The 50,480-nt window shown below is 41.6% G+C and carries 39 protein-coding genes and 1 tRNA gene; 37 read left to right on the top strand and 3 right to left on the bottom strand.

Translation table 11 applies throughout. The features are described 5' to 3' along the window. The 6 genes from VK179_13940 to VK179_13915 all read left to right on the top strand — a co-directional run. On the top strand, nucleotides 1-682 hold a 682-nt coding region (locus tag VK179_13940; protein HLO59844.1), incomplete at its 5' end, for a T9SS type A sorting domain-containing protein. A 213-nt stretch (nucleotides 683-895) separates the two neighbouring features. Continuing rightward, nucleotides 896-5,170 (top strand): two-component regulator propeller domain-containing protein, encoded by a 4,275-nt coding sequence (locus tag VK179_13935; protein HLO59843.1) that lies wholly within the window; start codon nucleotides 896-898, stop codon nucleotides 5,168-5,170. A 182-nt stretch (nucleotides 5,171-5,352) separates the two neighbouring features. After that, nucleotides 5,353-7,749: a hypothetical protein gene (locus VK179_13930; protein HLO59842.1), complete on the top strand. Its 2,397-nt coding sequence runs from the start codon at nucleotides 5,353-5,355 to the stop codon at nucleotides 7,747-7,749. Nucleotides 7,750-7,870: 121 nt separating this feature from the next. Then, complete coding sequence (locus VK179_13925) at nucleotides 7,871-8,911, top strand: glycoside hydrolase family 43 protein (protein ID HLO59841.1); 1,041 nt, start codon at nucleotides 7,871-7,873, stop codon at nucleotides 8,909-8,911. Between the two features lie 123 nt (nucleotides 8,912-9,034). Beyond that, a complete protein-coding gene (locus VK179_13920; GenBank protein HLO59840.1) occupies nucleotides 9,035-10,960 on the top strand; it encodes a glycoside hydrolase family 97 catalytic domain-containing protein in 1,926 nt (641 codons plus the stop codon). Nucleotides 10,961-11,002: 42 nt separating this feature from the next. Further along, a complete protein-coding gene (locus VK179_13915) occupies nucleotides 11,003-12,538 on the top strand; it encodes a glycoside hydrolase family 43 protein (GenBank protein HLO59839.1) in 1,536 nt (511 codons plus the stop codon). 56 nt (nucleotides 12,539-12,594) lie between these two features. On the opposite strand, the gene VK179_13910 is transcribed toward VK179_13915, so the two are convergent. Next, nucleotides 12,595-14,835 carry an MBG domain-containing protein gene (locus VK179_13910; protein HLO59838.1) on the bottom strand — a complete coding sequence of 747 codons (2,241 nt, stop codon included), beginning with the start codon at nucleotides 14,833-14,835 and terminating at the stop codon, nucleotides 12,595-12,597. A 219-nt stretch (nucleotides 14,836-15,054) separates the two neighbouring features. Here VK179_13910 and VK179_13905 point away from each other — a divergent pair. Next, a tRNA-Arg gene (locus tag VK179_13905) sits at nucleotides 15,055-15,128 on the top strand. Nucleotides 15,129-15,288: 160 nt separating this feature from the next. Here the strand turns inward: VK179_13905 and VK179_13900 are convergent. After that, on the bottom strand, nucleotides 15,289-15,528 hold the full coding sequence (locus tag VK179_13900; GenBank protein ID HLO59837.1) for a hypothetical protein: 240 nt from the start codon (nucleotides 15,526-15,528) through the stop codon (nucleotides 15,289-15,291). A 569-nt stretch (nucleotides 15,529-16,097) separates the two neighbouring features. Here VK179_13900 and VK179_13895 point away from each other — a divergent pair. From VK179_13895 to VK179_13795, 21 genes are all read left to right on the top strand, one after another. After that, complete coding sequence (locus tag VK179_13895; protein HLO59836.1) at nucleotides 16,098-16,274, top strand: hypothetical protein; 177 nt, start codon at nucleotides 16,098-16,100, stop codon at nucleotides 16,272-16,274. Then, nucleotides 16,271-16,954, top strand: coding sequence for a hypothetical protein (locus tag VK179_13890; GenBank protein ID HLO59835.1), 684 nt, complete (start codon nucleotides 16,271-16,273; stop codon nucleotides 16,952-16,954). The genes VK179_13895 and VK179_13890 overlap by 4 nt, the downstream gene beginning before the upstream one ends. Further along, nucleotides 16,951-17,484: a hypothetical protein gene (locus VK179_13885; GenBank protein ID HLO59834.1), complete on the top strand. Its 534-nt coding sequence runs from the start codon at nucleotides 16,951-16,953 to the stop codon at nucleotides 17,482-17,484. Before VK179_13890 ends, VK179_13885 begins: the two co-directional genes overlap by 4 nt. Continuing rightward, entirely contained in the window at nucleotides 17,474-17,866 is a 393-nt protein-coding gene (locus VK179_13880; protein HLO59833.1) for a P27 family phage terminase small subunit, read from the top strand. The genes VK179_13885 and VK179_13880 overlap by 11 nt, the downstream gene beginning before the upstream one ends. Nucleotides 17,867-18,110: 244 nt before the next feature. Further along, entirely contained in the window at nucleotides 18,111-19,736 is a 1,626-nt protein-coding gene (locus VK179_13875) for a terminase TerL endonuclease subunit (protein ID HLO59832.1), read from the top strand. Nucleotides 19,737-19,747: 11 nt separating this feature from the next. Further along, a complete protein-coding gene (locus tag VK179_13870; protein HLO59831.1) occupies nucleotides 19,748-20,962 on the top strand; it encodes a phage portal protein in 1,215 nt (404 codons plus the stop codon). Nucleotides 20,963-20,964: 2 nt separating this feature from the next. Next, nucleotides 20,965-21,603 carry an HK97 family phage prohead protease gene (locus tag VK179_13865; protein HLO59830.1) on the top strand — a complete coding sequence of 213 codons (639 nt, stop codon included), beginning with the start codon at nucleotides 20,965-20,967 and terminating at the stop codon, nucleotides 21,601-21,603. Nucleotides 21,604-21,615: 12 nt separating this feature from the next. Then, the gene (locus tag VK179_13860; protein HLO59829.1) at nucleotides 21,616-22,914 is read left to right on the top strand and encodes a phage major capsid protein; all 1,299 of its coding nucleotides are present in this window, start codon (nucleotides 21,616-21,618) and stop codon (nucleotides 22,912-22,914) included. A 54-nt stretch (nucleotides 22,915-22,968) separates the two neighbouring features. Further along, nucleotides 22,969-23,274 carry a head-tail connector protein gene (locus VK179_13855; GenBank protein ID HLO59828.1) on the top strand — a complete coding sequence of 102 codons (306 nt, stop codon included), beginning with the start codon at nucleotides 22,969-22,971 and terminating at the stop codon, nucleotides 23,272-23,274. Beyond that, entirely contained in the window at nucleotides 23,271-23,597 is a 327-nt protein-coding gene (locus VK179_13850; protein HLO59827.1) for a head-tail adaptor protein, read from the top strand. Before VK179_13855 ends, VK179_13850 begins: the two co-directional genes overlap by 4 nt. Next, on the top strand, nucleotides 23,597-24,052 hold the full coding sequence (locus tag VK179_13845) for an HK97 gp10 family phage protein (protein ID HLO59826.1): 456 nt from the start codon (nucleotides 23,597-23,599) through the stop codon (nucleotides 24,050-24,052). The genes VK179_13850 and VK179_13845 overlap by 1 nt, the downstream gene beginning before the upstream one ends. Before the next feature lie 132 nt (nucleotides 24,053-24,184). After that, nucleotides 24,185-24,568 (top strand): hypothetical protein, encoded by a 384-nt coding sequence (locus tag VK179_13840; GenBank protein HLO59825.1) that lies wholly within the window; start codon nucleotides 24,185-24,187, stop codon nucleotides 24,566-24,568. 18 nt (nucleotides 24,569-24,586) lie between these two features. Next, nucleotides 24,587-25,204 (top strand): phage tail tube protein, encoded by a 618-nt coding sequence (locus VK179_13835; GenBank protein ID HLO59824.1) that lies wholly within the window; start codon nucleotides 24,587-24,589, stop codon nucleotides 25,202-25,204. Between the two features lie 8 nt (nucleotides 25,205-25,212). Further along, nucleotides 25,213-25,527, top strand: coding sequence for a hypothetical protein (locus VK179_13830; protein ID HLO59823.1), 315 nt, complete (start codon nucleotides 25,213-25,215; stop codon nucleotides 25,525-25,527). Between the two features lie 210 nt (nucleotides 25,528-25,737). Beyond that, nucleotides 25,738-27,459 (top strand): hypothetical protein, encoded by a 1,722-nt coding sequence (locus VK179_13825; GenBank protein HLO59822.1) that lies wholly within the window; start codon nucleotides 25,738-25,740, stop codon nucleotides 27,457-27,459. Beyond that, nucleotides 27,459-29,897: a hypothetical protein gene (locus VK179_13820; GenBank protein HLO59821.1), complete on the top strand. Its 2,439-nt coding sequence runs from the start codon at nucleotides 27,459-27,461 to the stop codon at nucleotides 29,895-29,897. The genes VK179_13825 and VK179_13820 overlap by 1 nt, the downstream gene beginning before the upstream one ends. Next, on the top strand, nucleotides 29,894-32,554 hold the full coding sequence (locus VK179_13815) for a hypothetical protein (GenBank protein HLO59820.1): 2,661 nt from the start codon (nucleotides 29,894-29,896) through the stop codon (nucleotides 32,552-32,554). The genes VK179_13820 and VK179_13815 overlap by 4 nt, the downstream gene beginning before the upstream one ends. 558 nt (nucleotides 32,555-33,112) lie before the next feature. Further along, nucleotides 33,113-33,811 carry a hypothetical protein gene (locus VK179_13810; protein ID HLO59819.1) on the top strand — a complete coding sequence of 233 codons (699 nt, stop codon included), beginning with the start codon at nucleotides 33,113-33,115 and terminating at the stop codon, nucleotides 33,809-33,811. A gap of 211 nt (nucleotides 33,812-34,022) precedes the next feature. Beyond that, the gene (locus tag VK179_13805; protein HLO59818.1) at nucleotides 34,023-34,397 is read left to right on the top strand and encodes an HNH endonuclease signature motif containing protein; all 375 of its coding nucleotides are present in this window, start codon (nucleotides 34,023-34,025) and stop codon (nucleotides 34,395-34,397) included. Beyond that, a complete protein-coding gene (locus VK179_13800) occupies nucleotides 34,394-35,158 on the top strand; it encodes a hypothetical protein (protein ID HLO59817.1) in 765 nt (254 codons plus the stop codon). Before VK179_13805 ends, VK179_13800 begins: the two co-directional genes overlap by 4 nt. Before the next feature lie 124 nt (nucleotides 35,159-35,282). After that, nucleotides 35,283-36,041, top strand: coding sequence for a hypothetical protein (locus VK179_13795; protein HLO59816.1), 759 nt, complete (start codon nucleotides 35,283-35,285; stop codon nucleotides 36,039-36,041). 14 nt (nucleotides 36,042-36,055) lie between these two features. Here VK179_13795 and VK179_13790 read toward each other — a convergent pair whose 3' ends face one another. Further along, nucleotides 36,056-37,324 (bottom strand): site-specific integrase, encoded by a 1,269-nt coding sequence (locus tag VK179_13790; protein ID HLO59815.1) that lies wholly within the window; start codon nucleotides 37,322-37,324, stop codon nucleotides 36,056-36,058. A 390-nt stretch (nucleotides 37,325-37,714) separates the two neighbouring features. On the opposite strand from VK179_13790, the gene VK179_13785 reads away from it, so the two are divergent. From VK179_13785 to VK179_13745, 9 genes are all read left to right on the top strand, one after another. After that, entirely contained in the window at nucleotides 37,715-38,968 is a 1,254-nt protein-coding gene (locus tag VK179_13785; protein HLO59814.1) for a PQQ-binding-like beta-propeller repeat protein, read from the top strand. 107 nt (nucleotides 38,969-39,075) lie between these two features. Further along, nucleotides 39,076-40,314, top strand: coding sequence for a PQQ-binding-like beta-propeller repeat protein (locus VK179_13780; protein ID HLO59813.1), 1,239 nt, complete (start codon nucleotides 39,076-39,078; stop codon nucleotides 40,312-40,314). Further along, a complete protein-coding gene (locus VK179_13775; protein ID HLO59812.1) occupies nucleotides 40,307-41,740 on the top strand; it encodes a PQQ-binding-like beta-propeller repeat protein in 1,434 nt (477 codons plus the stop codon). The genes VK179_13780 and VK179_13775 overlap by 8 nt, the downstream gene beginning before the upstream one ends. 2 nt (nucleotides 41,741-41,742) lie before the next feature. Then, the gene (locus VK179_13770) at nucleotides 41,743-42,765 is read left to right on the top strand and encodes a hypothetical protein (protein ID HLO59811.1); all 1,023 of its coding nucleotides are present in this window, start codon (nucleotides 41,743-41,745) and stop codon (nucleotides 42,763-42,765) included. Continuing rightward, on the top strand, nucleotides 42,743-43,318 hold the full coding sequence (locus VK179_13765) for a hypothetical protein (GenBank protein ID HLO59810.1): 576 nt from the start codon (nucleotides 42,743-42,745) through the stop codon (nucleotides 43,316-43,318). Before VK179_13770 ends, VK179_13765 begins: the two co-directional genes overlap by 23 nt. A 4-nt stretch (nucleotides 43,319-43,322) precedes the next feature. Next, nucleotides 43,323-44,582 (top strand): 4Fe-4S binding protein, encoded by a 1,260-nt coding sequence (locus VK179_13760; protein HLO59809.1) that lies wholly within the window; start codon nucleotides 43,323-43,325, stop codon nucleotides 44,580-44,582. A 31-nt stretch (nucleotides 44,583-44,613) separates the two neighbouring features. Beyond that, nucleotides 44,614-46,425 carry a PQQ-binding-like beta-propeller repeat protein gene (locus VK179_13755; protein ID HLO59808.1) on the top strand — a complete coding sequence of 604 codons (1,812 nt, stop codon included), beginning with the start codon at nucleotides 44,614-44,616 and terminating at the stop codon, nucleotides 46,423-46,425. Beyond that, the gene (locus tag VK179_13750) at nucleotides 46,422-48,770 is read left to right on the top strand and encodes an NAD(P)H-dependent oxidoreductase subunit E (GenBank protein ID HLO59807.1); all 2,349 of its coding nucleotides are present in this window, start codon (nucleotides 46,422-46,424) and stop codon (nucleotides 48,768-48,770) included. The genes VK179_13755 and VK179_13750 overlap by 4 nt, the downstream gene beginning before the upstream one ends. Before the next feature lies 1 nt (nucleotide 48,771). Further along, on the top strand, nucleotides 48,772-50,349 hold the full coding sequence (locus tag VK179_13745; GenBank protein ID HLO59806.1) for a 2Fe-2S iron-sulfur cluster-binding protein: 1,578 nt from the start codon (nucleotides 48,772-48,774) through the stop codon (nucleotides 50,347-50,349). The last annotated feature ends 131 nt before the right edge of the window (nucleotides 50,350-50,480 follow it).

Below are 50,480 nucleotides of genomic sequence, written 5' to 3'. Positions count from 1 at the left end.
TATTTGGGGAGGCGGAGCTTTTGTCGATAGTTGCGGAACCTGTGTTGAGGGAACCACCGGAAAACATGCATGCATAAAGGATTGTAATGGAGTATGGAATGGTACGGCCTACCTGGATAGTTGTGAAATATGTGTCGGAGGTAACACCGGAAAAACCCCATGTACTAAAGACTGTAATGGAACCTGGGGTGGCACCGCATTTACAGATAGCTGCAACAATTGTGTGGGCGGGAATACCGGCAATGTTGCTTGTGTTAAAGACTGTAACAACGATTGGGGTGGCACCGCATATATTGACAGTTGCCAAACCTGCGTTGGTGGTAACACCGGGAAACTCGCGTGTATCCAGGATTGTAAAGGTACCTGGGGAGGCTCTGCATTTGTTGATAGTTGTAGCAACTGTATTGATATTACCAGGGGAGAAAATCCTTGTATAACTATTGTGGATCCCATCCAGTCAATATCTTTCAATCTTGCACCCAATCCTTTTACCCATTCATTACAATTGCTGTTACCTGAACCATCTGAATATACCATTAGTAATGTTTCAGGAGAAAAGGTCGAATCAGGCTTTTGTCAGAATGATTGTATAATAGCAAGCAATCTTATTCCGGGATTATATTTTTTGACAATAAATAATGTACAGGGAGCAAATACCGTAAAAATTATAAAAAGCAGGTAGCGCACAGGAGAATACTCAAGATGATTTCATGGTCAATTGTTTGTGGTTAGATTAAGGGTTTTTTGTAACCAGCCCCGGGAAACTCCCGGGGCTTTATTTTTTGAACAAATTTCTCAAACATATATTTTTATTCTTTATAATTGTTACCCGGGACCAATTACTAAATAGATTTTGGCAATGTATTTAAATTGTAGAATCTTATTTCTTCTTTTTTTGTTCCATCTATTCAACACTGTTTCATATGCAAATAATGGAGATCTAAGATTCATACATTTATCCACCGACAATGGAATATCGAATACCGAAGTGTATTCTGTTGTTCAGGATAAGGAGGGATTTATCTGGATAGGTACGGCGGATGGGCTGAATCGTTATGACGGAAGGTCGTTTAAAATATATCGTAAGGACGAAAAGGACTCAACCAGTTTATACCACGATTTAATTAATTGCCTGTTTGTTGATTCCCGCGGAACATTATGGGTTGGAACTGACCGGGGCGGAGTGAGCATGTATGATAAAGAAAAAGATCGCTTTATTAATCATTTGTCTGACCCTGATGATACCACATCAATTTTAAATAACAGAATTACGTCAATTACTGAGGATAGCAAAGGAGACATGTGGATTGCCTCCTATTTTGGCTTGAATCTGCTTAAGCGGAATTCAAACAAATTTGTCAGATATTCCGATGATCCTGTATTAGTTATTACAGATGAGGCCGTCCGGATTCTAGGCAGTAAAAATATTTATAAACCTTATATTAATGAATTGTCTAAACTCAAGGGGTCTAAAATCCGGAGAAATGACCTATATAACAGGTTAAAAGAAATATCAGCAGACCTTTTGGAGCAAAATTTTTATGATATCCTTGCAATGATAGACCCTAACGGTATATTGCATAATGATATCCGCGCCTTGTATACAGATCCGTCAGGAAATATCTGGATTGGTTATTCCATAGGTTTCGTCAGTGTTCTTAATCCAGAAACCGGCAAGTTCAACCATATGAGATTTGTTACTCCTAAAGCCAAAAATTCCGGATTTTTCTTTATTACTTCTTTTTGTTCCAGTGAGAATGAAATTTGGGTTAGTACAAGAGGTGAGGGAATTTGGATTTTGGATCAGGAAACTGCAAAATGGAGAAAATTCGATAAGATCCCTGATGAGTTTATTAATATGATCATGAGAGATAGTGTTGGGAATATATGGATGGGAGGACAGGAAACCGGATTGGTGCTTTACCGGAAATCTGATTCGAAAATCATTTCGTATAAGTACGACCAGTTTGATGACTCTGGTATATCAGGCAATATTGTTACCTGCATATATGAGGATAAGCAAAAAAACTTATGGGTAGGTAGTCTGCAGGCCGATTTAAATTTTGTAGTTAAAGCAAATCCCTTTTTAGGATATAAACAGGATCATGCCGGTTCACGGGGATTGACAAATAAAAATGTTTCTTCTGTACTTGAAGACGGAGAAAATAAGTTATGGGTTGGTTATTACAATGCAGGAGGTATAGACATCATAGACCGAAAAACAGGCAATAAAAGATTCATTCGTCCGCAAAAAGAAACCGGAAGCGGATTAGGTGAGGGAACAGTACACTGCATATACAAAGATGGAAAATCGAACATTTGGGTAGGAACTTACTTTGGCGGATTGCAAATGTACGACAGAAAAACCGGGAAGTTTAAATCCTATCGTCACAACCCTGAGGATGAGGAAAGTATTGCTGGTAATGATGTGCGTTCAATTACCGAAGACAAACACGGGAATCTTTGGATTGCGATACACGGAGGAGGCGTTGATAAATTTAATCCTTCAACCGCAAAATTTGAACATCATTTAGTAAATTATGGTAATCTGACAAATACAATATCCAGTGATTGGGTATTGTCAATTTACTGCGACACTGAGGATAATATATGGGTGGGTACAATAGATGGTATTTCAGTTATTGATCAAAGGACAATAAAGGTTAGACATTACAGGAATCAACCGAATGATACGACAAGTTTAAGTAACAATTTTGTGTATTCCATTTGCCAGGATTCGAAGGGAAATATGTGGTTCGGGACTGCCTCCGGTCTTAATCTGTTCAACAAGAAATATGGAACTTTTAGCCATTTTACCATCAGAGATGGGTTATCCAATAATAAAGTTACCGGTATCATTGAAGATCAATCCGGAAATCTTTGGCTCAGCACGTATAAAGGATTATGCAGATTTACTCCGGGAGAAAGAAGATTTAAAAACTTTGATATTATTGATGGGTTGGTTACCGATGAGTTTATTCTGCCTGGCGGATTTAAAAGTCAGGAAGGCGAAATCTTTTTTGGAGGCAAGCAGGGAGTAATTTGTTTCTTGCCGGGAAATATCATCGAAAATAAATATAAGCCACCGGTCTATATAACGGCGTTTAAATTGTTTAATAAACCTGTTGAAACGGTTGAGGCTGAAAATGTGTTTTCCCTGGAAAAGCAATCCATATATAGCCATGAAATTACTCTTAAATACAATCAGAATGTATTTACGTTAGAATTTGCAGCACTAAACTATATTGAACCTGAGAAAAATTTGTATGCGTATAGAATGCTTGGATTTGATAAGGACTGGAATTTTATAGAGAACAGGAATGATGTTACTTATACAAATCTACCTCCCGGGAAATATGCTTTCCAGGTGAAAGCTGCTAATAATGATGGAGTTTGGAATGATGTGCCCACAACATTAAATTTAACCGTTATTCCTCCATGGTACAAAACTGCATGGGCTTTTTTACTTTACATTCTTCTGATAGCAACTGGTATTGCCTATCTCAGATACACGTTTTTACTGCGCGAAAGATTTAAAAGAAAAATTGAACTTGAAAGGATAGAAGCCAGGCAGCAACATGAGTTGGATCTGATGAAACTCCGTTTCTTTACAAATATATCTCACGAGTTCAGAACGCCATTAACAATGATTTTGGCGCCCCTTGAAAAACCATTTCATTTGCTTAGCAAAGAAAAGCTGGAAAGTAACTATAAGTTAATTTATAAAAATGCATCCCGTTTGCTAAGATTGATCAATCAGTTAATGGATTTGAGAAAATTGGAAGCTGGCGGACTTACCCTGGAAGCTTCTGAAAATGATATTATTCGATTTGTAAGAGAAATTTCATCGACTTTTCAGATTGAAGCGACAGAACGTTCTGTTAATTTCCAGGTTGTTACTAATCTGGCTAGTCTTTCGGTTTGGTTTGACCGGGATAAATTAGATAAAATTCTGTATAATTTAATTGCCAATGCCTTCAAATTCACCGATAACGGGAAGAACATTACAGTTTATATTTCTGTTAAGGGCCCTGAAGAAAATACTTATGGCGGTGATCTTCAATTTGTCGAGATAATTATTGAAGATTCTGGAATCGGGATTGATAAAGATGACCTGGTTCATATTTTTGACAGCTTTTACCAGGCTGAAACAGCTAAAAAGAATCTCGGTTCGGGCGTTGGATTAGCATTGACCAAAGAACTTATTGAAATACACAATGGGATACTAAAAGCTGAAAGCATAAAAGGAAAAGGTTCCAGGTTTATTATTTTGCTACCATTGGGCAAACAACACTTAAAACCTTATCAGATAACCAATGAAGTTTTAAGTGACTCTATTGATTTATTCACGAAAGATAAAAATGACCTTAAACCTTCCCCCATCAGGGAAAGCATAGATCTGAAAAAAACTGCTCCGGTCCTGCTCATTATTGAAGATCATCCGGATCTGAGACAGTTTATAAAAAATGAATTTGAACAAAGTTTTAATGTAATGGAAGCCTCGGATGGAATTGAAGGATTTGAGTCAGCCATAAATAACATACCTGATATTATCATAAGTGATATTATGATGCCGGGACTGGACGGTATAGAATTATGCAAGCGACTGAAAAGCGATGAGAAAACATCTCATATACCTGTAATTCTCTTAACAGCCCGTACTGCCAGTGAACAGGTTATAGAAGGTCTGGAAACAGGAGCCGATGACTATATACCCAAGCCTTTCAGTATTTCTATCCTGCGTGCCCGGGTTCAGAATCTTCTTGAATCCCGCAGATTACTGAGGAGGCAATTCAGTAAACTACCTGATATATCTGAGGTAACTACCACCACAAGTCTGGATCAGAAATTTCTGAATCGTGCGTCAAAGTTTATTGAGAATAACATCAGCAATTCAGAATATGATGCGCATGCTTTTTCAGGTGATATGGGTATGAGTCGTTCCCAATTATACAGAAAGCTTCAAGCACTTACCGGTTATTCAGTAAATGAGTTTATGCGCAATATGCGCTTAAAAAAAGGTGCAGAACTATTGCTTACCACGGAAAATAGCGTTTCAAACATCGCGTTTGAGGTTGGGTTTAAAGAAATCTCCTATTTTGTAAAATGTTTTACGGATTATTACAAACTGAGTCCGACGAAATACAGAGTTACCAAAGGCAAGAAATGAAATTGAGACTATATTTCTAAAAATAATACTTTATTATAATTAGAAGAGATTCGTTCCCAATACATTTACAAAAACATTTTTTAAAATATTTTAATACTTATTCTATAGGTAATCATTTGAACCTGTTGATATTGGATTGTGTAATGTTTTATTTCTATCATCCCTTTAAAATCAATTTTGTTATGATGAAGAATCAATTTAGAACTAAGATGATCAGGTTACCCTTGTTATTTATCATCTTTTACAGTTCCTCCATTTCTCTTTTTGCTCAAAGCAATACCAACTGTTTTTTAGAGGATTTTGCTCCTAAAATTGCAGTTATACCTACCTCAACGTTAACTGATAAAACTGTACAAGCTCCGACAGCAACTGTAAATATCACTCCGGATACGTTGGGTAAAATATCCAAATATGTTTTCGGAAATGCAATAGCTGTGTGGATGGGCAACAATACAGACCAACCGGCTTTTGTAAAAAATACACAGGCTCTTTCTCCTACGTTGATTCGTTTCCCGGGAGGGAGCTGGTCGAATATCTTCTTTTGGAATGGCAGGCCTTCTGATATCCCTGACTCCATTTACGATGGTACTACTTTTAATGGTACCACGGCAAAAAAGAACCTGTTTTATGCTATCTCAGGAGTAAACGACTGGTCTACCACGGTTGATAATTATTACAAACTTCGTCAACAGACTGGCTCACAGGGTCTCATAACAATTAATTACGGGTATGCCCGGTATGGCTTAAGCAAAAACCCGGTGCAACAGGCAGCTCATCTTGCGGCCGATTGGGTTCGCTATGACAACGGCAGAACAAAATTCTGGGAAATCGGAAACGAAAATCCAGGTCCCTGGGAGGCGGGTTGGATGATTGATACCGCCACAAATAAAGATAATCAACCTCAAATTATTAATGGTCAACTGTATGGTAAACACTTTTGTGTTTTTGCCGACTCGATGAGGGCGGCAGCGGCCGAAGTGGGAGCGAAAATATACATTGGCGCCCTGGTTTTGCATTACGATGGCACCACGAGCTGGAATTCGGTGGATAAAACATGGAATGCCGGCGTTTTTAAGGAAATTGGCGATTCTGCCGATTTCTATGTTATGCACAACTATTTTGGGAGGGATGCAATTGTAAACAACTTATTATCCATTGCAACAACAGAACCAAAGAAAAACATCAGTTTTATCCGGCAGGATATTGCTAATAAAAAAGCTTTCCTTAAACCTGTAGCCCTGACTGAGTATAATATGGATGGCAATGCATCCGGTACTGGTCCGTTTCAGTCTTACATCAATGGAATACAGGCTACCATCCTGTTTAACGAATTAATAAAGAATAATTTTGGTTTAGGGGCAAGATGGTTGCTGTCCACAGGTGATAATGGGATGTTTTACCAGGGGAACAACAGCAGCTTATTGTGGCAACCACGGCCGGAATTCTATTATGCCTATTATCAACAGAAATTTACCGGTGATCACGTCATTTCAACAACATCATCCAACGTAAACATATTGGCGTATGCCTCCCGTTATGCATCAGGAGAAACCGGATTGGTGATAGTAAATAAGGGAACCTCATCCCAGATAGTAAAACTAAATCCCGAAAATATTGGCGTAGGAAAAAAATACTACGTGTACTCATTGACCGGAGGATCTGACCATGGAGACTTCTCGTTGTATGTAACAGTGAATGGAGTAGCCCCAACGGGGACACAATGGGGTCCAAGAACTGTACTCGAAAGTATTCCGGCTTATGCTTTTCCCAGCGATAGTAATATTCTTTTTCAAAGCCCGGGCAGGTCGGTCCAATTTGTAATGGTAGATGCGCCTACTCTGGATTGTAACAATGTTTTGGGTGGCACGGCTTATCTGGACAGCTGTCAGACATGTGTCGGAGGCAACACAGGTAAGCTACCCTGCGTTAAGGATTGCCAGGGCATCTGGGGTGGTTCCGACACATTAAGCTGCACCAGGGACTGCCAGGGTATTTGGGGAGGCGGAGCTTTTATAGATAGTTGTGGAACCTGTGTTGAGGGAACAACCGGAAAACAGGCATGTTTAAAAGACTGCAATGGGATTTGGAATGGTACGGCCTATTTGGATAGTTGTGAAATATGTGTGGGTGGCAATACCGGAAAGACTGCATGTACAAAAGACTGTAATGGAGATTGGGGCGGCACCGCATATCTTGACAGTTGCCAAACCTGCGTTGGCGGTAACACAGGGAAACTTGAGTGTATCCAGGATTGCAGAGGAACCTGGGGAGGCTTTGCATTTGTTGATAGTTGTAGTAACTGTGTTGATACTACCAAGGGAGAATATCCTTGTGTAACTATTGTGGACGAATACCAATCAAACACTTTCAGTTTTTCACCTAATCCATTTACTCATTCTTTACGATTGCAGTTTCTAAAACCATCCGAATATTCAGTTATTAATTCCTCCGGAGAAACCGTCGAATCAGGCTTTTGTCAAAGTGATTGTAATATAGCAGGTAGTCTTCATCCGGGTTTATATTTTTTAACTATAAAAAATACTCAGGAGGTAAAAACCATTAAAATTTTAAAACTTTAAAATAATAAGTAACCGAATGCTTTTGAGTTCAAAAATTACATTCGAATTATCCTAAAGCTATGAAAACGAAAACTTCCTTTAGAAGCAAATTCAGTGAAAGACAACTTGAAACCTGGTTTAAATGAAAAAATTCATTATTTTTTTTATCGGAGCATTTTGTCTGCATGCATTTTGTTTTGGCCAGAATAAAATAAAAATACAGGCAGAAGAAATGATTGTGTCTGGTGCGGAATGGTACGATACTTCAGGTAAACCAATTAATGCTCATGGTGGTGGATTGCTTTATCACAACGGAGTTTATTACTGGTATGGAGAATACAAAGGAGACTCCACCTATTGGAATCCCAAAGTACAGAGTTGGGAATGTTATAGAACAGAAGCCGGTGGTGTTTCTTGTTACTCTTCGCGCAATTTAACCGACTGGAAGTTTGAAGGCATTGTTTTGCCCCCGGAACAAAAAGATACTGCTTCAGAACTGCATTTCTCCAATGTATTGGAACGTCCGAAAGTAATCTATAACGAAGAGACGAAAAAATTTGTGATGTGGTTGCATGTGGACAGTCACGATTATGCCAAAGCGGCTGCCGGGGTAGCAATAAGTGATTCTCCGGTTGGTTTGTTTAAGTATCTCGGTTCTATGCGTCCGAATGGACAGATGAGCCGGGATATGAAGGTTTTCAAAGACGACAACGGCAAAGCTTATCAGGTTTGTTCATCAGAGAATAATGCCACTTTGTATATCAACGAACTGACAGACGATTACCTGAAGCCTTCAGGACGTTTTACACGAAATTTTATCAATGAATACAGGGAAGCGCCTGCTGTATTCAAATACAATGGTAAATATTATATTGTCACTTCGGCATGTACCGGTTGGGATCCTAATCAGGCAAAATACGCTGTAGCCGATTCCATGCTTGGACATTGGGAGATGCGTGATAATCCATGCACTGGTAAAGATGCCGATAAAACTTTTTATGGACAAAGTACGCATGTACTGCCCATTGAGGGAAAGAAAAATGCCTATATCGCCATGTTCGACCGCTGGAATAAAAAAGATCTTATTAATTCACGCTATATCTGGCTTCCGATAATTTTTGAAGGAGATTCTATCGAAATTCAGTGGAAAGATCGTTGGGAGATCAACAAATTTTTTAAGTGATCAATTGGTATTTGTCGTGTTATACATAGCTTAATCCAGTTGATTTTTATGATTGAAAAATTTATAAATTAATTCGTTCCAACATAAAAGGAAAATATCATGGAGGTTAAAACCTTTCAATTAATGAGACTATTTATAGTTTCAGCGTTAATACTGAACAGTTTCAATCTTGCAATTAGCCAGATGGTTTCGGTTGTGTCGCCGAACAATAAAATTAATGTTTCGCTTTTCTGCGAACAAAATAAAACCGTTGGGAATTGGTATTTATGTGTGAACTATACCGAAAATGGTAAAGTTTCGGAAGTAATTCCTTCCATCAACCTTGGACTTTCACGCAGCGACCAGGATTTTTATACTAATCTTTCATTTTTGAAAGCCGGTAAACCAACTGTAGTTAATGATAATTATACTGCGCTGCACGGAAAAAAATCTGTTTGCAGAAATTCGGCAAACGAAGTGGTGGTATATTTTGAAAATCCTGCCAAGGCCAAATTAAACCTCATTATCCGTGCTTATAATGATGGTATTGCATTTAGGTATGAGTTTCCTGAAATAGAAGGAACATTTGTGGTGAAAGATGAATTTACAGCTTATTTAATACCCGATAGTACCAAACGGTGGTTGGAAAGGTTCAATCCGGCCAATGAAGGGCTTTATATTACCATGAAAGACGGAAATGAACAAAGGGACTGGGGCTATCCGGCATTGTTCAATACCCCTGATAAATCATGCTGGTACCTGATCCACGAATCCGATGTAAACCGCACTTATTGTGGCACAAAACTCTCTAACTGGGGTCAAAAAACAGTCTACAAGCTCACATTCCCCGACAAATGGAACGGCCGCGAAAAAGGAGAAGTCCAGCCAACAATTAATCTGCCCTGGAAATCGCCCTGGCGTGTTATTATCGTTGGCAGTTTGGCTGACATAGTGGAATCAACGCTGGTCGATGATGTGAGTCCTGCTTCTGTGGTTGCCCAAACTGACTGGATAAAACCCGGCAAAGTGTCCTGGAATTACTGGTCGAATAACCATGGAACAAAAGATTTCAAGGTGGTATGTGAGTTTGCTGATCTGGCAGCCTCCATGTCGTGGCCTTACACTCTGCTGGACTGGGAGTGGGATGCTATGGGCAATGGCGGAAACCTTGAAGATGCTCTTAAATACATTACTTCCAAAGGTATAAAACCATTAATGTGGTACAATTCAGGAGGCGACTTCAATTGGGTTTCGGCAACTCCTAAAGACCGTATGCTTACGCATGAAAACAGGATAGAAGAATTTACCAAATTGCAAAAATTGGGAGTTGTGGGTGTTAAAATTGATTTCTTCGAAAGTGAAAAGCAGGACATGATTAATTACTATATTGATATTCTCGAAGACGCTGCCCGCTTCCATATGATGGTTTATTTTCATGGCTGTCTGGTTCCCCGCGGATGGTCAAGAACCTATCCTAACCTGATGACATACGAGGGTGTACGCGGAGCCGAATGGTACAATAATGGTCCTGAATTTACGATTCCCGCTCCTGAACACAATACAATTCTTCCGTTTACACGTAATGTAGTTGGTGCAATGGATTATACGCCGGTAACTTTCACCAATTCCCAATACCCACATGTTACTTCATACGGACATGAGCTTGCACTCAGTGTGTTGTTCGAATCAGGCTTTCAACACATGGCCGATCGTCCCGAAGGCTATTATGAACTACCGGATGCAGCAAAAAATTTCCTGAGAGATGTTCCAAATGCATGGGATAATATCAAATTGCTGGATGGATTTCCCGGCCGGGACGTAATTATTGCCAGACAAAAAGGCAGCTCATGGTATATTGGTGGAATCAGCAGTGAAAACATTGAAAAAACGAAAACCTTAAAATTCAATTTTCTGCCACAGAATGTCAATTATAAACTCACCCTTATTTCAGACGGCAATTACGACCAAGCTTTTAAAACGCAATATCTTGTTGTAAACCAATCCAGCTCTGTAGAAGTAAAAATGCTCCGAAGGGGAGGTTTTGCAGCATCTTTGACTCCGCTGCCATGACAGAGAAATAGAACAACGTTTATTAAATAAAATAAAAAAAGCATGTTTAGAAAAAAAGTATGGTTAAGTACAGTCGCTGTTATGGCTTTTCTGGGTGGTTCAGAATTCGCAAAACCTCAGACGAATGCAGGTAATCCGACAGTAGTTAAAGAAAACCTGGAAGAAAAATTCTCAAAAGTTTCGCCGAAACTTAGCTCTGATAATGCGAATCCATTATTAGATTTTATGTTTACTGCCGACCCGACAGCTGTAGAATACAATGGTAGAATTTATGTGTATGCCACGAATGATCATCAGCAGTATGAGCATGTTGGAAAGGATGGGAGAAATTCATACGAAAAGATCCGTTCACTGGTTATGATGTCTTCCGATGATATGGTCAACTGGACCTATCATGGTCTCATAAATACTTCCGAGCTGGCACCATGGAGTCAAAATTCCTGGGCACCTTCCATAACATCCAGACAGGAAGCAGATGGTAAGACACACTTTTATTTGTATTATTCCAATAGCGGCATCGGTTCAGCCGTACTTACTTCCACCTCTCCTGTTGGCCCGTGGAGTGACCCATTGGGAAAGAACATAGTCGACCGTTCGGTCCCCGGAGTGGATGTGGAAGCTCCCTTCGATCCCGGAGTTGTGATTGACGACCAAGGTACAGGTTGGCTTGCTTTTGGAGGCGGAAAGCCTAAAACGAAATATATGCCGGATAATTCCAGAATGGTCAAATTAGGATCAGATATGATCAGTTTGGCAAGCGAGATTGCCAGGATACCCGCTCCCTATTTTTTTGAGGCAAGCGACCTTAACTTTATCAATGGTACATGGGTTTATACCTATAATACGAGTTGGGAACAACGCACTGAATGGCCTTATACGAATACAGAAAAATCAACCCAATGCAGTATGTGTTATATGACGAGTAAAACACCGTTAGACTCGGCCAGTTGGAAGTATCGCGATAATTACTTTAAGAATACCGGCGATGTTAACGTAGGGCCTTATACAAACAACCACACTCACTTTTTCAAATACAAAGAGAAATATTATCTGGCTTACCATGCCATGTATTTACAGGATTATTTTGGCACGAAAGGTGGCTTTCGTAATGTGTGTATCGAAGAAATGCAGGTAGATGAAGGGAAAGATGTAAATATCCCCATGGTCAAAGCAACTTTTAAAGGTCCTTCACAACTTAACCCTTTAAATCCATTCGTTCTTCAGCAAGCAGAAACTACCGCTGGCACTTCGGGGCAAGTCCGGTTCGAAGCTGTCGGTAATGCGGGCAACATGGCAGCCAAAGGAAAAGCAGACAAAGAATGTCTCATGGTGCGAGGAGCCGATTTTAGCAACCATATTCCTGGCAAATTCGAAGCCAGGGTGAAAGGGAAAGGTAGAATTGATGTGTATGTAAATAATATGAAAGGTACTCCTATTGTTTCCCTTAAATGTGATGAGAAGGAATGGACTACACTCTCGAAGAAAATAGCACTGAAAATAGATAAAGGAATAGGTAATATCTATTTTGTATTTAATGGCGAGGATTTTTTGTTTGATGAATGGAAATTCATTTATTAAAATGATTATATTGATAAGAAAGGACAGGGAAAAGAAGCAATCATTAAGTGAAATTCCTATTGTCTCAGAATTTTAAATGAATGTTTTCCAATGAGGATATAGTATATACCCGCTGGGAGATCACTTATGTCGATAAAATCTGAATGAATGTTCTTCTTCTTTACAGGTATTCCTGACGATGAATAAATAGTAACTTCCTTAATTCCGGCATTCCTGATAAATAATTTCCCCGATGTGGGATTTGGCCAGACATTGATTTCGTTTTCAGTATAATTTGCATTTCCGACAAGGGGATTGACTGTTAGCACCCCATTGGTATAATTGAATTCGTAGTCAGGATCGACTCCTTTTAATATAATAATAGGATAAGTACCGGGTGCTGACTGAATATTAGCCGTGCAATATGCCCTGGGTAAAAGATCAATAACTGATTTATCTTCATTATTGACAAAACCATTAAATTCCATTTCAAAATCAGGATTTTCTTCTCCGTAATTTCTGCTTGTATCCCTTACCCGGACCGAAACCAGTGCTTTATTTATTGTCAGCACCCCGGTGATATATTCAAAATTATAATTATTATCGGAGCCCAGTTCAGGCCTCAGAGAGTAAGTGCCGACGCGGGATAATACGGTTTCATTACAGGCGATTATAGGTAATTGATCCAGCACGGAAGTATCTTCATTGTTTTTAAATCCCGTGATTGACCATGTGAATTCCGGATTTTCACTGCCGTAAGTTTTAGAGATATCATCTGCCTTAATTTGCAACGGCGCTTTGGTAACTTCAAGAGTACCATTTGTGAATTCGAAATTATAATTTTTATCAGTACCACCTGACAGTTCAATCGGATATAAACCGGCATTGCTCGAAGAATCAGCAGAACATATTAAAACAGGCAGTTCCTCAAGATCATTTATATCATCACCATTTTTGAAAGAAGAAAATGACAAAGTAAATTCAGGGTTCTTGCTGAAGTACTCTCTGCTTTTATTATCAGCCTGGATAAACAGGGGAGATTTATTAACGGTGAGCTTTTGTGATTTTTTTTCTGTCAGGTAAATTGTATCTTCTTCATAGGTAGCCACAATGTCACAGGTACCTGCACCAATGATTTTTATTTTACTGCCTTCTATTTTCGCAATACTCTCATCACTTGAAGTAACGGTGCATACAGGACTGACCTGATAATTAAAGGGAGGATCTCCATATATCATAGTAGGAATTGAGTGAAAGTCTATATATGGATTAAATTTCAGGAAGTAACAATAGAGCGCTCCCGTCTGGACCTTTTCCCCGGGAATCGGTTCTTTACAATACGAAGGGTCACTGATCAGGATCATATGGTATGAAATCATGATATCACCGCTATAATCCAGATCTATGATATCAGTATAGTACCAATCGCCACTGGCAGTGTATATCTTATGAACCTGAGTTCCATTTCCTACCAAACGAAATTCCGGACTTACAGCTACCTGATTACCTATTTGGCTAATCCGTCCATTGTTTGCCATGATCCATGCTGATTGGTAGTTATTCAACCAAAATGAATATATACAATCATCGTTTACACCCTCACCCGAATCATATAGTGATCCGACCAAGGCTTTATCTCCTGAAATCGCTACTGAAAGGCCAGGGACAGTTGCTATGGTTTGTTCAATCCATTGAATTCCGTCCCAACGAAAGAAATACGTTGCACTATCCGATCCGATAATCAGACTAGTTCCACTGAGAGCCATGCATAATCCAAAACGACTTGTTTTATGTGCGCCGGAAGGTACCAGTTTCTGCAACGGATTCCAATCCGAACCGTTTCTCTGATAAACATAAACTGAACCGCAATCCCCGGCACCTTCATCATCATAAATGGAACTAACAAAAATAAAATTGTAATCCATTTTGACTGCGTAACCAAACTGATCTGATTCCGCAAGGTTATCCGGCTCAAGAATTTTGACGTCATCCCAACCAGATCCGTTATATTGGAACACATGGGCCAAATTCTGATCGGGAGCGCCAAGTATGGCACAATCCCAGAAAATGGCAGCAGATAACGTAGTATCTTCAACCGGCATAGACAGAGTGTATTTCTTAACCCAGCCTGTATCCTGCCATTGAAAGATACAAGCCTGATTGTAATCTGTCGCTATTAATTTTTTGCCGTCATAGTCAAATGATTTTCCCAGGTTTTTGGTACCTGTTATAATCTGTTGCTGGCGCCAGCTTTGAGCCGGTGATTGGGTTAAAAAAGCGCAAATAAATATACAGAGAGCAGAAAGTTTAGGGTTCATCGTTCAAGGGCTTCTGTCATCAGAATATAAATATATCTATTTCATTTGTTTAATAACTGTCAGATTCCATAAAGTGACTTAATTCATTGATCAATAAGGCTGGTTTTTAAGTGAATGATTGTTGTCATGGCTTTCAGTAATTTCTTTTTTAATGATTTACTCATCCACAAAAATTGTTTATAGTTTTCAGGATTTTTCTATATTTGCAGCCTCAATAATGGCCCCGTAGCTTAATTGAATAGAGCATCTGACTACGGATCAGAAGGTTACAGGTTTGAGTCCTGTCGGGGTCACAAGGGTTTCAGAAGATATTGGAACCCTTTTTTTATGCCCCGGTTCAAGGATAGTTTAAGGTTTCGGTAAAAGCACGGATTTGTGCGTTTATCTATAAAAGTGCTTTTTCTCACTTTGTAAATGTACAGATTTGTACAATTATCGCCGGAAAACAGGCGTTTATTTTCTTAGTTCATATTCAACGCTGCATTCACCCTGAGTCTCAAAAAATATTGATTTCATAGCCTCAATAGGATAAGCAGATCCTTTTTTAACGGTAATCGAAGCCATGGCAAACTCTTGATCGAGAAAGGTCAATTTCAAGTGATTACTCTTACAAATATAATTCTTGACATAAATACTTGTAAATCCAAATACCGGTATATTCTCAGATTTTGATTTGAAGTGAATAATTTCCATAGCGTTATTAGTTTTGGTTAAACGAATTTAATAATTTTCTATAGGGAAATTATTCATTTTAAACAATTTGCGAAAAAATATTGATTTTGTGAATATTTTTTTGATTTTCACATTTTATTTCAATTTAAATTTGTATCCATAAGTCAGAGCCGACTGTACGGCCTTAGGATGAAGCGAGTCCCAACTCTCATCAACCGCAGTAGCGGATACAGATTATAAGCTACGGCTTCCGAATAGGAGGTGCTCCCTTACCAGAAACTACTCACAAACTGGGGAGCCAAATCAAACAGGGATTTTACTTAAACGCTATCTGGCGGATTGCCAGAGGATTCTATCTGCGGTTATTCCGCCTGATTGGCGTTTTTAAAAATTTCTAAAATGGAAAAATCTCTTATCCCTGGCTGGAAAACGGAATCCGAAGCCCAAGCTATGTTGAACGTGCGTCAAACCTCATTATGGAGGTGGAGAAAATTTGGTTTGCTCAAATGGTCACGCGTAGGACGTCGTATTTTCTACCAAGAGGCGTCGATTCTGGCTTTCATCGAGTCTAACATTCAAAATTCAGAGTCATGAAAACCAAGCGCGAAAAAATCGAAAAACTCAGTGGCGAAATTGCTAAACAGATCACTGAGTACCAGTCCGACGCTAGGAAGCGAATGCTAATCGCTGACATGGTTTGGTGGAGCTTACTATCTGAAAAGTTGCTGAAACTCAATTCCGCAATTGAAAAATACATCCAAAAATGACCGGGTGGATTAAGTTGCATCGGAAATTTCTTGACTGGGAATGGTACCAGGACGCTAATATGGTGCATTTGTTTCTTCATCTTCTTTTAGAGGCCAATCATGAAACCAGGAAATGGCGTGGAATTACCATAAATCGCGGTCAGCTTATATCAGGCAGGCATGAGCTTGCTGAAAGTACCGGAATATCTGAACGTTCAGTGCGGACATGTTTAGAAAAGCTAAAATCGACCAACGAAATAGCCATCCAAACGACCAACAGATATAGCGTTATAACGATCTGTAATTATGATAAATATCAGATCAGCGAAACAGAAAAAGACCAGCAAACTGACCAGCAACCAGTCCAACAACTGACCAGCAATCGACCAGCGACCGACCACAAACAAGAATATAAAGAAGATAAGAATTTAAGAAATAAAGAAGATAAGAAGAAGAAGGAAAGGCTCCACTTCGTTCCGCCCACGGTCGATGAGGTTATTTTATATTTTTTAAATAATAATTATTCTGAAGAAGCCGCCAGACGTGCTTTCAATTATTATACAGAAGGAAACTGGCATGACAGCAAAGGTTCTCCGGTGAGAAACTGGAAACAAAAAATGCAGGCTGTTTGGTTCAAGCCAGAAAATCAATTCAATAAAAAGACTTCGATGTATCAACTCGTCAATTCTTTACAAGCATGATAACTTATCACAACGAAACCAAGGTTCGGGATTTACCTGAAAGCTTTTTAAAGTCAGTCATTGAAGGTTTGCTTAAAACAGCAATGTTGGACCTGGCTTCAGTAATGGATCAAGAAATGTTTTCCCATTCTGTAAACAGGTTGGTTTACCTGATTCAGATGAAATACAAGGCCTTAATGCTGGGCGAAATAAAGTATGTCTTTGAAGGCACCCTTGAAAATCTGAAGGGCAAACTTTCAGTCGCATCGGTTATGTCCCTTTTCGGTCAATATGCATCCGCAAAGATCGAAAAGCAAAGGCAAGAATATGCTGCTCATGAGGCTGAAATTTACCAAGGCGGAATGGCGGTTTCTCAAACACCTTTTGCCAGGGCAATTATCCACAAAATGAATCTTCTGGAAACAGGTCAGATATCAATTGATGACTGGGAAAATGTCAAACTTAAAGACATTGCCGAAGATATTGAGAGTGGAAAAATAAAAGTATTCATGCCGGAAACCCGGAAAAAAAACAGCAATTATGAAGCTTAATTTCAGCATATCCGACGAATACGGCTATGAAACCCAGAAGTTTCTTAAGGGTTTGTTGGCCGAATTGAAGAAGGATCCCTCAGTTTGTAAGGTTGACCAGAAGGCTTTTGAACTTCTGGGCGACGTGCACGATGCCTATGAAACTGCGAAAGATACAATTGCATCTGAAGGCCAGGTTGTATTGGATCGCTACGGAGTTAAACGCCCGCACCCATGTATAAAGATCGCACACGACAAAGAGGTTATGCTCTTTAAGTTGCTGCAAGAGTTCGGCATGACCCCTAAATCCCGCTTCAAACAAGGGAAAAAGCCAAAGGAAAAGGCTGTCAATCCGATTGATTTTCTGATGAAGAAACCCGCTAAAAAGGTCGAAACGAGATGAAAGAAAAGCTGCAAACATCGGTGCCGGTACCTGTCTGGGCCATAACTACGGTTATAAGCTTATTCTTGACTGTCTCAATCTTTGTGATAAACCTTTCTGTTAAGGCCGGTCAGGCTAGCGCAACTATTCAGGATTGCAAATCCAAAATTGAAAATAAGGTCGACGTGGAACGCTTTAACAAGGATATTGACCGGATTTACCAAAGCTTGAATAGAATTGAAAACAAAATTGACCTGATCCAGAAATGAAGGATGTTCAGACATATTGCAACGACATTTTAACTGGCAAAATACCGGCTGGGCTCCATACGGTAAATACAGTGAAACGCTACCAGATTGATTTACTCCGGGAAGATCTTGAATTCCGTATTGAAGAAGTTGAAAGGGTCATTGACTTTGCCTCGAAATTAAAGCACACACAGGGAAAACACGCCGGTAAACCTTTCATTTTAGAGCCTTGGCAAAAGTTTATTGTCGCGAATATTTACGGATTCTATTGGAAGGAAACCGGGAAACGCCGCTTCAACACGGTATACCTGGAAATGGCACGAAAGAATGGTAAGACTGCCCTTGCAGCATTATTTGCTCTGTTTGGTATGTTTGAGGAACCTGGCGCTGAAATACTACTGGCTGCGAATTCGAAAGACCAGGCCAAGATCGCTTTTGGTGCAGTGCGCGAATTCACCAAATCACTTGATCCTGACGCAAAATATTTGAAGCGGTTAAGGGCTGACGTGACTTTCCCACATGCCAACAGCTTCATTAAAGTCCTGGCAGCTGATAGCGATAAGTTAGACGGGTACAACTGCAGTTGTGGTATCGTTGATGAATATCACAGCGCGCCTGATAGCTCAGTCCGGGATGTTATCAGATCAAGCCAGGGAATGAGGGAAAATCCTTTGCTAATCACAATTACGACCGCAGGCTTTGATAAGAATCTGCCATGTTATGAACTCAGGACCGTTGCAACCGAAATAGCTGCTCAGGTTAAAACTGATGATACATTTTTTGGCTTGGTTTATTCAATGGACGAAACTGATGACTGGAAGGATCCTGCCAACTGGATAAAATCAAATCCGAATTTGGATGTAACTGTCCTAAGCAATTACATTAAGACTCAGGTCACACAAGCAGTAAATAGTCCATCGGATGAGGTCGGTATTAAAACGAAAAATTTGAATATCTGGTGTGACTCTGCCATGACCTGGATCGCGGACCAGTACATTCTTCAAGCAACTCAGAAGGCAAACATTGCTGACTTTAAAGGTGAACTGTCATTCTGTGGTGTTGATCTTGCTTCAAATGTTGACCTGACAGCGGTTTCCTATCTTTTTGTTAAAGGTGAAAAGTACTATTTCAGGACAGATTATTACGTGCCGACCGAAACGGTTAATAAGGGCGGCGTACATGCAGATATCGACTTATACCGGGAATGGGTCAGGCGTGGTTTTTTGAAGGTCACATCAGGCAACGTAACTGATTACGATTGCATTACCCGGGATATTCTGGCCGCAAACACGCTGAATGAGGTTGAAAGAATATATTACGACAAATTTAACAGTCTTTCATTTGTTGTTCAGGCAACTGATCAAGGACTTAACCTTATTCCATATTCACAAGCCATTGGCAATTTCAACGTCCCGACCAAAGAATTTGAGCGATTGATGCTGGGCGGCCAAGTAATAATTGACGACAATCCAATTAACCGCTATTGTCTCCGGAATGTGGAATTACGAACCGACTTCAATGGAAATACGAAACCAATGAAGTCCTCAGAAAAGAAAAAGATTGATGGCGTAATTGCCATGCTGCAGGCCCTTGCTGCATATCTAGACTATTCTGCTAACGGTGGAGGTGGTAACGTATTTTAATTCACGTAATTATGAATTTATTCACAAGAGCAAAAAACATTCTGACTGGTGAAAAAAGGTCAATCACAGTCCAACCTACCACGGCAGTCGGCCTGCCTTATGGTTTTGCGGCCAGCCCGCTATCCATTCAGAATAGCCTGCAGTTAAGTGCTGTCTATCGCTGTGTAGACGTTGTAAGTGACTCTATAGCAAGCCAGACTTGGGATATTTTGCGCTTCGGTGATAAGGGTTGGAGAAAAGATGAATTCCATTATGCCTGGGAAACATTAAATCTGACTCCTGGTCCAGCGATGAATAAATACACCTTTATGAAAACCTTGGTGCAAAAGGTTCTTCTGGAAGGTGATGGCTTTATTATAATACATCGAGACGGCACAGGTCAGCCTGATGAATTGGAACTGGTTATTGATACTGTAACCATGTATCAGCGTCAGGATAGATCAGTTTACTACTTCGTAGGTAAGCCAGGATTCGAACGGAAAGTTGAAGATGAAGACATGATTCATGTTTTAAACTTCAGCTACGACGGTTTACGAGGTGTATCCACTTTGCGACATGCAGCCAATTCGATGAGCTTGTCATATTCAGCAGAGGCAAGCGCAAGGGGCTTCTTCGCTTCTGGTGCAAACCTTTCAGGGATCCTTTCAAGTGATGGCAAGATTACTACAGAAAAAGCCACTTCAATGAAAGACAGTTGGCGGGCAACCTTTAATGTTGCATCCGGTGAACCCGGAGGTGTCGCTGTGCTTGACGGTGGCCTTAAGTTCCTGCCCGTAACAGTCAATCCAAAGGATCAGCAGCTAATTGAGGTGCGTGGTTTTAACGTGGTCGATATATGCCGGTTCTTTGGGGTGCCGCCTGCCAAGGCCTTTGATAATGCTAACCTGACATATTCAAATGTTGAAGCTTACCAGCTGGGATATTTGACCGATACCGTTTCACCCTTTAACACCAAGCTTGAAGTTGAATTTAACCGCAAGGTTTTCCCTCCCAGACAACGAAGATACACCTGGTTGCAGCTCAACATAAATGAATTGATCCGGGCTAATATGGATAGCAAGATCAATTATCTCTCCAAAGGTTTCCAGGTTGGAGGATTCACGATAAATGAACTCCGTCAGCAGTTAGATAATCCACCGGTCGAAGGTGGCGACCAGGCTTACTATCAAGTCAATATGCAGCCAGTCGGAACCAAACCTATTGATAAAACTCAAAAACAGCAATAACTATGGACTATGAAATTCGCTCTATATCGCATGAAGCAGCTGAAATAAGGGCTGCAAAGGATTCCAGAAAGGTTGAAGGTTATGGAATAGTTTTTAATTCCAGGTCAAAGAATCTCGGCGGATTTTATGAAATAATTCTCCCGGGTGCGGTTGACGGTGTTCTGGACAATTCCGACGTAATGGCTTGCATGGATCACAACCTTTCCCGTGGGATCCTGGCTCGTTCATCATTTGGTTCCGGATCAATGTCTTTGAAGGTGGATACCAAAGGTGTTCAATTCGGATTCGTTGCGCCAAATTTTCCACTCGGTGATGAATTACTTGAAGGCATTCGCAGGGGTGATATCAGGAATGCATCATTTGCCTTTACCGTTGCCACCGGTGGCGAAAAATGGGTGAAACAGGATGACGGCACTTACCTACGAACAATCAGCAAATTCGAACAAATCTATGATATGTCACCCTGTTATACTCCGGCATATCAAGATACTAAAATAGCAACCCGTAGTCTGACCGAAGTTCAGAAATCGGAAGGTGGAACGATACCTAACCCTACCGGATCGGATCCGGAAGGAAAATTAGTGACAATACCCGAATCTTATTTCACAAACCTCGAGGACAGGCTCAATTATAAACGATAAATAATTTCAATCATGAAAAAAACTGTTTTACAAATGAAAGACGAGATTGGCCAGCTTTTGGATAAAAATAAAACCATTGTAAACGCCGCTCGCACAGAAAAACGTTCTCTCACTGCAACCGAACAGTCAGAGTTCGATGACAACCTCCTGCAGATCCGTGAACTGGACTTGGATCTGGAAAAGGAAATGCGTTCCAGTTCTTTTGTACCTGGTAAGAAAGTATCCCAGGCTATTCCCGGTGCACAGTCACAATTCTCACTTATCAAAGCTATCAGGTCAAAACTTGACGGCAAGAATTATGATGAACTGTCGACCAGAATTTTTGAAGTTGGTCGCAATGAATTGAGGGCTTCCGGTCATATGCCAGCTGGTGATCTTGTGATCCCTGTTGAAATCCGTGCCGATGTTCTGGCAGGTACTGCAACCCAGGGTCAGGAAATTGTTGCTGAACAGAAAATGGCAATTCTGCCTCCGCTGGAAAATAAGTTGGTTCTTGCTGCTGCGGGTGCTACTTATTTGACTGGTCTGGTCGGCAATGTTTCAATCCCTTCGTACAGCGGAACAACTGTTGCCTGGAAAGGTGAAGTAATAGCTGCTGATGACGGTGCCGGTACTTTTGGTGAAGTCGGGTTCTCACCCAAAAGGCTTACTGCTTACCTGGATGTATCCAAATTGTTCCTGGCTCAGGATTCAGTAGGCGCTGAAAGGATGCTGCTTGACAATATTGCCAGTGCTGTAGCACGTAAACTGGAAAGTACAATTCTTGGCGTTGCAGCCGGATCTGCTACTCAGCCTCAGGGTATGGGTTATAAGATCACGACTGGGACCGATACGAAAGCCGCTAAGGCCGCTGCAACCAATAAATTGCTTGTTGCCCTGGAAACTGCAATTGACTCAGCAAACGCCCTGGCAAACAAGCTTGGTTACATTACCAATGCTTCTGGCCGAGGTATTCTGAAAACCACTTTAAAGGAAACCGGTCTTCCTGGTTACATCTGTTCAGAAGCTGGCCAGGTTAACGGCTATCCTTTGTATGTTACAAATGGTTGCTCTGGTGCAGCAGGTACCGACGCCGGTGACCTGGTTGTATTTGGTAACTGGGCTGATCTCTGTATTGGTCAGTGGGGTGGATTCGATATCACTGTCGATCCCTTCACAGTAGCCAAAGAAAACAAGGTTCGCATCGTAATCAATGCATATTTTGATGCTAAAGGTCTTCGTGGATCCGCTCCGACTGATGTTCATGGAGAAGCCACTACCCAGGCAGATGACTATGCCATTTCGTTTGCATCCTTAGCCATTAAGGCCTAATCTTCATTAGTGGGGCGTCGTGAAACGCGACGCCCCCTTTTAAAACTCAATAACATGGCAACTTACACTACTCTGGAAGAAGTTAAGAAACATCTGAACGTGGACTTCACTGACGATGATACTTACATTGCATCGCTTCAGGACCTGGTTGAGGAACTTGTTGCAATTGATATCGGTCAACCTCTTTCTGAATTGGAAGTTGAAGACGAAATCCCAAAGGGTTTAGTACATGCAATGAAAATTATAATCGGTCACTTTTACCTGGTCCGGGAACCGGTTTCTATCGGCGTGAACGTTGTCAAGATCCCATTTTCTTATGAATATCTGATTGCACCTTACAAGAATTACACTATAGTATGAGAGCTGGAAATCTATTCAATCGGGTAAAATTCTATGCTAAAGTAACTAGCAAAGACGACTTCGGTGCCTCAGTTGATTCATGGCCCACTGTGACCATTTCCACAAGAGGTGAAGTCCGCTGGACTGGTGGCAATAAAGCATTGTCTACAGCTGAGGAAAAGATTTATTCACGGAATATGGAATTGACTGTCAGGTACCGGTCGAATATTGTCGAAACCATGAAGGTTAAACTGGACGAATCCAGTGACTTCTATATAATAACCTATATGGAAGTGATTGGCCGTAAACAGGCTTTAAAGCTTCAACTTGAAAAAGAGAATTAATGGAAGTCTCAATTGAAACCGGCCAACTTAAGGTTCTTGAAGACTTCTTTCAAGAACTGAGTAATGCTGATCAGCGAAAGATCTTTATTGCAGCTTATCGTAAAGCCAGCAAACCGATAATTGCTGCAGCTCAGGCGGGCGCTCCTGAAAAGTCTGGCAGGCTGAAGAAATCTATCGGATCAATCGAAATTCCAAAGGATATTGCGATCCTGGTAGGCGCAAAAAAGTCTGGGAAATATAAAGGCTGGCATGGACATCTAGTCGAAAATGGTACAAAAATGAGATACAGAAGATCCAAGAAAAGTGCTTCAACTGGCCGGGTGTTAGGTACTCATTTCTTTGAAGAAGCTTTTAACAGGACTGAAGGGCAGGCATATGATGCCATTGAACAGGAATGGTACCAGGCTATTGATAAAATGATCATACGAACCAATAAAAAACTACAATTAAAATGAAAACCTTACAACTATCCGACAAGGATATTAACATTCTCATGTTCGCCTTACAGAAACTGCCTTACGAAAATGTGGCTCCGCTAATCGCGAACATTCATAAACAAGTTTCTGAACAACCTAAAACCCAAAGCGATGATCGGGAAGGTAATTCATAGTTTGCTTTCAGCATATCAGCCCTTGACTGATATCATTGATAGCATTTCGCCCTACGTATTGAGTGAAAACACTGAGCTGCCGGCTGTCATTTACACTGTAGATGCCTTAGAACCGGAATATGATAAGGACGGCTGGGTAGTGGATGAATGCAAATTTAGTGTTGCTGCCTTTTGCAAGGATTATTCATATCTACAATCAATTTCTAGGTATATAAGGCAGGCTCTTGAGCTTAAAAAAGGGACTCATGAATTCACAACCATAGGTCGGATCTATTTGACCGGGCAATCTGAAGGATACCATATTGATACAGATGTCTTCGTTAATAGGCTGACTTTTCAAGTACAAGTGCTTAAATATTAACCTTTTAAATTTATTTCAATGGATACAATTATCAATGGATCTGACCTCTTTGTGTTTATGAATGATGTGCCGGTGGCTCATTCGACCAGTCACACTCTGAGCATAAAGATGGGAACCCGGAACACTTCAAATAAGGGAACCGGGAAATTTGAAACCAAGGCACCTGGCAGGCTGGATGTAACTGTTTCCGCAGAAGGACTCTGCGTGGACGGTGATTACAATGCCCTAATGAATGCCATGGTTCTTCGTGTACCTGTTACTCTTGAACTCGGAAAGAAAAGCGACGGTGCCGAGACTCTGGACACATCCGAGTTTTATGCACATGGCGACTTCCTGATTACTGCTTTCGATCAGAACGCAGGTGACCAGGCAAATGCTACTTACAGCGTTTCATTCGAACATTATGAGGGATTCTCTTTCACTCCGGATGCAAACCTGATTGTAAGAACGAATCAGAATGCAACTGCTGCAGCAGTATTTGTAACAGGTGGAGTTGAGCCTTATACTTACGCATGGAACGGTGGCGGTACGAACTTTTATAAATCGAGCCTTACCGCTGGTACCCATACCTGCACTGTAACCGATAGCTCGACGCCTATACCGTTGACCGGCCAGGCCTCTGTTGTAATTTCATAATCCTGGTTATGCAATTACTTGAGACCAAAAAGGTAAAGATCGGGAATACGATATTCCCAGTGAAGGTTACTAACCGTGCAATGATTGAATTTGAAAGTCTGACAGGCACCACAATTGACAAATTGCAGGGTACAGAAATGATTTGCAAGTTCTTTTATTGCACGGCCAAGGCCGGCGCTCGTTCAGAAGGGAAACCTTTTGATTACACTTTTGACCAGTTTCTGGATCAAATCGACGATTTTCATGATGATGTGATACTCAATTTTCCGGCGGCAATTGCCGGTAAAAATGATCCGGATCCCGGAAAAAAAAAGAGCCGGTAAGCTTCTCTGATGTCTATGGGTACCTGGTTGGAGTTTGTGGTATCGATCCACAATATTTCCTGGATGAAATGAGCCAGGATGAGATTGAGGCCATATATAATGCTCGCTTCGGGATCAAGAACAAAAAAACTAATCAGGATCCAGAAAAGAAGCTGACCCAATCAGAATTAATGCAAAGAATTCAATCGATGCGAAAAAACTATCAAAAGCATGGGAAATAAAGGAATATCGGTCGGTGTAGAGATCAAGGGGAATGCAAAGGGTTTCAAATCTGCTGCAGAGGACGCAAAAAGAGCGTCTGAAGCTATGAAACAAAAGGCTCAGGAAAGTTCCCGGGGAATGTCTTCTTCGTTTGATAAAGTTGTCAAATCAGCCGGCGCGATCGGCCTGGCCGTCGCAGGTGTGAGCTCAGCGGTGGAGCTGGTGAAAAAAGGCATTTCAGCAACTCAGTTTACTGCTGATGCCTATGATAAGATAATGACAAAGGCAAAATTCTCGACGGATCAGTTTTTCATTGCTGTTTCCTCGGGCGACATGGGAAACCTGATTGATCAATTGAGAAGGGCAGCTGATGAAGGGGGTCGATATGCTGAGGTCGTTGATTGGTTAGGTGATGCCACTCAGGCAGTAAAGATCAGGGCTCATGAAGCTGCTCCGGAACTTGCCCGGCTTGAAGCAATATTCCGCGATACTTCCGGTGAAACATCATGGAAGGACCGGCAAAAAGCTCTTGATGATTACAAGATTTTGTACAAAAAGACGCTCGATGATCAGCTCAACCTTGATAACAGAAATTTTGAAAATGAGATCCGGAATGCTACGGTTAAATCCGGATTACAAAAAGAAGATATTTTATTTGTCCTGAAAAACTACGACCTTCTCGAGGCTGAACAGGAAAAAGCAGCTGAAAACCTGCAGAAGTACAATAATCTTTTGAATGCCCAGACAACAGTTTCCCAGGGCATGTATTCCTATACTGTTAAAGATGCCAAGGCCAAAGAAAAAGCACTTGAATTCTATAAAAGCCTTTCCTCTGAAGAACAGCGCTGGTTAAATATTCAGAAGAATTACGGCAAGTTGAACGATGAAAACCTGGCAAAACTTGCTGAGGCAAACAATCAATTATTCGATACCAAAACCGCAATCAATAACATTGAAGTTGAAACTATCCGGGTACAATCCAGCATAATCAAGCAGTCCAAAAAGCGACTGGAAACTGAACAGGCAGTAACAAAAGAAGTAGAAAAACAGGTCGAAATAACGACTAAAGCAGCAAGCAAACCGACTCTGCCGGCTTATTCAGGATCATCATTACATACCGGCCAATTATCGACTCCGGATCTTGACGGGATGACTGCAGTTAATATAAAGCTTGATGAAAGGGCAGCATTATTCAAAAAGATTGAAAACTCCCAGATTGCCGTCAATACTCTTGTTCAGAGTGAAGCAGATATATTCGGCTCGATCAATAACCTGCTTGACGCCAATATGAATAAAGAGATCAAGAATGCAAAAAACTCTGAGGAAAAACAGGAGGCAATCAGGCGTCAGCACTTTTTCAGTGAGCAACGCCTTGCCATAGCCCAGGCCAACATTATGGGAGGTCTGGCTTCGTTACGAGTTTGGTCAGGCCAGGGATCTGTTTATGAGAAAATTGCTCAACAGATCTATGTTGCTGCTCAAACAGCGACCCAAATAGCCCTGATCAAATCACAGAAGTTTGCGAAAGGCGGGGTTGTTTCAGGTCCTACCCTTGCAACAGTTGGTGAATATGCGAATGCCAAAACAGACCCGGAAGTTATTGCCCCCCTTTCCAAACTTAAATCCCTCCTTGGTAATACATCCGGTGGTGAGGTAGTTTTCCGGATAGAAGGTAATGACCTAGTTGGAGTATTAAACAGAGCAAATCGCAAATCTAAAAGCTTTGCATAATGGCATACGGTGTTAAATATACAATATCATACCGGCGTAGGTCTGAAGGTCTTACAGAAATTGAGATTCTGAAGAAGGACTATTCAGGTCCAATAACTGAACTTATACCTTCTGATGATCCTTTTGCTATAAGCGGAGGAATTAACCCTTCCAATATTTATGAACCCACAATCGGTTCAGGGGCATCCATAAGCATCCTGGCAACTCCCCTGAGCTTGTTGGAACTTTTCACCGCGGATCCGCAAATGTTTAAGGTCAAAGCATATCATGACAGTACACTGTTTTGGCAGGGTTTTATCAATGCTGAAATTTTCTCGGAAGATTTTACTTATTCATCTGAAATCTTGGTGCCGATTACAATTGAGTGCAATGATGGGATGGCAGTACTTGATAATATCCGATACAAAAATGCAGATCAATTTTATACCGGTTATCAATCGATTGGCAACGTCCTCGCCAATATACTTTCAAAACTCGAACTTAGTTTTACCAGGGTTTATACCTCGACTGATATCATGGTGCCGGCTATGGAACCGGGTATCGCTCAACACAATTTCTTCCAATATCTGAGCGCCAATAACCATAACTATATTGATGAAAGCAATGTCGAGATGTCCTGCCGGGAAGTGCTTAACTCTATCTTCGGCGGACTTGGACTTGTGGTGAAATTCAAAGGTAATTTCATTTACATCATTGACCCTATAAATTTGAACAGTTCGGCAAATGGAAAATACTACGACATCGGCACCTATAATTATCATTCAGGACCATTCGGTGGATCGCTTTTAGTAGGTTCAGATATCGGCTGGTTTGAGAGTGATATGAAATTAGATATTCAGCCTTCATACAGCGAAATCATATTGAAATATAACCCATACGATGTAACTAAGAAGGTATTCGACTTTGGTGACTATACCAACTGGGCTGAACCAGGTACCTGGGTGAATATGTATGATGCTCCGGATATAAACACCCAGTACTGGCTTAACAATACCATTGAGTTTGAAGGATGGACAGCAGATGGAATGCAACTGGCAGCAAAAGAAAGTGAATTTTCTGATCCGGATTATATGCTTGCTCTCTTTGATGAAAAGGGAACGGCTTCTTACACCTTTCCAAATACCAATGTAAGAAAAGACCAGAATCTGAAAATCAGGATCAGCATGGATGTTTACTACCAAACAAAATTACGTTCAGCAAATCTTTATTCAGCCAATGACGAAAAGGTAGTTTGGGAAGGACGGATCCCAATAAGTATAAAAGTCGGTACACATTATTATAAATCGGACCTGCACAACTGGGAAGAAGACACCTCTGACGGCTATCACCGGCTGATGCTCATTGTAAGGGAACCTGGTGTAAGCACACTTGACTACCAGAAAAGCACTATCAACAATCGCTGGACAAACGCTTCCCTGGAAGTAGATCTTTATGAATATGACACTTCAAATATCGTAAGTGGTGAAGTTACTCTTGAAATTGTAGATAACCTGACTACGCAGCTTCATTTTGATCAGCCCTATGGTAGTCAAGTTTTACCTTTTACAGAATCATGTTTTACGGATGGTGAAACCTTGCCCTGCTCAGGTGCCAATAATGGTAACCCGGTTACCTTGACTCGAAGCAACAATAATGCTGTTGTGGTGACCATTCACAATTTCAGAACCTTTGCTTCCATTCCGAGTAATCATTACTTATTTCCGAATGAGATCACCAGTATTTCCATTGGTGAAGTTGGCGGAATCGGCGGTACCTATATTGACGGTGGCGGGCAATCACATCAATTTGGTTCATCCGCCGGCAACACCACTATTGTAATTACTGAATACAACAAGTCAACGGATACCTTGACTTTCACCATGACCAAACAGGGCGGTGATTATTTCGGAGCTGATTTTGCCTATATAAGTACAACAGCCTATATCCAGAATCTGACCTTCTTTTACAAGTACAAGGCAGCTGTAGCCTTCATTAAAAACGTTAAGCTCGAAATAATCGATAAATCGACCAACCAGGTAATAGCAAACGAAGGCATTGAAGATAAAGCGATAAATTCTGTTAATCTGACTGGGAAAAGTAACCTTATATTGTCCTTAACCAATGGGGTCGGATCAAGCGGGGCATCACGCGGTGCTTTCATAAATACAACAGCAGGTAGAAACCAGGAATATTTTTACCGGGAAGTGGACTTATACTATACATCCCAACAGTTATTCCTTCAATCATTGTCATCACAGTATTGCAATCCGAGATTCATACTAAAAGGATCCCTTGATGCTTCAGAAACTCTTTTTGACACTGACCTTAAATTGATCCAGGATCCAAACCTACCCGATAAGGCTTTTTATATTTTCCATAGCATTTTTTATGATAGGGATGAAAAGCTAGATGCCAGCATGATTGAAATTGTATCAACCAGAGACACTATAGAACAATGATATCACTCTCAAATAAAAAGCTTTTGCCGATCCGGCGTGACGGTCAAATTGAGGTTGGATCCGCTGAGGGATTTAGGTCAAATTCAACCGTGCCTTCCGGAAGTAGTTCAATACCTCCGGATAAGTACGCATCATATATTCATGCATTGGTTGATACAGTTCATCACCCTGTTTCTGATCTTACACCGGGTCATATACTGACCGCACTTACAGCTACTACATATGGGTTTGCTGCTCCGCCCACAATACCCGACAATTTCCTTTTTAATACCGGGGACATTGCCACAGGCGAATATATATTTACCGGCAATATTAAGATTGACACCATTGAAAGCCGTGATATAGTATTTTCACCCGGATTTCTTGGGGCAGGTTGGAAGCTGCAATCAGTTAACGATAAGTACAACCTGGAAATTGATAACCTCACGGTCCGCAATAACATGAGCATCTATGAACTGGATATTGTCAAATTGCAGGCCAGTGAAGATCTGATTATTTCTCGAGGTGGTGTAAAGGCCACCAGCAATGTTATTGAAGGTGATCCCGGCACCTATTATTTTACAGTGGATGAAATTGACGCGTACATTCTTGCTGAAGATGACATAATACACAGCCAGGAATTTAACGGTAATAATGTGCACAGTCTATATCTTGAAGTTGTTTCAGTGGATACGGACAATAACCGCGTATATGTTGATCTTTCTGATACAGAAGAACAAAGTCTTTATTCGAGCCTGGCAGTCACCAATGTTAGTTTCTCATCATTTTCCTGGGTGGATCCTCCTGGCTTTTATAATGCTTCCGGTAATACAGGTAACTATGCTGAAACAGAACTAAAATCAATCAAAGCAGGCACTCTGAATCTGACCCAGACACTTTCGGTGAATAACGGCACTATCCTGGTTCAACTAATCGATTCATCCAATAACCTGTATTCAACTCTGGCAACCTTGGTACCGGCCAGTGGCGATAATTTAAATATCGATGTCAATATTCCAACCGATATCCAGCTTAAAGTTAGATACAAGGCCAATGCTGCCAGTACGTCTGCTCTTATTTATAAACCTACTTTGACCAATGACTATACTATCCCGCTTAATCTTGATGACTACCAGGTATTAAATTATGAATTTGTCCAAGTAGGTAATCTCACCGATACAGACCGGCAAAGCATTATTGAAATCAATGCAAACCAGTTGAACAACCCGAATATTCGAATCCTGGATGATGTTAATAGCCAGACAATCACTCAGGCAAACGTTATGGCCCAACTGGGTAACCTCACCGGATTGACATATGGAGGTTCGCCCTTAACCTCATTTGGTATATACACCAAGTCAATCTATATAGACGGTGGCGGTGTAGCAAATTGGACAATTTCTGACAGTGCTATATATAAGAATATCGATACTGGCGGAGCAGGAATGTCACCTGCGGATTATCCTTTTTACGCAGGCAGGACTTATGCGAACAGGGCCAATTCTCCGTTCCAGGTATTTCCGGACGGATCTGTTATAATCAGCAATTCAACCACAAATAGCAAGTTTCAGTTCATGGGAGGATCCGTAAACCCAGGTCAATATATTTGGGGAGGTTTACCCGAAAGCGCAACCAATTATTTACTGCAAATAGTCGGTACAGTCGATCCACTTGGATATATATCTCAGACATCCTATTCTAACAATTACGCCCTTATCAATTTAAAGCATTATGATACTAATGCTGCTGCAGATCATATGCTCACGCTTGAACCAAGACGACTAAGATTCAAAAAACTCGACGGGGTTTCCGGAATGGAACTAAATTACGATGACCTGACCATTATAGAGTTGATCGGTGGCGTTTCCACTTATTATCCTGCTATTTCACCATTCGGAAGTGGTATTGATGGTGACGTTACAATTGCTGCTGGAACAACCACATTAACCCGGGATATGGAATATGATAGTTTAACTATTCAAACAGGTGCCACATTGCGTACAGCTGGTTTCACGGTTAGGGTAAGAAAGCTTTTAAAGATTGAAGGCACTGGAATGATTACCTGTAATTCAGGTTCCAAAACAGTTCCATATACACATAGGCTTCATTCTGCTGCTTGTCTCGGAACTGGTGGAAATAAAGGCACTTCAAGTTCGCCAACTTCATCCGCTGTTTCAGCTGGCGGTGCTGCAGGATCGGTTACGAATGCAAATACTACCAGTGTACCGTTTAACTTCTTTTGTGGTGCAGGTGGTGGCGGTGGCGGTGCTATCGGTACTAGCCCTGTTGCAGGAACTGCAGGATCCAATACTGCGTGGGGTGCTGCAGGTGGAGCTGGTGGCACAGCTACATATGGTGGCACAGCTGCTTTGCTCAGTGGTGGCGACGGGGGTGCAGGTGCCGGTTATCTTGAAGTATGGGCTCATACTGTCAACAATGCTTCAGGTGCTGATGGCATTAACGCCAATGGTACACCAGGTGGCAACGGTGCTACTTCTGGTTCATCCAAATCAGGGAATGGTGGCGGCGGTGGCGGTGGCTGTGTCATACTTTATTACCATGAAGAAACAGGATCTGGCCTTAACACCACACCGCAAGCAATAGGTGGTGCAGCTGGAACAGGTGGCAATGGTGGCGCTGCAGGTAGCAACGGTATAGCATATGCATATCAAATCTAATTCACAAATGAAACCCTTCTTTAAATCATTACTGCGTGCAGACGGCGAAACCTCATCCAAACGATTCACCGCTCTCATTACCCTACTCTTACTCACAGCCTGCGTTATCGCTAACCTGTTCGGCATACAAGTAGACAGCAATATCATATACACCCTTGGTGGTATCATCTGTGCTTCACTTGGTATGACAATGGTTCAACAAACACAACAACCTATCAACATAGATGACAAAGGATAACACACTCATTATCAACATAAGACCAAAAATGGGCAGACGTTCATTATCAATGACTTAACAAATGAAATCAACTTGTATATACAAGTTCCTGAAAGGGATAGGGGATGCGCAAAATAATTGCATGACCCTCGGAAACCACGGCGCCATCTTCTTTACACGAGCGGTAATTTCTGGGAGTTTTGAATTTTCCCAAATATGGGATTTTCCCGTATTTGAATTTTCCAAGTGTGGCATTTTCTCACATTTGATTCCCCATCACAGGGTATTGTCTCATAATCAACCGTTCGGGGAATTCCCCGTTCGGCTCTAATATAAATATCATGAAAATTGGACTTTTAACAGTAGCGCATAAACGACCAGAGGTATCAAAGGCATACTGTCTCATGGTCGATCGGTTGATGAAAGATTATCCGGATATCTTTTTACCGGTTTGTGCTGTATCGCTTCAGGAAGATTTTGATATCTTCAACAGCCATGGGATCGAAACGTATATCTTCCCGAATGATCCGGTCGGAGCCAAACATAATTTCATCTTGGGTAAACTTCGGGATCGGGTCACTCATGTTCTGCACCTGGGCTCAGATGACCTCATCAATAACAACTATGTGGATGAGCTGATCAAGAATGCAAAGAATGACCTGGTATGGGGTGTAGGTTTGTATTTCCTGTCATTGAGAACTGGCCAGGCCAGGTTCTGGGATATGCCCTACAGGAATGTAGCTGGTCCGGCCAAACTGATATCGAAAAGAGTTTTAAAAGCAGTAGACTGGAAGATCTGGAATGACAGGTTAAATAAAGGTCTGGATCATTCCTGTTTCAGCATCCTGGAACCACACATCAAAAGTCGGCACATATTTCAGATAACGGACGTTAATGGACTCATGGTCGATATAAAAGGCAGCTACAATATAAACCCGTTCGAAACCTTTCTGAGGGTAGGTAAGGAAGTGGACCGGGAACATATTTACAATAAGCTGCCTGCAGCAGAGGTAGAATATCTGAAGTCGATCTGTAACTAAATCACGTCTCATCAATCTTGATTAGATATTGATTATCAGCTATCTCAGCAACTTTGCTGAGATGAAACTTACAACAGGCCAGAAATCCAACTTTGGTTCACTGGTGAATATCAGAATTATACCGAACTGCGAATTCGCAGTTTGGTTCATTTTCAAGAATATACCGTTGTGGGAAATCCCATAACGACTCGTTTCATAAAAACATGAAGTGATGCCAACTATAAACCTGGGCCGGAAGAAACCAAAGCCGGTCACCAGAAATAAAGCAGCCTACCAGGATATATACCAGGATCCTAGGTGGAAAAGATTAAGGGCGGCAAAGCTCCGGGACAATCCTATATGCGAGATCTGTGAGCAGAAGGGAATTGTCAGACAGACAGAAGAAATTCACCACAAAAAGCCATTTGAGATATCAGCGAACCGGGAAGAACTCGAACGCCTGGCCTTCGATTATGACAACCTGATTTCCCTCTGCATTGCTTGCCATAAATCAGAACACGCTAGAATTTCAAAATCAATCCCTGTTAAAAGTGACTTATTTTTTGTTCCTACCTTTGAAATGAAAAATAAAATCAAGTTGTCATGAACTCAATCATTTTTTTAGACGATGCATATAAAGATGCAGTAAAAAATTACCTTTTCCCTATTATCATTAAGCATACAGTTCAGATTTTCAAAAATGGTAATCCTTGGGCATCAGGAGTATTATTTAAAAACTCCAAAGGGTTTTATATTATTACATCTGGTCATATATTGGATATGGAGGAGAAACATAACCTAAGTCTTTTAATAGGTAATGAATTATTACCATTTGAAGGCCGTGCAGAATGGATTGATCCGAATAAAGGTCAAATTAATGACTGGGTAGATATATTATTTTTAAAACTAAATGAGTTTTATATCCAAAAAATTGAAGTAAATAAGGAATTTATAACTACTAATAATCTTTTTTTTAATCACATACCGTCATCAGTACCCTTAAAATATTTAATAATTGGATTTCCAATCACATATATTAAACATAGGAAAACACGGCCACTTTGTTACCCGACTTCAATAGTTCCTCAAAGCAATTTTGTACGCCTAAATTTTTCACCTGAAATAAATATATTAATTAGTTATAAGAAAAGAAAAGCTTTTGGATTTGAAGATAAAGGCTATAAAATGTTACCTAATCCAGAAGGTTTAAGTGGTTCAGGGCTTTGGTACATTCCAACTCTGTACAAGGATATTAAAGAAAAAATTCCTTATGGATTGGTTGGTATAATGAACGATCAAAGATTAGAGGACAATATTGTATCAGCTACAAAAATCGATATAATAAATGACCAATTTCATTTAACTTGAGTTACCTCTGAATTCCTTGTCATAAAGACCGCATAATTTAATATACCATTTCTATGAAATAAACTTTGCTATTCTTTGAATATTCATTTTTGTAGGTTATTTTTATTGGAAATAATCTAATTATATGGATAAAAGTGAGATAGAACTTCTAATTGACAATAAAGTTAAGGATGCAAAACTTGACATTGCAGACAAAAGATTTAATCATTTGTCACTTATTGTGACTATTTTATTGGTGGTAATGGGTATTGGCATTCCCATTTGGCAATCTTATAATTCATCTGAAAGAATAGACAAAGCATTAGAAGACATGCGAGTAACAATGTCTGACTTAAAAAATGATCAAAAAGAAAGCTCTACAGAAATTTATAATCGATTGACAGAAAATCAAGAAAAATTCATCTCATTAGCTACCTCAAGTATTGATAAAGAAACAAAATCAATGCAAGATCAATTCAATGAACTTGCAGGAATCCAACTTAGAAAGCCTGAAATAATAGTACTTTATAAAGGTAAAAGCTTGGAAAACGCAAATATACTCTTAACTTCTAAGGAAAAAACGGCAATATTGGAGTTGAAGAATGTCGGCACAGCAACAGCTCGTAATGTCTACATTCAAGTTTATACAAAAGATGAGACTGATCTTGGTTTTGATTGGCTCGAAAGATATAATAATCAATATATCGATGAAATTGGATACAAGGTAATTTATAGTTCTTACGAGGCTTACGCTCATTTAGATCCAAAAGCAATAGTTACACTTCAAATAGAATGGAATGGAAATCAAAAGGTCAATGTTTCATCATCTGCTCTTATGAAGTTATTTTTTGAGCAACCAGAGCCCAAAGTGTACAATTTCACTTTTGAATATAAAAAGGACTGAACTGCTTTATGAATTTATGCAGTAATTAGCTCATTCGCTTTGTCCAGTTCATCTTTTTCGATTGAATCCAGGTAAGCCTGTGTGATATCTGTACTACTGTGAGAAAGGCTATCGCTTATCGCTGCCAAGGGTATACCGATACGCTTTGCAATAGTAGCCCATGAGTGCCTAACGGTATAGCTAGTTATCCGATCCTTATAACCTACTAATTCAGCAAGTCTGTTCATATTCTTATTGAATACCTTCAAAGCATTCGCCTCATCCGCTCTCACCTTTTCGGGTGAACCACCTTTAAGAATTGGGAATATGTAGTCTTCAGTATCCTTGCCAGGCAAATAGTTATCTAGTATTTTTTGGGCTTCAGGTAAGATTTTAATATCAAGTTCCTTATTTGTTTTTAGGCGTTTGTAAATTACACGATCCCCCTTGATATTCTTTACCTTTAAGTAGGCTATATCAATAAAATTCATGCCTCGCATGTAGAACGAAAAAAGAACATAGTTCCTGGCCTCCAACAATCCTAGATTGATCATTTCAGAAGGAAGATCTTCAATGGCTTTAAAAACATCCTTAGATATAGCTCGCTTTTTCGGCGCCTTGGTTTTAATCTGATATTTACCACGTCCATAAGGATATGATTCCCTGGACACCATACCTTCCATGATAGCGCGGTTATATATCGCACGTGCATGTCTCATATAAACAGCCAGTGAATTCTCTTGATTACCTTTCTTTTTATGCCAGGTATCAAAATCTTTTAGAAAAGAATAATTGATAGAACTAAAATCAATTGCGACTTTATTACGCAATTCCTTTCGTTTATCAGTATCAGGTTCATCGATTTTACCATAAAACTCCCTGAAACGACATAACATAGTGTCATAGCATTGGGCTGTTTTAAAACGACCAAGAGACTTACATTCATTGATAACCTTTTGGGTAAGCTGGTCGAAAGTCAGTATTACTTCATCCTTCTTAAGCTTGTTGATAATCTTATCAACCTTTGTTCCCTTACCAGTTATTAGAGCACCCTGAGACAAATCGAATACCTCATCATGTTTGGCTCTTAAAGTTGCTTTAACCTTTTCAAATTCTGGCCCGGTAAGCTTGTGGTTCTTTTTATATTCGTTTGACAGTTGGTCATTCACCCATTCATCTGGGTGTGCTGAAAATCCCGTTGCAACATACTTCGTTTTGTTTTTATGAGCAATCCTGACCATTAATGGATGACGACCGTCTTTCAATTTTTTGCTTTTGTAAAGCACTATTTTTAGCTTAGCCATAAATTCCGGTTTAAGGATAGTTTAATGTTTTGGTAAAAATAGATAAAATAATTGAAAACGAGAAAAAGGATTTAATCTGAATATCAACTTATTGAAAAGAAAAGAAAACGTATGAAATGGATAGGCTTCTGACTACGGATCAGAAGGTTACAGGTTTGAGTCCTGTCGGGGTCACAACTAAGGACAGATGCAAGCTTGCTCTGTCCTTATTTGTTCGGTTTTGCCCTTCTCTACAGTCTTTCAGGCAGCCTAAGGAGTCCTATTTTTTATTCGGTGTTTGGTTTTTTCGCTTTCATCCCTTTTTTTTCTTTTTAACTATCCACTATTTGTTTTGTATCTTCAATTCAGGCATATTTGCTATATCAATATCTATTAACTCATTTATTGAATATGAAAAAAACATTCCTGTTTCTTACCCTGTCGATATTGGTTTTAACAGTCAAATCGCAGGATATCAGTGAATTTCGTGAAGATAATCGCACAGGCGTTTCATCTGAAACCGGTTTATTAAAAACCTGGCCGGCTGAAGGACCTAAGCTTTTGTGGACCAACACTGAATTAAAAACCGGTTACTCTTCAGTTTCCTTTGGAAATGGTTTGATTTATATCACCGGTACCGACGGACAAAACGATATCCTGTATGCCCTGGATATGACAGGGAAAATGAAATGGCAGGCAGTTATGGGACGGGCATGGAATGAATCATATCCCGAGAGTCGCGCCACTCCTACCGTTCAGGGAAAAATGGTATATACCTGCAGCGGATATGGTGATCTGGCCTGTATTGACGGCACAACCGGTAAAGTATTATGGTCATATAAAGGCAGTGAATTGAACCGTGGAACTTATGGCAGATGGGGAATCGCCGAATCACTGGTGATTGACGGTGACAAGCTTTACTATTCACCCGGAGGTCCTGAAACAGCTACCATTGCCCTGAATAAAGGAACCGGTGCCATTATCTGGAAATCGAAAAGCCTTGGCGACAAACCCGGTTATGTTTCACCTATCCTTGTGCAGTACGCCGGTTATAAAATGCTCGTTAATGTTACGCTGGGTAATATATATGCTGTGAATACGGCAAACGGCGATATTTTATGGAAAGTCCCGCACCAGCAATCGAGTGACCCGAATATGAGAAAATTTGAACTGATCAAATGCACCACTCCCCTGTATAATGACGGCATGGTTTACGTAACCGGGGGATATGATACCGGTGGAATGATGGTGAAAATAGCTGACGATGGCAAAAGTGCAAGCGTTGTGTGGACAGACGCAACCCTTGACGACCATCACGGTGGTGTGGTATTAATCAACGGCTATATTTACGGTTCAAACTGGGTAAATAATGGCAACGGTAACTGGTGCTGCATTGATTGGAATACCGGGAAGACCATGTGGGAGCAGAAATGGAACAACAAAGGTTCACTGATTGCGGCTGAAGGCATGTTATATATATATGATGAAAAGGGAGGTAACGTGGGCCTTGTGAAGGCAGCACCTGAAAAGTTCAACCTCGTAAGCAGTTTCAAGGTTACCCAGGGTAACGTGGGTCCTTTCTGGGCTCATCCTGTGATTCACAACGGCATATTATACCTCAGGCATAACAACGCGCTCATGGCCTATGATATAAAGGCAAAATAAACCGTTTACACAATTTAACCAATTTTAACATTTCGGGAATGGGTGCGGATTGGTCATTTGGTATCTTTATACAGTATAGTCCAAAACATTGATTAAATCCATATTGTATGAAAACCATCAAGCTAACCACACTGATTATTACAGGTCTTTTTGTTTATACAGGTTTATTTGCCCAGGTTACCAGCCAGTGGCGGGGTGAAAACCGTGACGGAATCTACAAAGGCACAAACCTGATGACAAAGTGGCCTGAAAAAGGACCTTCCCTGTTATGGTCGGTTGAGAATATCGGTGAAGGGTACAGCTGCCCGGTAGCCAAAGACGAGTTCGTGGTGGTAAACGGTTCGATAAGCGGCACTGGTTTTCTTTTTACATTCAATACTAAAGGAGAATTGCTGTGGAAATCACCCTATGGCCCTGAATACCCCCAGAATGACACTTCGAGTGAGAAATACTCCGGACCACGTTCTACACCTACAATCGCAGGTGACCTGGTATATATCTGCTCAGGTATGGGAAGAGTTAGTTGTTTTGATCTGAGAAAGGGTTCAGAGGTGTGGTCGGTGGATATGATGAGCCAGTTCAACGGTCTCATGCATGCTGCAGGTTATGGCGAATCACTGCTTGTGGACGGAGATGTGGTATACTGCCACCCCGGTGGAACTGAAAACAATGTGGCTGCTTTAAACCGTTTAACCGGAAAAACAATATGGACATCAAAGGGAACGGGTGATTCTGTATCTTTTTGTTCACCTGTTGTTGTCAATTTACCCGGAAGAAAAGTAATTGTAACTCTTACACATAAGTATTTTTCAGGAATTGATGCTGCTACCGGTGAACTGCTCTGGAGCCGTGAGCAAAACCAGGTTCTGTATAATAATCAATTTGCCACGCCCGTCTGTTCTGATGGTTGCATATACTACATTTCAGAAAGCGGAAGCCGGCTTACAAAGCTTGAACTGGCAGCCGACGGTAAAAGCGTACAGGAGAAATGGCGCCTAAACAATGTGAGAAGCGGGCTTCATAGTCCGGTAAAGATGAATGATATGCTCTATTACAGCGATGTACGGCAAAAGATCAGGGGAATCGATATCAACAGCGGCAAAGTGACCGATTCATTGCGTGTTTTCAGGGGACCGGTTTTGGCAGCTGATAATAAGCTGTTCAGCTATTCCGAAAACGGAACGGTTAGCCTGATCAGCCTTGAAGGTTCCAAAATGAGTCTGATAAGCAGTTTTAAGATTGAAAAGGGAACCAGGGAGCATCTTGCCACGCCCTTTATTGACAAAGGCGTGATGTATATCCGGCACGGCGATGCCCTGATGGCTTATGATATTTCAAATGATTAAGCGAGGAGAGAAATATTTTATTTATTTAATTATTCTGTTTTTCAGCGGTCTGTTCCTGTTCTGGTTTTTACATAATCCAGTCAGATCGTTTGCTGAAAGTGTGCCAGGCTTAGATAACAGGCCTGTTAAAGCAACAAGGGGCGATTCAACAATCATCGGGGAATTCTTTAACCGTCTTGACAGTACAACCGCTATAACGGGTCTTTCAGGACAATGGCCCAATTTCAGGGGTAAAAACTTTGATAACATTTACAGGGAAAACATAAGACTGATCGATAAATGGCCTTCAGAAGGCCCGCGCATACTATGGGAGAAGGACCTTGGTGAAGGCCATGCGGCAGCTGCAATTTTCAACGGAAGAGTTTATGTGCTCGACTACGATGAACGCAAAGAAAGAGACATCCTGCATTGCTATGCATTGACAAATGGCACAGAGCTCTGGCGGCGCGGTTACAATGTTAAAATTAAAAGGAACCACGGCATGTCCAGAACGATTCCGGCCGTTAATGAAAAATATGTTGTGACTATCGGCCCCCGCTGCCATGTCATGTGCTGTGATGCCATTACAGGTGACCTAAAATGGGGAATCGACCTGGTAAGAGATTATAATGCTTCTGAGCCACTTTGGTATACAGGGCAATGCCCGATTATGGATCAGAATGTGGCCGTCATTGCCGTTGGCGGCAAATCGCTGTTAATGGGAGTTGATTGCGAAACTGGTAAAGTAGTATGGCAGACTCCGAATCCTGACAGCCTCAAAATGTCGCACTCATCGGTTGTACCCATGACAATTGCCGGAAAGCGGATGTATGTTTACAATGCATTGGGCGGTCTGTGCGGCATTTCAGCTGAAGAAAGTGATCGTGGCAGGCTGTTGTGGATGACAAAAGATTTCAGTCCGAATGTGATTGCTCCCTCTCCGCTGTATGTGGGGCAAAACAGGATCTTTGTCACGGCAGGATATGGAGCCGGCGCTGCCCTATTCAGGATCAGCAGTAATAGAGGCAGTTTTGGAGCAGAAACATTACAGAAGTACAAACCGTCAGAAGGTATGGCTTCTGAACAGCAGACGCCTGTCTTTAAAGACGGATTTGTTTTTAATATACAAACCAAAGACGCCGGGGCAACCAGGAATCAGTTTGTTTGCGCTTCGCCTGATGATTTTAGAAAACTTTTGTGGACAAGCCCTGCCGGCGAACGATTCGGATTAGGCCCCTATATGGTGGCCGATAACAAGTTCTTCATCCTGAATGATGAAGGAGAGGTGACAATCGCCAGGTACAGCACAAAGAAATTTGAGGTACTTGACAAAGCACGTGTCGTTGAAGGTCAGGATGCCTGGGGACCTTTTGCCATTGCTGACGGAATGCTTATTTTGCGCAGTTCAAAGAAAATGGTATGTGTCGATATAAAAGCTAAACCCTGAACATGAAACAAAAGTTCATCATCGGAATTTCTGTTCTGTTGCTGATTCTGGCTGTTTACCTTATCGCCAGTGACCTGTTCAGGCATGATACGGGGTTTAATTCTTCCTCTTGCTGTGGTGATGATTTAACAGGTCTTAAGAAAATCGATTCATTGCGTGTCGGATATATAAGGATAACGGTGATTGAAACCGGAATGCATGATCTTGCCGGTATTGCCACAGATGACAAGAATGGAATTTATGTTTGCGGAGCCGGCACAGTAAGCCGGTTTGATACGGAAGGTAAAAAATCAGGAGAATTTCTTATTGACTCAACGGCTCAATGCATTACTGTCTATCATGAACGTGTTTATGTCGGAACGGGGAACCGGGTGTTGTGTTATGATAAAGCTGGAAAAATTTCAGGGGTATTCAAACCAATAAATAACAAAGGATTCATCACTTCATTAGCAGCGGATGATGAATACGTTTATGCAGCGGATGCCATAAACAAAAAAATCCTGAAGTATAATGCTTCAGGCTACATTATTGCAGAACTTGGCCATAAGGACAGCTTATCCGGGGCTCCCGGACTGATCATTCCGAGTCTTTACCTTGACATTGCCATCGGTAATTTTGATGATCTTTGGATTGTAAATCCCGGCCGGCTTGAGCTTGAGAACTTCAGCCTGTCCGGTACAATGAGGACTTCATGGGGCAGAAACACATGCACTACAGAGCCATTCATAGGCTGCTGCAATCCTGCTCACATGAGCCTGTTACCCGACGGTAGTTTTGTAACGTACGAAAAAGGGATTGATAAAATAAAAATATATAACCAGGCAGGTGAATTCAGCTGTTTTGTGGCAGGAGCAGGGAGTTTTAAAGGAAAGACAGATTTTCAGCTTGGCAGGAATAACCTGGTTAAAGATATGGCGACAGACAGCCGGGGTACAATCTTCGTCCTGGATGCCTATAACCGCATCAATGTTTTTGTTAAAACCGAAAAGGAAACAGAAACCTATGAAGGAAAAGACAAAATTTAACCGGAGAGATTTTATAAATACCGGCCTCCGTATCGGAATAGGGGCCGGACTTGGATTGATCGGCGTTGGTCTTTCAACCCGTTCGGTAAACGGTAAAACTACCTGGCAGATCGATCCGGCCAAGTGCATACAGTGCGGTAAATGCACAACAGAATGTGTGCTGCAGACTTCCGCCGTGAAATGTGTGCATGTTACTGATATGTGCGGTTACTGCGACCTTTGCAGCGGATACCTGAAGCAGGGTTCCAAAGAGCTGAACACTGCAGCGGAAAACCGTCTTTGTCCTACTAATGCCATTGTAAGAACCTTTGTAGAAGAACCGTATTTCGAATATAAAATTGTTGAAGAACTTTGCATCGCATGCGGCAAGTGTGTGAAAAATTGCGGAGCCTTCGGAAACGGATCTTTACAGCTTCAGATACAACAACAACTCTGCCTTAACTGCAACCAGTGCTCCATAGCCAGGAATTGCCCGTCACAAGCCATCACCAGGGTGGATACCGATTCTCCCTATTCTTTGAAAGGGTTTAAAGATCTGAAAATCGGAGGCTGAAGGCATGAAGCATAAAATCAAATACTTCTTCCTGATACTGGTTCTTTCCGTTTCAACCTTTGATATTATCGCGCAACGTTTCCCTGCGCCGGAATTCGAAGGTGACTACAAAATTCCTCAAACACAGATCTCAAAGGTACAGCCAGTATTCTTTGAATACCTGGATATAGCAGTATTCCTTGCCACGCTCTCAGTCATCACGTGGGTCATTATTAAAAAGCGGTCCAGAAAGGCGGTATTCTGGATTTCGGTCTTCAGTCTTCTCTATTTCGGTTTTTACAGGAACGGCTGCATTTGTCCTGTTGGTTCATTGCAAAACGTCAGTATGGCCCTCTTTCATCCCGAATATACCATACCGGTTACTGCCATCATATTCTTCATTGCACCGCTGGGCTTTACGTTGTTTTTCGGAAGAACATTCTGCGCCGGGGTTTGTCCCCTTGGTGCCATCCAGGATATCATCGCGCTGCGGCCTGTAAGCCTTAAGCCATGGATCCGATATGTATTTGGTCTGATTCCGTTTATTTACCTGGGGCTTGCCGTTTTGTATGCAGCTACAGGCACCGATTTCATCATTTGCCGCTATGATCCGTTTGTTGAATTTTTCAGGCACAGCGGTTCTTCTTTGATTTTTGGAATAGGCGGAATATTGCTCGTAACGGGCATTTTTGTAGCACGTCCCTATTGCCGGTTCTTTTGCCCATACGGAGTTCTGCTCAACCTTGTAAGCCGTGTTTCGCGCCGGCATCTGTCAATTGCCAACGGAAAATGCGTCAATTGCCGTCTTTGTGAATCGGCATGCCCCTTCGATGCTATTGATAAACCTACGGGGCTTGAAAGTAAAAAAGACAACCGCGGTCTTGTAAAGAAGATGATGATTTACGGATTAATTACACCGGTGCTCATTTTAGTGACTGGCTGGTCGGTATCAAGGTTTCATGGTGAACTGGCGCATGTAAATTTCAAAGTAAGGCTGGCAGAAGAAATGATGACCATTGATAAAAATATAAACAATGCCACCCTGCCAGATGAAATCAAAGCTTTTCAATCATCAGGATCTGTGGTTGAAAATCTTTATAGAGAAGCTGCATCCATAGTATACAGGTTTTACGTGGGCAGCTGGATCCTTGGCGGTTTCATCGGGCTTGTGTTCGGTCTTACATTAGCCCGGCTGACCATTTTCAGGTACAGGGATGAATACCTGACCAATAAGGGAAACTGTTACAGTTGTGTGAGGTGTGTGCCGTATTGTCCAATTAAGTAATGTGATAATGTGCTAATTTGCTAATATGCCAATGAGCCAGGATATATTAAAAAATACATGGGGTAGCAACCGGTTTTGGAACAGGGTTGCTGTTGTGGCCGGGGTGTTTGCCTTGCTGGTCGGCGTTCTCATGATTGCCAACTATATCCAGTTCAAAAAGGCGGATCCTGTGAATATGCCTGTGATCAATTCGCTTGTTGAGCGGTTGAATGAAAACCCTGCTGATTCATCTCTCCGGACACAGATCCGCACACTTGACCTGTTATCACGCAAGGCTTATTTCACAAGTCAATGGCAGATCCGAACAGGTGGATACATGTTATTGGCTGCGCTGGCGCTCATGATCATAGCCATGCAGGTTATTGAATACCGGAAAAAAATTAATCCCATGCCGGGTGCGGAAAACACTGATGAAACTCTTTTACAGAATCGCAAAGCCCGGAAATGGATTGTAATCAGCGGTGCAGCTATATTAGTCGCAACAATATTTTTTGGTTTCCTGACAAAAAATGACCTTACTGAACGCCTCGGTATGATGAACAGAGGATCTGAGGCTTCATTGGTCCGGGACCTTGAATCAGGAGAGATACAGGTTAATAATCTTGATTTGTCGGATTCGACGGCAAGTGTTGCAGAACAGACTGCCAACGATACTTCAGGGATTTTGCCGTCAACTGCTGAAAAGACAACTTCTGAAAATCCCACACCTACAGCTATAAATGATAACTTTCCCAATTTCAGGGGAAATGCCGGCGTGTCCACGAAGAAAAACATACCGGTGAAATGGGATGGTGCTTCGGGCACAAATGTATTGTGGAAAACTGCCATACCTCTTGCAGGAAACAACTCACCTATAATATGGGGGGATAATATTTATGTTACCGGCTCAAGTACGGAAAAGCAGGAAATATATGCCTTTAACCGCAATAGCGGAGAATTATTATGGTCGGTCAGAGTTGGCAACGGCACCAAAAAGCCAAAAGTGAACGAGGAAACCGGTTATGCAGCACCTACAGCTGTTGCCGACGCCAATGGCGTGTATGCGATTTTTGCCACCGGTGATATTGCAGGAGTAAGTCCGGATGGAAAAAAGATGTGGGAACGGGATCTTGGGTTACCTGAAAATCATTACGGCCATGCTTCTTCGCTGGCCTATGCCAATGGGAATATCATCGTGCAGTTTGATCAGCGTTCATCACAAAAAATAATGGCCCTGTCGGCAGAAAACGGAGCTACAGTTTGGAGCACCGGCCGGACTGTGAAGACATCATGGTCATCACCCATAGTTGCCGGTACTCCCGGTGGAAACCTTGTTCTGACCGTGGCTGAGCCCTATATGGTGGCATACAATCCGGCTAATGGGAAGGAATTATGGAAAATCGAATGCATTTCAGGTGAGGTAGGCCCGTCACCGGCATATTCAAATGGTATTGTATTCTCGGTGAATGATTATTCCAAAGTAACCGCTATAAAAATCGGCGATCAGCCATCCGTTTTGTGGGAAACCGATGAATATTTATCAGACATTCCAAGTCCTGCAGCAAACGATAAGTATTTGTTCCTTGCCACAAGCTACGGAACCATGGTTTGCTATGATGCAGTCACCGGAGAAAAATACTGGGAAAAGGATTTCGGTAAAAACATTTATGCCTCACCGATGATTGTTGAAAACAGAGTATATGTAAGTGATATTTCTGGTGTTATGCACATTTTCGCTGCTGATAAGGAATTCAAGCCAATTGCTGAATCAAAGCTTGGAGAATTCATAGCTGCAACTCCTGCATTTACCAACGGAAGAATTTACCTGAGGGGCGAGGCCACTCTTTATTGTATAGGAAAATGACGGAGGATATAAACAATAAAGTGGATCAGCTGACCGGCAAAATCGGGAATACTCCCGATAAAGTAATTCCCATACTCCAGGCCATCCAGAAGGAATTTAACCATCTGCCGGAAGAGGCGTTGAAAAGGGTTTATGAGACCACTTCCATAACGCCCTCATCGATTCACGGTATTGCCAGTTTCTATTCACAGTTCAGGCTGAAACCGGTTGGAAGGCATATTATCAAAGTCTGTATAGGCACCGCCTGCCATGTAAAAGGGGCGGGTCTCGTTTACGATGCATTCAGAAGGACCCTGCATCTCGAAAAGAATGAAGATACCGATACCGGCAAATTGTTTACACTCGAAAAAGTAGCCTGCCTGGGATGCTGCACCCTGGCCCCGGTAGTGCAGATTGATGATATAACATATGGTCATGTGAGTTCAGGGCAGGTGGAAGAGGTCATCCATAACTTTCTTAATCGTGAAACCCCTTCGGTTGTCATCCCTTCGGCTCATTCGCTGAAGCCTGAACGTTTGCAAGGTGAGATTCGCATAGGATTAGGATCGTGCTGCATTGCCAGTGGGAGCCAGGCTGTTAAAACAGCCCTTGAAGAAACCCTTCAACAGCATAATATCCAGGTGGATGTGAAACAGGTAGGCTGTGTAGGAATTTGCAACCAGGTGCCCATTCTTGAAATTCACAAAGAAGGAGAAGCGCCGGCAGTATATGCCAAAATTAAACCTGAAGAAGTGCGCGAGGTAATCAAAAGCCACTTCAAACCGGCTAATATGATGGATAAAGCCAGGTCAGGGATTTATAATTTCTTTGATTCGATGGTGAATGCTGAAATTCCCAAAACATTCACCTACTTTGATCCGGGAAACAAAGAAACCTTGTTTTCTCAGTTTCTTGAATCACAAATCAGCATTGCCACAGAGTACCGGGGTGAGCTGAAACCCGGTGATATTAAAGAATACAGGAATAAAGGAGGTTTCAGGGCACTTGAAAAATGCCTGCGGGATCACAACCCTTCCGAAGTAATTGAAATCATTTCAAACAGTGGCCTGAGAGGCAGAGGGGGAGCCGGTTTCCCTTCCGCCATAAAGTGGAAACTTGTCAGTGATGCCGTTTCTGATATAAAGTATATGATCTGTAACGGTGATGAGGGCGACCCGGGAGCATTTATGGACCGGATGTTGCTTGAATCCTATCCATTCCGTATTATTGAAGGAATGATGATTGCCGCATATGCTGCCGGTGCGGGTAAAGGAATTTTCTATATCAGGGCTGAATATCCCCTGGCTGTGAAAAGAATACGTGAAGCGATTGAGATTTGCTACCAGGAAGGTATTTTAGGAAATACTGTCCTGAACAGTGCATTCAGTTTTTCAATCAGCATTTTTGAAGGTGCCGGTGCGTTTGTATGTGGTGAAGAAACGGCGCTGATTGCCTCAATTGAAGGCAAAAGGGGTCTTCCTACTATGCGGCCGCCCTACCCTGCCGAGAAAGGATTATGGGGAAAACCAACCCTTATCAACAATGTGGAAACTCTGTCGCTTGTGCCCTGGATCATCAGAAAAGGATACGAGGCATTCAGCAATACCGGCACTGAAAACAGCAAGGGTACCAAAGTATTCGCGCTGGCCGGAAAAGTAAATCGCGGCGGCCTTATCGAAGTCCCCATGGGCATCACGATCCGCCAGATTGTAGAAGGTATCGGAGGAGGTGTGGCCAATGGCAGAAAATTCAAAGCCATTCAGATCGGCGGGCCATCGGGAGGATGTATCCCGGCTTCAATGGCTGATATTCCCATTGACTATGCTTCATTGAAAGAAGCCGGCGCCATGATGGGCTCGGGAGGCCTTATCGTTCTGGATGATACCGATTGTATGGTCGACATTGCCCGGTACTTTTTGTCGTTCACCCAGAACCAGTCGTGCGGCCGCTGCACATTCTGCCGTATCGGCACCACGCGGATGCTGCAAATCCTTGAAAAGATCTGCACAGGTAAGGGTACAGAAGCCGATATCAACCTTCTTGAAGAACTGGGACAGAGTACCAAATCAGGAAGTATGTGCGGACTCGGAAAATCAGCCCCCAACCCGGTTCTCACCACCATAAGGTATTTCAGGGAAGAATACATGGCCCATATACAGGGTCATTGTCCGACCGGCAAATGCAAAGATCTTATTAAGTATACAGTGACGGATGAATGCATCGGTTGCACCAAATGTGCCCAGCGGTGTCCTTCGGATGCCATTGAAGCGAAGCCTTATGAAGTACACTATATTGATAATGAAAAATGCATCAAATGCGATATATGCCGCGGCATATGTCCGGTAACCGCAATAATTACACAATAGCATGATCCGTCTGAAGATAGACCATATTGAAATACAGGCAGAGGAAGGTATTTCCATTCTTGAAGCAGCCGGGAGAGCCGGGATTCATATTCCCTCCATGTGTTATCTTAAGGGATATGGAAATCACCCTTCGTGCATGGTGTGTGTGGTGAAGGACAATAAAACGAAGTCCATTGTACCCTCTTGTGCTGTAACTGTAGCTGACGGCATGGATATATCGGCCGGTGATGAGGATGTAAAAACAACCCGGCGCCAGGCCCTTGAACTGCTATTAAGCGATCATTCGGGCGATTGTGAAGCGCCATGTAGTCTCGGATGTCCCGCAGGCATGAATATTCCCCTGATGAACCGGCTAATTGCTGAAGGCCGTTTTACCGAAGCGCTTACCGTAGTAAAAGAAGATATTGCCCTGCCTTATGTGCTGGGTTATATATGCCCGGCGCCCTGTGAGAAAGCCTGCAGGCGGAAACAAGCTGATGAAGCCGTTTCCGTTTGTACCTTAAAAAGATTTACAGCGGCAACAGGAAAAGATCTTGTTGCAGAATCTATATCAAACAAGCGAAACGAAAAGGAATTTAATTCAGGCAAAAAAGTAGCCGTGATAGGAAGCGGGCCAGCCGGATTATCCACGGCGTATTACCTGTTGCGACTGGGCCATTCATGCGACATTTTTGAGAAATCAGCACTGACGGGAGGAACCCTGAGATATGTTATTTCAGAAGAAATCCTTCCTAAAGAAATCATTGATCATGAGGTAACCATTCTGATGTCAATGGGAGCCACTCTATATTGCAATACCCTGATTACCCCGGAATATTTTGATACCCGTATCCGGGGAACCTATGATGCCATCGTGCTGGCCACCGGAGATATAAAAACGGAAACAATACTGAGAGACGTTGTAACCACGAATAACACAGGGTTTGAAGTAAACGAAAAAAATATGTCGGCTTCAGTACCCGGTATTTTTGTTTGCGGAAGTGCTGTAAGGCCTCACAAAATGGCAGTACGATCAGGGGCACAGGGTAAAACTGCTGCTATGGCTGTGCATCAATATCTTCAAGGGGAATCCTATGATAAACCCGGGAAAATGTTCAATTCGAGATTTGACCGGTTGTTGCCTGAAGAAATAGAAGAGTATTTGAAAGAAGCAAGCAGAATATCCCGCCTTGAAACCAATGCTGACCTCAAAACTGGTTTTACTGCTTCTAACGCCACAAGAGAAGCACTGCGTTGCATGCATTGCGACTGCCGCAAACAGGATAGCTGCCTGCTCCGTATGCATGCTGATGCATACCAGGTCGACCGCAAAAAATTTATGGCAGGCGATCGTAAAATCATGACCAAACAGGTTCAGCATGATCTTCTTGTTTATGAACCCGAAAAGTGCATCAAATGTGGGCTTTGTGTGGATATAAGCGTGCATGAAGGGGAAAAATTCGGCTTAGCCTTTGAAGGGCGGGGATTTGATGTGGTCATTACGCCATCGCTGGGCAAAAGTTTTAATGAAAGTCTTTCGCATGCGGCTGCAAAATGCGCTGTATCTTGTCCAACCGGGGCGCTTTCAATGAAGGAATGAAGGAATGAAGAAATGAAGAAATGAAGAAATGAAGAAATGAAGAAATGAAGAAATGAAGGAATGAAGGAATGAAGGAATGAAGGAATGAAGGAATGAAGGAATGAAGGAATGAAGGAATGAAGAAATGAAGA

This window comes from Bacteroidales bacterium (assembly GCA_035299085.1).
Lineage (GTDB): Bacteria > Bacteroidota > Bacteroidia > Bacteroidales > UBA10428 > UBA5072.
This window is presented reverse-complemented; position numbering and strand designations above follow the sequence as displayed.

What these genes read in the sequence shown, in the direction of transcription:
- VK179_13930 (HLO59842.1), top strand. Translation starts at nt 5,353, where the DNA reads ATGATGAAGAATCAATTTAGAACTAAGATGATCAGGTTACCCTTGTTA.
- VK179_13925 (HLO59841.1), top strand. Translation starts at nt 7,871, where the DNA reads ATGAAAAAATTCATTATTTTTTTTATCGGAGCATTTTGTCTGCATGCA.
- VK179_13920 (HLO59840.1), top strand. Translation starts at nt 9,035, where the DNA reads ATGAGACTATTTATAGTTTCAGCGTTAATACTGAACAGTTTCAATCTT.
- VK179_13915 (HLO59839.1), top strand. Translation starts at nt 11,003, where the DNA reads ATGTTTAGAAAAAAAGTATGGTTAAGTACAGTCGCTGTTATGGCTTTT.
- VK179_13910 (HLO59838.1), bottom strand. Translation starts at nt 14,835, where the DNA reads ATGAACCCTAAACTTTCTGCTCTCTGTATATTTATTTGCGCTTTTTTA.
- VK179_13900 (HLO59837.1), bottom strand. Translation starts at nt 15,528, where the DNA reads ATGGAAATTATTCACTTCAAATCAAAATCTGAGAATATACCGGTATTT.
- VK179_13895 (HLO59836.1), top strand. Translation starts at nt 16,098, where the DNA reads ATGAAAACCAAGCGCGAAAAAATCGAAAAACTCAGTGGCGAAATTGCT.
- VK179_13890 (HLO59835.1), top strand. Translation starts at nt 16,271, where the DNA reads ATGACCGGGTGGATTAAGTTGCATCGGAAATTTCTTGACTGGGAATGG.
- VK179_13885 (HLO59834.1), top strand. Translation starts at nt 16,951, where the DNA reads ATGATAACTTATCACAACGAAACCAAGGTTCGGGATTTACCTGAAAGC.
- VK179_13880 (HLO59833.1), top strand. Translation starts at nt 17,474, where the DNA reads ATGAAGCTTAATTTCAGCATATCCGACGAATACGGCTATGAAACCCAG.
- VK179_13875 (HLO59832.1), top strand. Translation starts at nt 18,111, where the DNA reads ATGAAGGATGTTCAGACATATTGCAACGACATTTTAACTGGCAAAATA.
- VK179_13870 (HLO59831.1), top strand. Translation starts at nt 19,748, where the DNA reads ATGAATTTATTCACAAGAGCAAAAAACATTCTGACTGGTGAAAAAAGG.
- VK179_13865 (HLO59830.1), top strand. Translation starts at nt 20,965, where the DNA reads ATGGACTATGAAATTCGCTCTATATCGCATGAAGCAGCTGAAATAAGG.
- VK179_13860 (HLO59829.1), top strand. Translation starts at nt 21,616, where the DNA reads ATGAAAAAAACTGTTTTACAAATGAAAGACGAGATTGGCCAGCTTTTG.
- VK179_13855 (HLO59828.1), top strand. Translation starts at nt 22,969, where the DNA reads ATGGCAACTTACACTACTCTGGAAGAAGTTAAGAAACATCTGAACGTG.
- VK179_13850 (HLO59827.1), top strand. Translation starts at nt 23,271, where the DNA reads ATGAGAGCTGGAAATCTATTCAATCGGGTAAAATTCTATGCTAAAGTA.
- VK179_13845 (HLO59826.1), top strand. Translation starts at nt 23,597, where the DNA reads ATGGAAGTCTCAATTGAAACCGGCCAACTTAAGGTTCTTGAAGACTTC.
- VK179_13840 (HLO59825.1), top strand. Translation starts at nt 24,185, where the DNA reads ATGATCGGGAAGGTAATTCATAGTTTGCTTTCAGCATATCAGCCCTTG.
- VK179_13835 (HLO59824.1), top strand. Translation starts at nt 24,587, where the DNA reads ATGGATACAATTATCAATGGATCTGACCTCTTTGTGTTTATGAATGAT.
- VK179_13830 (HLO59823.1), top strand. Translation starts at nt 25,213, where the DNA reads ATGCAATTACTTGAGACCAAAAAGGTAAAGATCGGGAATACGATATTC.
- VK179_13825 (HLO59822.1), top strand. Translation starts at nt 25,738, where the DNA reads ATGGGAAATAAAGGAATATCGGTCGGTGTAGAGATCAAGGGGAATGCA.
- VK179_13820 (HLO59821.1), top strand. Translation starts at nt 27,459, where the DNA reads ATGGCATACGGTGTTAAATATACAATATCATACCGGCGTAGGTCTGAA.
- VK179_13815 (HLO59820.1), top strand. Translation starts at nt 29,894, where the DNA reads ATGATATCACTCTCAAATAAAAAGCTTTTGCCGATCCGGCGTGACGGT.
- VK179_13810 (HLO59819.1), top strand. Translation starts at nt 33,113, where the DNA reads ATGAAAATTGGACTTTTAACAGTAGCGCATAAACGACCAGAGGTATCA.
- VK179_13805 (HLO59818.1), top strand. Translation starts at nt 34,023, where the DNA reads ATGCCAACTATAAACCTGGGCCGGAAGAAACCAAAGCCGGTCACCAGA.
- VK179_13800 (HLO59817.1), top strand. Translation starts at nt 34,394, where the DNA reads ATGAACTCAATCATTTTTTTAGACGATGCATATAAAGATGCAGTAAAA.
- VK179_13795 (HLO59816.1), top strand. Translation starts at nt 35,283, where the DNA reads ATGGATAAAAGTGAGATAGAACTTCTAATTGACAATAAAGTTAAGGAT.
- VK179_13790 (HLO59815.1), bottom strand. Translation starts at nt 37,324, where the DNA reads ATGGCTAAGCTAAAAATAGTGCTTTACAAAAGCAAAAAATTGAAAGAC.
- VK179_13785 (HLO59814.1), top strand. Translation starts at nt 37,715, where the DNA reads ATGAAAAAAACATTCCTGTTTCTTACCCTGTCGATATTGGTTTTAACA.
- VK179_13780 (HLO59813.1), top strand. Translation starts at nt 39,076, where the DNA reads ATGAAAACCATCAAGCTAACCACACTGATTATTACAGGTCTTTTTGTT.
- VK179_13775 (HLO59812.1), top strand. Translation starts at nt 40,307, where the DNA reads ATGATTAAGCGAGGAGAGAAATATTTTATTTATTTAATTATTCTGTTT.
- VK179_13770 (HLO59811.1), top strand. Translation starts at nt 41,743, where the DNA reads ATGAAACAAAAGTTCATCATCGGAATTTCTGTTCTGTTGCTGATTCTG.
- VK179_13765 (HLO59810.1), top strand. Translation starts at nt 42,743, where the DNA reads ATGAAGGAAAAGACAAAATTTAACCGGAGAGATTTTATAAATACCGGC.
- VK179_13760 (HLO59809.1), top strand. Translation starts at nt 43,323, where the DNA reads ATGAAGCATAAAATCAAATACTTCTTCCTGATACTGGTTCTTTCCGTT.
- VK179_13755 (HLO59808.1), top strand. Translation starts at nt 44,614, where the DNA reads ATGAGCCAGGATATATTAAAAAATACATGGGGTAGCAACCGGTTTTGG.
- VK179_13750 (HLO59807.1), top strand. Translation starts at nt 46,422, where the DNA reads ATGACGGAGGATATAAACAATAAAGTGGATCAGCTGACCGGCAAAATC.
- VK179_13745 (HLO59806.1), top strand. Translation starts at nt 48,772, where the DNA reads ATGATCCGTCTGAAGATAGACCATATTGAAATACAGGCAGAGGAAGGT.